The organism is Pseudophaeobacter profundi (genome assembly GCF_029697505.1).
GTDB lineage: Bacteria > Pseudomonadota > Alphaproteobacteria > Rhodobacterales > Rhodobacteraceae > Pseudophaeobacter > Pseudophaeobacter profundi.
Genome location: NZ_JARJEF010000001.1, coordinates 512,653 through 569,422, shown reverse-complemented (window position 1 = coordinate 569,422; position 56,770 = coordinate 512,653). Strand labels below are relative to the sequence as shown.

Below are 56,770 nucleotides of genomic sequence, written 5' to 3'. Positions count from 1 at the left end.
TGATGAACACTACGGGCCAGAGCAGATGATCCTTTCTGCTGCTGGGGCTGTGGATCACGCCACTCTGGTGAAATTGGCCGAAGATTTGTTTGGCGATATGGAGTCCCGCCCCGGCCGGGTGATGGAACCGGCCCAGTTTACCGGCGGTGAGGCGCGCCATACAAAAGAGCTGGAGCAGGCGCATTTTGCCCTGTCTTTTGAAAGCCCGGGCTATCGGGACGATGCGATCTATACGGCGCAGATCTATGCGGGTGTTATGGGCGGGGGCATGTCCAGCCGCCTGTTCCAGGAGGTGCGCGAGAAACGCGGGCTGTGTTATAGCATCTTCGCCCAGGCCGGCGCGTATGCCGATACTGGCAGTACCACGATCTATGCGGGTACTGCAGGCGATCAGCTGGAAGAACTGGCCCATATCACCATTGATGAGATGAAGCGTGCAGCCCAAGACATGAGTGACGCCGAGGTTGAACGCGCCCGCGCCCAGATGAAGGCAGGCATGCTGATGGGGCTGGAAAGCCCGACCAACCGGGCTGAACGTCTGGCACGTCTGGTTCAGATCTGGGAACGGGTGCCGCCGCTGGAGGAAACTGTCGCCCTGATTGATGCGGTCAGCACCGAGGATGTGCGCCAGATGGCCGAAGAGCTTGCCCTGCGCGCCCCCGCTGCCATGGCGCTCTATGGTCCTGTTTCGGGGGCCCCTAGCCTTGCTGCGCTGCAGGCGCGTCGTATCGCCTGATGTTGCTGAGCCGTCGCAAACTCCGACTTGAAACAGAGCGGCTGACGCTGCGCCCGCCGGTGCATTCGGATTTTCAGCCCTGGGCAGCGCTGCGGTTGAAAAGTCAGGCCTATCTTACCCCCTGGGAGCCAGCCTGGGCGGCGGATCATTTGGGACGCAAGTCCTTTACCAATCGGGTTTATTGGGCGCAGCGCTCGATCTCTTCTGGCACGGCGTTGCCGCTGTTTCTGATCCGGCGCGAAGATCAGGCGATTGTCGGGGCGATCACCCTGGACAATATCCGGCGTGGACCGGCGATGGCGGGAACGCTGGGGTATTGGACGGGGCAGCCCTTTGGCCGACAGGGCTACATGCGTGAAGCCATAGGCACGGTGGTGCACTATGCCTATGGCAAGCTTGATCTGAGCCGGATCGAGGCGGCCTGCCTGCCTGAAAACACCGCATCGCGCGGGTTGTTGGAAAAATCCGGCTTTAAATACGAAGGTGTGGCGCAGTCCTATTTGCAGATTGCCGGGCGCTGGCGCACCCATGTCCTCTATGCGGCGCTGCGACATGATCGCCGGGGGCGAACCCAGGTCGGTTGAGTGTTATTTGCTGTGCGATTTCACCGGTGGATTTGCAGTCACCCGGTGAAATCGCACAGCTGCCGGGCTGAGCTGTCCAGGATCCAGACCAAGAGGCTTGCCATCGGGCGCCAGATTGGGGATGCAGGGGCATGACATATAAATCCGCTGATGCTGTCTTTGCTGCCACCCTCTCTGCCGCGCTGCCAGAAGGGGTACTGTGCCGATGTGAACCGCGATATCTGGAAGAGCCACGTGGCCGCTATCAGGGGCAGGTGGGTCTGCTGGCCAAGCCAACCTGCACTGACCAGGTTGCCACCCTTGTGCGCGCAGCCAATACCGCGCGTGTGCCGGTGGTGCCCTATGGTGGCGGCACCGGGCTGGTTGGTGGACAGGTCATGCCCGAAGGGGCTGCGCCCTTGTTGATCTCGCTGGAGCGTATGGCGCGCATCCGGGCTGTCTATCCACAGGAAAACGTGCTGGTGGCCGAAGCCGGTGCCATTTTGGCCGATGTGCAACAGGCAGCCCTGGCGCAGGACCGGCTGTTTCCGCTGTCGCTGGCAGCCGAAGGCACGGCGCAGATTGGTGGCAACCTGGCCACCAATGCCGGCGGGGTCAATGTGCTGCGCTATGGCAATGCCCGTGATCTCTGTCTTGGGCTTGAGGCCGTGTTGCCAAATGGCGAGATCTGGAACGGGCTGAGCCGCCTGCGCAAGGACAATACCGGCTATGACCTGCGCAACCTGCTGATCGGCGCCGAGGGGACTTTGGGCGTGATCACCGCAGCCACTGTTAAGCTGGCGCCAATCCCGGCCCGGCAGGGGGTGGCGATCTTTGTTGTGCCAACGCCCGATGCCGCGATTGCCCTGTTGGCTCTGGCGCGTGATCGTCTGGGCGAGGGGGTAAGCGCCTTTGAACTGATGCACCGGCAGGGGCTGGCGTTTCTGGCAGAGCACCTGCCACAGCTGCGCCAACCCTTTGCCGAGCCGCCCACCTGGTCGGTGCTGATCGATCTCGGCCTGTCGCGCGGGCAAGATCCGGTTGCGGCCCTCACAGACCTGTTTGAAGCGGCGCTAGAGGCTGGGCTGACCGAGGACGGGGTGATCGCGCAATCGCAAAGCCAGGCGCAGGCGCTCTGGGCAATGCGGGAACAGATCCCCGAGGCCAACCGCATGGTCGGCTCGATCTCCAGCCATGACATTTCGGTGCCGATTTCGCAGATCCCTGATTTCATCCAGGCCGGTGGTGCGGCAATTGCCGCCCTGGGCGAGGGGGATATGCGGGTCAACTGCTTTGGGCACCTCGGCGATGGAAACCTGCACTATAACGTCTTTCCGGCCCCAGGAAAATCGCGAGTAGACTATGAACACCTTGCTGCAGATGTCAAACGCAGGGTGCATGACCTGGTGCAGGAACGGGGCGGTTCTTTCAGCGCCGAACATGGGGTAGGCCGGATGAAAGTGGCCGACCTGCAGCGCTATGGCGATCCGGTGAAACTGGCGGCGATGCGAGCGATCAAACAGGCGCTGGACCCTAATGGGATCATGAACCCCGGTGCGGTTCTGCCGCTGTAGCGGGTTTGATACGGCCTGCGAGGCAGTAAAGGGGGCGCTCCCGCGTAGCCTGTGCCCTTCCTGCGGAAGGACCGGCCACTTGGGCCCGGCGCCGCGCATCCGCGCGGCGCGCCTTTATGGCTGTTCCAGCCATAAAGGCCATGCCCAACGGGAAGGTCTCCATGTGAATGGAGGCCTGACGGGCGGGAGGACACCGCCCTGTCAGAACTAGGGATGAGAGGCTATTCGCCCTCGAATTCGCATAAGACGTGCACATCCATTCCCATGTTTTCCAGAACCTTGCGGCCACCTAGATCGGGCAGATCAACGATAAAGGAACAGGAAATGATTTCCCCGCCCAGGCGTTCGATCAGTTTGATCCCGGCAGAGGCGGTGCCGCCTGTCGCGAGGAGGTCATCAACCACGAGAACCTTTTCGCCCGGCTGAATGGCATCTTCATGGATTTCGACGATGGCTTCGCCATATTCCAGCTTGTAGTCTTGGCTGATGGTGCGGCCCGGCAGCTTGCCTTTTTTTCGGATGGGCACAAAACCGACGCTGAGCTGGTGGGCAATGGCTCCGCCCAGGATAAAGCCCCGCGCCTCAAGCCCGACGACCTTGTCGATCCGTTCTCCGGCATAGGGGTGCAGCATCTGGTCGATGGCCATGCGAAAGCCGCGCGGATCGGCAAAGAGCGTGGTGACATCGCGGAACATGATGCCCTCGTGGGGGAAATCAACAATGGTGCGGATATAGTCTTTGACGACTGTCTTCTTTGGCATGGTTCGGCTTTCCGTTATTGGCAGATGGTATCGTAGGGCGCGCCTTCAGGCCAACAGGGTTTGGCTGATGCAGAGGACGCACGCAAGGGGTGAGGGTGCGGCGCATCCCCATGAGGTCAGCGAAATACTCGAGTTGTCAGGCGCATCAGGCCTTCCAGTGGGCCGCGTCTGGCGAAGAGCCCCCAAAGCCAGCTTAGCATCATGGAGAGCGCACAGAAGCCAAGGCTGTAGCCTAAGATCTGTTGCGGGGTGAGACTGCCATCCAGCTGCCCCAGGGCCTCCAGCGTGCCCATGCCCACCAGGATATGCGCGATATATAGGCTCAGCGCGATCCGCCCCGGCGCGGCCAGCCATTCGCCGAGGCCAAGCCGGTCCAGGGTTGGGGTGGCGCGCAGTGTAAGGCCGAGAACCAGCGCGGCACTGCCGCTGGCAGCGAGGATGTAGAACGGCCCCGGCGGCAGCGCTGCGGTGCCGAGCACTGCGGCCAGATCCGGATCTTGTACCATTTGGCCGGGCAGGCTGGCCAGCAAGGCGCTTGTACCACCCCAGAGGATTAGCCGGGTCTGAACTGCTTTTTGTCCCAGATCCTGCCGCCCGATCCACATGCCAATAAAGACAAAGCTTATCCAGGGGAATACGGGGTGCCAGCCGTTGAAAAAGGCGTGGCGCAGAAATCCTTCCAAGGTCCAGAACTCTGCGTAGCTCAGGTCATTCCAATCCCAATGTGCCTCATAGTCCAGCAGCAAAAGCCCCAGGAGGCCAATCACTACCGCGCCAAGCGCGGCGGCCAGCAGGTGGCGGGGGGCCACTTTCACAAAGGGCAGGGCGAGCAGAAAATACAGTGCGTAGAAATGCAGAATATCCGCCTCGAATACCTGCAGGTTCAAGAGCCCCAGCGCAAAGAGAACCCCGGCCCGTGCAAGAATTTCGCGTTTGGTGCTTGTGCCCATGCTCAGGCCAATCCCGGCCAGTACAACAAAAAGCGCCGCGGCACGTCCCTCCAGGCTGTTGGTCAGCAGCGAGGCAAAATCCTGTCCGGCAGTGACCTGCGCTGCAATCCTGAAATTCACCAGAACCATGCCGCAATAGGCAAGAAACCGTGCAATATCCAATCCATTTTGGCGCATGTGGAGCTCTCTCAAATTTGTCTGACAACTATGAATGTGTCTCATCACGTCGCCGTGAAGCTACCTATCTAATGAAGGGGCGGGCGGCGAAATAAAAAGGGGGCAGGCAAAAAGGCCCGCCTCCAGTTGCGAAAAACTGCCTGTTGGCGGCGGTCAGCCCAGCACCCGGCCCGCCACCGCATCCAACTTTGCCAGCAGGGCCGGATCGCGTTTTTCGGGAGCAGTCATCACGGCGAATTCCAGCGCGCGGTCGCAGCCCTGCGGACAGGGGGCGCGTGCAGGCCCCAAGAGCGCGGGCAGATGGCGCACCAGCGCGCGGGCATGGCTGGAATTGCCCTGTAGCGTGGACAGAATATCGCTGATATCGACTGCCCCGTGATCAGGGTGCCAGCTGTCGTAATCGGTGACCATGGCGATGGAGGCATAGCAGAGTTCGGCCTCGCGGGCGAGCTTGGCCTCGGGCATGTTTGTCATGCCGATCACATCACAGCCCCAGCTTTCGCGATACATTTTGGATTCCGCTATCGACGAGAACTGCGGCCCCTCCATACAGAGATAGGTGCCGCCGCGATGCACCGTTACGCCTGCCGCGCGGGCGGCCTGTTCAGCTGCATCGGACAGGCGGGCACAGGTCGGATGGGCGACACTTACATGGGCGACGCAGCCGGTTCCAAAGAAGCTTTTCTCGCGGGCGAAGGTCCGATCGATGAACTGATCGACGATGACAAAATCTCCCGGCGCCATTTGCTCGCGGAAGGATCCGCAGGCGGAAACAGAAAACACATCCGTCACCCCAAGCCGCTTGAGCGCGTCGATATTGGCGCGGTAGGGCACTTCGGTTGGCGAATGGACATGGCCGCGCCCGTGGCGGGGCAGGAAGGCCATTTTCACCCCGTCCAGCTGCCCGGTGAGGATCTGATCCGAGGGCGCGCCCCAGGGGGTTTCAACCGAGGTCCAGCTGGCGTCCTTCAGCCCGTCGATTTCATAAATGCCGGATCCGCCGATCACGGCGATCATGGTGTCCTGTGTCACGCGTCTTGCTCCTGTTGTATTCGGTTGGTTCTCTGCCTGCCTGCTTGCCCACCTACCTGGTTGGGGCGCTGCGGTTGTGCCTGTTGATTTGTGCCTGTTGATTTGTGCCTGTCTGGTGGCAGTTTGACAACTGCAGCAACCACTGTACCGGACGGCTGGCTGGCGGTCTTTGGTGGTGGTTTGCGGTGGCGCGGCCTATCGCAGGCTGCGGTCGGGGTGCTGCAGGGCGCTGTCCATCATCTTGCGAAAGGTGGGGCATTGGGAATGCTGCGGCGCCTGGCAGCGGGCGACATGACGGAGTGCGCGTGACAAGATGGCCAGTTCGCGTATGCGGTGGTCAACCTCCTCTGCGCGGCTGAGCAAGCGGTCGCGATCAAGGGTGAAATCCGCCTGCGCCGCACTGGCAGGGCCAAAGATGTTGGCAATATCGCGCAGCGAGAACCCGGCCCGCCGCCCCATGGCAATCAATGCCAGACGGTCCAGCACCGAGGCGTCATATTGCCGACGCAGCCCCTTGCGACTGTCGGCGGCAATCAGGCCCAGCTCTTCATAATAGCGCAGGGCAGAGGGCTTCACACCAGCCCGGGCGGCCACGTCGGCGATATCCATCGATTTCATCTTGACCTCAAGTGCACTTTAATTCGCAAACAAGACACCTGTTACAATCATCCGTCAAGAAAAGGAGTTTGGGATGAGCGGGTTTTATCTGGAAATGGGGCGCATTCTGTTGGTGGGGCTTATCGCGACGGGGGTTATGGATGTCTGTACATTGCTGCGCAGCCGCCTGTTGCACGAGAAATCCATGGATTGGGCCCTGGTGGGGCGCTGGCTGGGACAGCTAGCGCAGGGCCACTGGGTGCTGAAGGATGCAAAGACCGCCCCGGTGCAGCCTTTTGACCGGGCTCTGGGCTGGCTGTTTCACTATGTGGTTGGCGTTGGGCTGGCTGCGGCGATGTGGCTGGTGCTGGGGCGCGCGGCACTGGCAGAGCCACAGCTGCTGGTGTGCCTTGGTTTTGGCGCGCTGACCGTGGTGATTCCGATGGCAACCCTGCAGCCGGGGCTTGGGCTGGGGCTTGCGGCGCGCAAACTGCCTAACCCCTGGGCCGCGCGCAGGCGCAGTTTGCTGACCCATCTCAGCTTTGGGCTGGGGCTGTATATTGCGGCAGCTGCTGTAGCCAGTGTTCAGACCAGTGTCTTGGCCTGGCCAATCTGATCGGCCAGGCCGCCGACAGCGGCCCCAGCCCTTGTGCCATTGGCGAAATTCCGCTAGGGGCGGGCAGCGAACAAAGCTCCTCCAATCACAGGTACCCCCCCCAATGAGACGCGCCGCCATGGCCCTGCTGGCCAATCATATCTCCCCGCCGAACCTTTCGATCATGCAGGACGAAGGCTGGTCCGTTGCGCGGGTGCGCACCGAGATCCTGTCGGGTTTCACGGTCTCGCTGGCCCTGGTGCCCGAAGCGGTGGCCTTTGCCTTTGTTGCCGGGGTGCACCCTCTGGTTGGGCTTTATGCGGCGTTTATGGTTGGGCTGGTAACAGCCTTGATTGGCGGGCGTCCGGGGATGATTTCTGGCGCCACCGGTGCGTTGGCCGTGGTGATGGTTGCGCTGGTGGCCCAGCACGGGGTCGAATATCTTTTTGCCACCGTGGTTCTCATGGGCATTTTTCAGCTGATTGCCGGGGTGATGCATTGGGGGAAATTCATCCGTCTGGTGCCGCATCCGGTGATGTTGGGTTTTGTGAATGGTCTGGCGATCGTGATTTTCCTGGCGCAGATGACGCAGTTCAAGGTGCCGGGCAGTGGTGGCGCCGAGTGGCTGTCTGGGCTGTCATTGATGGTGATGCTGGGGCTGGTCGGGCTGACCATGGCGATCATCTGGGCCACACCCAAGATCACCTCGATCATTCCCGCGCCGCTGGCCGGGATTGGTATCGTGGCCGGTATCGTGATCGTCTTTGGCCTAGATGTGCCGCGTGTGGGGGATATGGCGTCGATCAAGGGGGCCTTGCCCTCGCTGCATAATCCCTTTGGCCAAGGGCTGGGCATCTACGGGGATATGCTGGCACCGTTCAATCTGGAAACGCTTAAGATCATCCTGCCCTATGCGGTGATCCTGGCCGCCATTGGCCTGATCGAGAGCCTGCTGACGCTGAACCTGGTGGGGGAAATCACTGGCAAGCGGGGCGGCGCCAGTCAGGAATGCATCGCCCAGGGCACTGCAAATGTGATCACCGGTTTCTTTGGCGGCATGGGGGGCTGTGCCATGATTGGTCAGTCGATGATTAATGTTAAATCGGGCGGTCGGACCCGGATTGCCGGTATCGTCGCGGCGCTCTGCCTGTTGTTGTTCATCGTCGTGGCCTCGCCACTGATCGAGCAGATCCCGCTGGCGGCGCTGGTGGGCGTGATGTTCATGGTGGTGATTGGCACCTTTGCCTGGAACAGCTTGAAAATCATGACCAAAGTACCGCCGATGGATGCCTTTGTGATTGTTCTGGTGACTGTCGTTACCGTCATGAGCGACCTTGCCATTGCGGTTGTGGTTGGGGTGATCGTGTCGGCGCTGGCCTATGCCTGGAACAACGCACGCCGTATTCATGCCATCACACGCGAGTCCGAAAGTGAGGAAGGCGCCAAGGTCTATGAGATTGAGGGGCCGCTGTTCTTTGGCTCTACTGATGGCTTCATCGAGCTGTTCGACGTGGAAAATGACCCCGACAAGGTGATTGTCGAATTTGAACGCAGCCGAGTTGTGGACCAGTCAGCGTTGCAGGCAATCGAGGTCATCGCCGGCAAATATGAGGCGGCAGGCAAGACCTTGATGCTGCGCCACCTTAGCCGGGATTGTCATGAATTGCTGGCTAAGGCCGGCCATCTGATGATCGATAGCGACGATGATCCTGAGTATCAGGTAGCGGTGGACTATTCGGTCAAAACCGGGATTCTTGGCGGTCACTGATCCTGCTGCCACCCTGCCAGTTTGTTGTGCGGTCGCGCCCCTGACGGGGCGCGGCTTTTTTGTTTGGGGGTTCGGATTTACCCAAGCAGCAGGTCAGGGCTGGCGCGGGTGTGGGTCAGTCGGGGGCGAGGCTTTCCAGCATTTCGAGATCGCCCGACAGCAGGGCCGGTTCGGCGCGCGACAGCAGCTCTTGTGGCCAGTGCCACCATTTCAGCGAGAGCAGTCGCGCGATCTGCGGCTTTGGAAAGCGAAAGCGGGCAATGCTGGCAGGGTTGCCAGTCACGATCGCATAGGGCGGTATGGTGCCGCGCACGACCGCGCCCGCGCCGATGATGGCACCATCGCCGATCCGGGCACCGGGCAGTATCATCGCACCGTAGCCAATCCAGACGTCGTGGCCAATGACTGTATCGCGCGTATCGGGCTGAAAGCCTGCCATCTGATCCGGGTCAAACACTGGGAAGGGATAGCAGCTGATCCCCTCTTGGGCGTGATTGGCCGAGGCGGTGATAAAGCGCACGCCATGGGCGATCTGGCAAAACCGGCCAATCACCAGCCGTTCACGCGCCCCGGCAAAGAGATAGGGGGCGAGGTGGCTGGCCCAGTCCTGCGGAGGTTGAAAATCGGAGGCATAGCTATAGTCCCCAACCTGGATATTGGGGTGCGAAATCACACGCGACAGCATGACTGTTCCGGCATGGGGCTGGCCATCTGGCAAGACGATCGGGTTGCGCAGGGCCGGGTTGGGCAGGGGCATCAGAAATCCTTAGTCATCAGGGCGTGCCAGCGAGAAGACCTCGCGGATTACGCTGTAATCACGATAGCCCATCCGGGCCAGCGGTTGGAATGTGGTCACATCAAAGATGCCATCGCGCAGGCAGTCGTCGCGCAGATGAATGCCGGTGACCTCGCCAAAGGCGACCCGGTTGGCCGCGCCCGGCAGGGTGACGATCTGGGTGAGCTTGCATTCCAGCGCCGCTGGGGCCCCGTCGATTCTGGCGCAGTCAATCGTGTCGCAGTCTACAGCCGTGAGGCCGGCATGGTCGAATTCATCCACTTCTTTGGCCAGCGCCTGCGAGGTGGCATTCATTGCGTCGCGCATCTCGTAGCCGACAATATTGACGCAAAAGACGCCGGTTTCCTCGATATTTGCCAGGCTGTCCTTGGTGCCGGGCTGGTCGTCCTTGCTGCCGGTCGAGGCAAACATCACCTGCGGCGGCGTATAGGCAACGCCATTGAAAAAGGAGTAGGGTGCCAGATTGTCGTGCCCATCAGCGGCGCGTGAAGAGATCCAGCCGATCGGACGCGGCGTGATCAACGCGTTAAAGGGGTTGTGGGGCAGCCCGTGGCCGTCTTCGGGGCGATAGAACATGTCGCGTCTCCAATTGTTTGCCCCAGACTTACGCCCGTGCTAGGGCGATTTCCAGCCCCGAGAGATGCGGGCAAGCGCGCGGAGGTCGAGTAGCGTGATCGAATTGTTGGCAGAGCAACCCGATGATCGTTGGGAGGTTGAGGCGCTATATGACCTGTGCTTTGCGCCGGGGCGCGAGGCGCTGTCGTCGTATCGCCTGCGCGATGATGTGCCACCGGTGCCGGGGTTGAGCCAGGTAGCCCGTGATGAACTGGGCATTTTGGCGGGCGCGATCCGATTCTGGCCTGTCCATATTGAACGCTGCGATCCGGTGCCCCGGGATTGCGATTCCCAGGCCGTCGCCCGGAAGCTCACCAATGCCGAAGAGGTGCCGAATACCCGTGTCACCGCGCTGTTGCTCGGGCCGGTTGCCGTCCATCCCACCCACCAGGGAGAGGGGCTTGGCGGCTCTCTCATTCGTGACAGTCTGGCCAAGGCGGCAGAGCATGGCTGGCAGCGGGTGATGCTGGTCGGTGACGCGCCCTACTACCAGCGCTTTGGGTTTCGCCGCCTTGCGGGGGTCGAGATGCCGCCGCCGACAAACCCGGATCGGGTGCTGGGCTTGGCGACGGCTCCGGGGGCCTGGCAGGGGGTTTCCGGGCGGGTGGTTCGCTGGGAAGCTGCTGGCGCCCCCCTGTCCAGACCTTGAAACCCGTGCCCTGCGGGCCAATCTTTTCCTAAAGGAGTGCGGCAGGATGAGTGAGATACTGACAGATCGGCGCAGCCTGACGGGGGCCGAGTTCGAGGCCGAGCTTGCGGCCCTGGCGCAGCGCTACCAAGCGGCAAGTGGCCTTGGGGTCAATCTTCTCAATGTGCTGGGCGGTCAGGTCGAGAGTGTGTTGGCACGGTTGCCAGCCGGGCTGCGCGGCCAGTTGGAGCAGTCGACCCAGCAGGCGTTGCATCTGGCCATGCAGGCGGCGCGTCAGTCCCGCCGGGTGGTGCCGGGGCAAACGCCCAGGGTCAATCGTTTGGTCAGTACGGCCATGGGGGCAGCAGGCGGCGCTGCCGGGCTGCCGGGGGCGCTAATAGAGCTGCCGGCGACGACTGCCTTTTTATTGCGCACGATTCAAGATGCCGCCGCATCCGAAGGGTTCGACCCCGATGCGCAAAGCGTGATGTTTGACTGCCTGCGGGTCTTTGCTTCTGCCGGGCCATTGGCTCGGGATGATGGGGCTGAAACTGCCTTTTTCTCGCTCCGGCTGAGCCTGTCTGGCCAGGCGATCAATCAGCTGATCAGCACGGTGGCCCCCCGTCTGGCCACTGCACTGGGGCACAAGCTGGCAGCGCAATCAGTGCCCATTTTGGGCGCAGCCGCCGGGGCTACGGCGAACTATGTCTATTCGGGCTATTATCACGAGGTGGCCCTGGTGCATTTTGGCCTGCGCCGCCTCGCGATTGACGCGGGGCTGCCCGAGGCGCAGGTGCTGGAGGGATTTATCAGTCACTTGCCGCTGGCCCCGTGATCCGCTGGCCCGGCGCCCCATGACGCGGCCTCCTTTGAGCGCCGATCTATCCTGACGGCGAAAGCCTAACATAGGCGTCGTTCCCCCGCAGGAGGGCCATTTTTTGTCTTGATTTTGAATTTACTGCCCCGCTATTCAGCAAAGCCTGCTACGAGTAAGAGAATGATAAACTACAGCCTGAAATGCGCCGAAGGTCATAGCTTTGACAGCTGGTTCCAGTCGGCCTCTGCCTTTGATAAACTGGCCTCTGCCGGGCTGGTGACCTGTTCCTTTTGTGGCAGTGCCAAGGTCGAAAAGGCCATCATGGCGCCACGGGTGCGCACCGGGCGCAAGGCCGTTTCAGGCATCGGTGAACCAGAGCAGAGCAGCCCGGCGTCGGATCCCGGCCAGCAGGGCGGCGACAGCAGGGCGGCGACAGCCGCTATGTCCCCAGCAAAGGTTGACCCCGAGGTCAGCCATGGCCCCCGGGGCGGCCCCGTTGCCGGTCCTGGCGCGCTGAGCGCCCCGGCAGAGGGGCAGGCCGCAGAACTGCAGCGTGCCCTGCGTGCGCTGCGCCGTCAGGTCGAGGCCAACTCTGACTATGTGGGCAAGGATTTTGCCAGCGAGGCAAGGGCGATGCATCTGGGCGATACGCCGGAACGCGCTATCCATGGTGAGGCCAAACCAGAAGAGGCCAAGGCCTTGATCGAGGAGGGTATTCCGGTTTTGCCATTGCCCTTTGGGCGCAATCGGAAGACAAATTAGACCAGCGAACACAGATTTATGAGGCAAGATCCCATGCATATCGTGATTACCGGTGCCAACCGTGGCATTGGCCTTGAAATGGCCACTCAGCTGCGCAGCCAGGGTCATGAAGTGACTGGCACATCGCGAGATGGCTCTGGCAGTGCCCAATTGGATGTGACCGACCCAGCTGCACAGGCCCGATTTGCCCGCGAACTGGCGGGGCGCCCTGTTGATCTTTTGGTGTGCAACGCAGGTGTCTATCTCGATAAAGGGATGGAGCTGGAAGACTATACCGCCGAAATCTGGAGCCAGAGCATGGCGGTGAATGTCACTGGCGTCTTTTTGACGGTGCAGGCGCTGCTGCCGAACCTGCGGCTGGCGGATGCGCCCAAGATCGCGATCATTTCTTCGCAGATGGCCAGCCACGCGCGGGCGCCCGGCGGCAGCTATGCCTATCGGGCATCCAAGGCGGCGGCGCTGAATGTGGGTCGCAATCTGGCCACGGATCTGCGCCCCAAAGGCATTGCCGTGGGGATCTATCATCCCGGCTGGGTGCGCACCGATATGGGCGGCGAGCAAGGCGATATCTGTGTGGAAGATGCAGCCCGGGGCCTGATTGAAGAAGTCGAGGTGCTGACCCTGGGGACGACGGGATGTTTTCACACTTGGGATGGCCGGATCCATCCCTATTGAACCGGCCCCTTGCTGAAGGCTTTGCCGGGGGCCACGGCAACAGCGCGGTGCCGTGGCTGACATCCGTATCGAAACAAAAAGACGCCGATGGGAAACCACCGGCGTCTTTTTGTTTTTTGTTCTGGATCGCGGCACAGAAACAGATACCGCGATCTTGGCTGATTGGTCTTGGGTTAGTCCCAGCAGCTGACCAGAACGGTCATGCCTGTAGCGCGGCGTGTCAGCGCCTGATTGGTCAGATCCGAGCCCGCAGGCTGGGTCTTGGCGCTTAGCCCGGCGCTGTCCAGCGCGCTGCGGATGGCGGCAGCATTCACCGCAAAGCTCACCCCGTCGGGCAGTTGGCGATCATTGGCCGCCTGCGGCAGCAGCATACCCAGTACCGCACCCGAGGCATCGACAACCGGTCCACCAGCATCGCCGCTCTGCGCTGTCAGTTCAAGTCGGGCAATATCGGTATTGCCATCCAGGCTTTTTACATCCGCCAGCTTACCCCAGGTGAGACTTGGCGCGCCCAGAACCCCCTCATAGGAGAAGCCAGAGACCGCAATATCGGACTGCAGGCGCGGGCTGTGGCCGCTTAGCTCTGCCACGGCCATGGGGGCCAGCGCCTGCGCAGGGCGCAGGATGGCCAGGCCATTTTTGCTGTCACGCGCAAGCACCTCGGCCGTGTAGCCATGATCCAGCGTCACGCGGGTGCAGCCCTGCACCACATCAGAGGTGGTCACAACCGCACCATCGGTGCTGACAAAAAAGCCAGAGCGCGACATCTTGGGCTTGCGGATTTCCAGGCCGGACAGCAGATCGATATTCTGCTGAATATCGGCACCGGCGGCATCATCCAAAACGCCGTCTCGGCGTTCAAAGCTGTCCTGCATGGCAGCCAGAACCCGGGCGCGGCGGGCTTCGTCGTTGGCGGGCCAGATCAGGGTAAAGCCCTTGATTTCACCATTCTTCAGGCTGGCCTGGGTGAAGGAGGTAAAGCGGCTGTTGCGCCCTTCCAGGGTGAAGCTGTCGCCGCTGCGCTGACGTGGGCCTTCCAGCGGCACGATTTCCAGCGTCTGCATGATGTCATAGAGACCGTAGAGCGTACGCTTGTCGCCGCGCTGACTGATCAGCAGCACCCGCAGGCCCAGATCGCCAGAGCTGTCGTAATGGGCAAAGGGTGGTTCGTAGCGGGCAAACCCTACCTCTGCGGCGGGGATCTCCAGCGAGATGCCAGCCTGTTCATCGGTGATCCGGCGCATGCCAACCGAAATCAGTGGCGCGTTATAGTCATCCATCAACGCCTGGCGCTGCGCGGTGGTCAGCACTCCTGTCGCCTCATGGCCGTTCGAGACCTGCCAATCCGACATGGATGCGCGGGTGCCGCGACCAAATGCACCATCAATGGCAGAGGTGTAAAACCCGGCCGCCTTGAGCGCGACTTGCAGGTCTTTGCGTTCGTCCCTGCTGAGCAGGCTTTCACTGCGCCGCGCCTGTGCCGGGGTTTCGTCTGGCAGGGCTGGCGCCGGGTCCGCAATAGCAAGAGGCGCGGTATCTGGGCTCTGGCCGACCTCTGCGCTGGCTGGCGCCGTAGCCGTTGCATCCGGATTCTGCGGTGCAGGATCTGCCGGTGCTGCATTCGTCTGGGCCGCGTCTTCGCCCAGCGGATAGAACTGGGTGCGCAGGTTGGCGGGAAAGGCGATGAAACTGTCGCGCGGGATCTGCCCTTCAGAGCGATAGACCTGCAGCACGCGATTCGCATCTTCGCGGGTATAGGGGCCAATTAGCACCCCGTACCAGCCGCCGCCCAGGGAAAACCCGGCCACATCCGGCAGCCTGGCGGCGATTGCGCGCGCCTCTGCGCTGGCCGAAGCCAGAGAGGGCCGCGCGGCCACCTGGATCCAGACGGTTTCCTGCGTGTTTTGCTGTGCCTGGGCAGGCACGACCAAGCCAATGGCCAGCGCTTGTAGCGACAGAACCAATGCGGCGATCAATTTTTTCATTATCAGGACCCTATCCCGGTAAACCAAATTATTGCGGCGCAGATAAACATTTTGCAGCGGCAAAGGGAACGCCTCTTGCGGGGGGGAATTCCCCCGGCGCTGCAGCAAACTGTGGATTATGGCCTTATTGCCACGGCGAATCCGGTTGGCCGGGCAATTGTTGTGGCAAAAGGCGGGTTTCGGCCCGTGCCGTGTGTGGCAATGGTCCTCTGGCGGGGGCTGGCGGCGTTCTAGCCGTTGACCCTGCCGGGGGGCTTGCATAGGAAGAAGCGCGCATTTGCTGCTGCACTTCGCCCCATACGAAGGATTTGGACATGACCCAGACCACCGGCCATACATCTGAGATGACATCTGGCGCGGCCAGAGCCGCTCCGCGCTCTTTTCAAGAGATCATTCTGCGGCTGCAAAATTACTGGGCTGGCCAGGGCTGCGCCATCATGCAGCCCTATGACATGGAAGTGGGCGCAGGCACCTTTCACCCGGCCACCACGCTGCGTTCGCTGGGCAGCAAGCCCTGGGCGGCTGCCTATGTTCAGCCTTCGCGTCGCCCCACCGATGGGCGCTATGGTGAAAACCCCAATCGATTGCAGCATTACTACCAGTTTCAGGCGCTGATCAAACCCAGCCCGCCCAATCTGCAGGAACTGTACCTCGGCAGCCTTGAGGCAATCGGCGTTGACATGTCCATGCATGATATCCGCTTTGTCGAAGACGATTGGGAAAGCCCAACCCTGGGGGCCTGGGGCCTTGGCTGGGAAGTTTGGTGCGACGGTATGGAAGTCAGCCAGTTCACCTATTTCCAGCAGGTCGGCGGCCACGACTGCCACCCGGTTTCCGGCGAGCTGACCTATGGGTTGGAGCGTCTGGCGATGTATGTGCTGGGCGTCGATCATGTGATGGACATGCCCTTTAATGACCCGGATGCGCCGATCCCGCTGAGCTATGGCGATGTCTTCAAGCAGACCGAAGAAGAATACGCTCGCTGGAACTTTGATGTGGCTAACACCGATGTCCTGCTGCGCCATTTTGAAGAGGCCGAGGCCGAATGCGCCACCATCCTGGCCCAGGCCTATGACGACCCAAAGACCGGCAAACGTATTATCATGGCGCATCCTGCCTATGACCAGTGCATCAAGGCCAGCCATATCTTTAACCTGCTAGATGCCCGTGGGGTTATTTCTGTGACGGAACGCCAGGCCTATATCGGGCGGGTGCGCAACCTGGCCAAGCAATGCGCTGATGCCTTTGTGCAGACCAGCGCCGGTGGGTTCGCCGCCTAGGGCGGCTGACGAAAAGGCGGTGGTCATATCCGGGCACCGTGCCCCAAGCGCGCCGCTGTGCGGGGCGAAATTATGAAGGTTATTGCTAATGTTGGGTAAGTTTCTTGCCATTGTTCTTGTCGTTTCCGGGCTCGCGGCGGGCGGGGCGATGTATTACCTGCAGGTCTATGGCTACTATGACGATGTTGCCCTGACCCCGGGAGAGGATGTGGTGTTGCTGCCACTGAGCGCCGAGACCCCCAAACCGATTGCCTATGAAAATTTCCAGGCGATTGACGCAGAAAGCTCGCCAATCCGCTATCGCGCCTGTTTCACCACCCCGCTGCGGCCGCAGGCGCTGGAACAGCTGTTTCAGGTTTCCAGCCAAAAGGACCCGCGCAATGCGCCGGGCTGGTTTGACTGCTTTGACGCCGAGGCCCTGGGCGCGGCTCTTGCGGATGGCACTGCGACGGCCTTTGTCTCTGTCAAAAACATCTTTTACGGGGTGGACCGCATTGTTGCGGTGACGGAACAGGGCCAGGGCTTTGCCTGGCATGAACTGAACGCCTGCGGTGAAAAAGCCTATGATGGCACCGTGGTCGGGGAAACCTGCCCGCCGCGTCCCACCCAGGGCGACTAGCCCGAAGACGATCTAAATGCGGTGGCCGCTTGTGATGGGATGGCCGCCGCCCCGTGAGACCAAAGCGCAATCTATCTGCGCGCCCGCCGTCAAAAGATGGCGCAACGACTGTGCAAGGAACTTCGATGCCTGATCTGCTGATTGAACTGTTTTCCGAAGAGATCCCGGCCCGCATGCAGGCGCGTGCAGCCGAGGACCTGAAAAAGCGCATGACCGATGGCCTGGTCGAGGCCGGGCTGACCTACGCCGGGGCCGCAGCCTTTTCCACGCCGCGTCGTCTGACCCTGGCAATCGAAGGTCTGCTGGCCGAAAGCCCGACGCTGCGCGAAGAGCGCAAAGGCCCCAAGGTGGGAGCGCCGGACAAGGCAATCGAAGGTTTCTTGCGCGGGGCTGGCCTGACGCGAGACCAGCTGGAAGAGCGCGACACCCCCAAGGGGGCGATCTATTTCGCCAGCATCGAAAAAGCCGGACGCCCGGCCTCTGCGATCATCGCCGAGGTGCTTGAGGCAACCATTCGCAACTTTCCCTGGCCCAAGAGCATGCGCTGGGGGGCGGGACCCCTGCGCTGGGTGCGCCCGCTGCACTCCATCCTGTGTGTGCTGAGCGATGAAAACGGTGGCGAAGTGGTGCCGCTGGAGCTGGACGGGATCACGACGGGCAAGACCACCCGCGGCCACCGCTTTATGGCACCGGATGAAATCAGCGTATCGGGTTTTGAGGACTACGCCGCCAAATTGAAGCGCGCCAATGTGGTGCTGGACCCGGCCGAACGCCGCGAGGCGATCTGGCAAGAGGCCAGCAATCAGGCCTTTGCCCGTGGGCTGGAACTGGTCGAAGACAAGGGATTGCTGGCCGAGGTTGCCGGCCTGGTGGAATGGCCGGTGGTGCTGCTGGGCGATATCGACGCTGAATTTCTGGAGCTGCCGCCAGAGGTGCTGCAGACTTCGATGAAGGAACACCAGAAATTTTTCAGTGTGAGAAACCCCAAAACCGGTCGGATCGAAGGCTTTGTCACCGTGGCCAACCGTGAAACAGCAGATCACGGCGCGACCATTCTGGCGGGCAACCAAAAGGTGCTGAGCGCGCGTCTGGCAGATGCGAAGTTCTTTTGGGAGAACGATCTGCGCATCGCGAAATCCGAGGTTGGCATGGAAGGCTGGCTGGAGAGCCTTGGCAATGTGACCTTCCACAACAAGCTCGGAACCCAGGCCGCGCGGATTGACCGGATCGCGGCGCTGGCGCGCGAAATCGCCCCCGTTGTGGGCGCGGATGCGGATCTGGCGGAACAGGCGGCGAAACTCGCCAAGGCGGATCTGTCTTCCGAGATGGTCTATGAGTTCCCCGAATTGCAGGGGTTGATGGGGCGCTATTACGCTCAGGCCGCAGGGCTGCCGCAAGAGGTCGCCAATGCCTGTCAGCTGCATTACTCGCCGCTGGGCCCCAGCGATGAGGTGCCGACAGAGCCAGTATCGGTCGCCGTGGCGCTGGCCGACAAGATCGACACGCTGACCGGGTTCTGGGCGATTGATGAAAAGCCCACCGGCTCCAAAGACCCCTATGCGCTGCGCCGTGCGGCGCTCGGTGTGATCCGGTTGGTGCTGGAGAATGATGTGCGGGTGAACCTTGCAGGCCGTTCTGGCATTTTCGCCATACCATTTTCTATGTTTGCGACGAGCCTGCATATGAAAGGTTTTGACGGCAAGATTGCTGATCTCCTTTCCTTCTTCCACGACCGCCTCAAAGTCTTCCTGCGCGATCAGGGTATTCGTCACGATGTGATCGACGCCTGTATCGCCATGGAGGGCAATGACGACCTGATGCTGCTGGTGAAACGCGCCCGGGCGCTGGAGGAGTTCATGTCCTCCGAGGATGGCGAGAACCTGCTGCAGGGGTTCAAGCGCGCCAACAACATCCTGTCTCAGGCCGAGGAAAAAGACGGGGTCGAATATTCCTTTGGTGCCGACAAGAAATTCATCGAAGACCCGGCAGAAGCGGCCTTGTTCGACGCGCTTGCCGCAAACGAGGGGGCGATCTCTTCGGCCATCGAGGCCGAAGATTTCGCGGCCGCCATGGGCGGCATGGCGGCGCTGCGCGAGCCAGTGGATGCGTTTTTTGAGGCGGTGCAGGTGAACTCCGACAAGGAAGTGGTTCGCCGCAACCGGCTGAATCTGCTGAGCCAGATCCGCAAGGTCTGCGGCCAGGTGGCTGATCTGACCCGGATCGAAGCGTAAATCTGCCAAGACGATTGGCCCGGTTTCCTGGCCAAGTGGATCAAACATCTTCAAGGGTCGCGCTGTGGTGCGGCCCTTTTTTTGTTTTGCTGAGAAGCGTTTCAGGGGCCGATCTGCCCCTGAAAGCGCCGCTGCGAGTTTTGAGGCCGCGGCGGGCCTCAAGGCTGAACCCTGCTGTGCAGGGCCGCTGCGCGGGCCTTGACCCCCGTCGCGGCGAAAAAAGGGGACTTCTTGCCTGCTTTTGGGATTTGCAGCACTGTTTTATGGCTTTTCCGGCCTGGTGTCGGGGCTTGGGCCTTGCGGTGTGATCTTGGGGGATTATGCTGCAACACAAAGAAGAGGTGCCGCAGTGCAGAATCCCCCGTCTGAGACTCCGCTTGCTTCGTTGATCACCGCAACGGCGCCCATTGCCACGGCCAGTCACGGCGGCCGGGCCAAATGCCTGCAGCGACTGGTTCGGCTTGATTTGCCGGTGCCCTGTACCGTGGCCCTGTCCTTTGCTGCAGTGAAAAATGCCGCCGCAGGGGCGTTGCCCGATATTCGCGCCATCCTGGAAGAGTTTTCCGAGGATGCGCTGCTCTGTGTGCGCCCATCTTCAGAGGTGCAGGATTGGGGCGGGCCAAGTGCGATCCTGAATATCGGCATGAACGACGCGCGCTACCTGTCGTTGAGCAAGGTTTTGGGGCAGGAGGCTGCGGCCTCGCTGTATCTGCGGTTTGTGCAATCTTATGCGGTGCATGTGGCGCGGCTGGACCCGGATGTTTTTGACGATGTAGAGGATGGCGGGCCGGATGCCTTGAGCGAAATCCTGCAGGCCTATGAGGCGGAAACCGATGAGGAGTTCCCGCAGGATCCCGGCGAGCAGTTGGCGGCGGTCTTACGTTCCATGGCACGGGCCTGGGAGGGGACATCGGCGCGGTTGCTGCGTCAGGCCAAGGGCGCGCCGGTGGATGCGGGCCTGGGGCTGGTGGTGCAAGAGATGATCCCGGGGCTGGGTCAGGGGGAATGCGGCTCTGGGGTGTTGCAACTGGTGGATTCGACGACCGGCCTGCGGCAACTGACGGGCCGTTACCTGAGCCAGAGCCAGGGGCGCGAGGCCCTGGGGGCGGGGTCAAATGCGCTGTTCCTGGAAAAGGATGCGCGCGGACCTTCGTTGGAGGAGCTGGCACCGGAGGCCTTTGCCAGCATCAAGGCGGATGCCGCGCTGATGCGGCAGCGTCTACGCGAAGAGATGCAGGTCGAATTTGTTATTCAAAACGGAAAACTGCATATCCTTGACGGGGTGCGGGTGCTTCGATCTTCGCATGCGGCTGTGCGGATTGCGGTCGCCCTGGCCCAGGATGGGATTATCCCGCCGCATGAGGCTGTGATGCGGGTGGATGCCCATGTGCTGAATGAATTGCTGCACCGTCAGGTTGCCCCAAGCGCGGCGCGGGATGTGATCGGCTCCGGCATTGCGGCCAGTCCCGGCGCGGCAACCGGGCATCTTGTCTTTACGGCGGCGGATGCCCAGTCTGGCGCGGCGCGTGGCGAGCCCTGCGTGCTGGTGCGGCGCGAGACCTCGCCAGAGGATGTGCGAGGCATGCATGCGGCGGTGGCGGTGTTGACTGGCAAGGGCGGCATGACCAGCCATGCGGCGGTTATCGGGCGCGGTCTTGGCCTGCCCAGCATTGTCGGCGCGTCGGATATGACCTTTGATTCCCGCAAGAAACAGCTGATTTCCTCTAAGGGGCAGGTTTTTCACGCTGGTGATATCGTGACCATTGATGGCAGCAGTGGCGAGGTGCTGGCGGGCGAGCCAGAGATGCTGGAGGCGGCGCAGGATGATGCCTTCCAGGCCCTGCTTGCCTGGGCGGACGAGGCCCGTGACATCGATATTCGTGCCAATGCCGATACCCCGGCAGATGCGCAGACGGCGCGCAATTTCAATGCCCAGGGCATTGGCCTGTGCCGGACCGAGCACATGTTCTTTGATCCGGGTCGCTTGACGGTCATGCGCGAGATGATCTTTGCCGAAACCTCAAGTCGGCGCGCCGCAGTTCTGGCCCGGCTGCTGCCGATGCAGCGCGATGATTTCCATGAACTGTTTCGCATCATGGAGGGGCTGCCTGTCTGCATTCGCCTGTTTGATCCGCCGCTGCATGAATTCCTGCCGACCTCCAAGTCGGGCCAGCGGGAGCTTTCAGAGGCCCTGGGGATCCCGGTGAGCGATGTGACCCGCCGGGTCGAGGATATGGCGGAGTATAATCCGATGCTGGGCCTGCGCGGGGTGCGCCTGGGCGTGACGGTGCCGGAAATCTACGACATGCAGGCCCGCGCCATTTTTGAAGCCACGCTTCTGGCGTCTCGCGATAGGGCACCAGTGGTGCCCGAGGTGATGATCCCGCTGGTTTCGGCCAAGCGCGAGGTCGAACTGGTCAAGGCGCGCATCGATGCGGTGGCGGCGGCTGTCGCGTCAGAGCAGGGGGAGACCTTTGATTACCGTCTTGGCATCATGGTCGAAACCCCGCGCGCTGCGCTGCGCGCGGCAGAGATCGCGCCGCATACCTCTTTCTTGAGCTTCGGCACCAATGATCTGACACAGATGACCTATGGGTTGTCGCGAGATGACGCGGGCCGCTTTATGTCCAATTATGTGCAGCAGGGGGTCTTTCCTGAAGACCCGTTCCATGTGCTGGATGTCGATGGCGTCGGAGAGCTGTTGAAGCTTGGCGTGCAGCGGGGCCGTGAGGCAAACCCCGAGGTGACCCTGTCGATCTGTGGCGAACACGGTGGCAACCCCGAATCAATCGCATTTTGCCGAGAGGCCGGCTTTGATTATGTCTCGTGTTCCCCGTTCCGGGTTCCGGTGGTGCGCTTGGCCGCGGCGCAGCTCGCAATCCAAGAGAAAACCGGGGTGGTTTCTCCAACTTACGAAAAAAGCTAAGAAAATTTTCCTCTTTTCACCTCCACGTTTCTTTGGTCCCTGTGGGGGCGAACTGGTGTCGTGTGGGCCTGATTTTGCCAGAACTGGACGTTTTGCCAAAATGCGCTTAAGGGAGGCGCTTGTGACGGACTGGGGAGGCCGCACGCAAGCGGAAAAATGAGGATCCCTGAACATGAAATTCCTGACCTTGGCTGCCCTGGCGGCAGCAACATCAATGATGGGACAAGTGGCGGCGGCCGAAACCAGCTTGGGTGCCCTGTTCAAGCGTGAGCAATCCACCCTGAGCGCGGTCCCAAATACCCGGCTGTCCGGTTTTCTTGGCTTTCAATTTCGCCCCAAAGATGCGCCAGCAGATGATCTTTCGTTTTCGAAAGCCTGGTTGGATGAGCAGCCCATGGCCAAGGGTGGAGAAAACTTTGCCTGCCTAGCAGAGGCCTTGTATTTTGAGGCGCGCGGCGAGACGGTCAAAGGCCAGTTTGCGGTTGCCGAAGTGATCATGAACCGGGTTGAAAGCGCCCAGTTCCCCAATTCGCTGTGCGGTGTAATCAATCAGGGTACTGGGCGGCGCTATCAGTGTCAGTTCACCTATACATGCGATGGACACAAAGAGGTGATTCGGGAAAAAACCGCTTATGAGCGGGTGGCCAAGGTGGCCAGGGCAGTGATTGATGGGGAGGTCCCGGACCTGACCGAGGGCGCCACCTATTACCACACCACAGCTGTGCGTCCGCGCTGGAGCCGCAGTTTTACCAAAACCACGCGCATTGGGGTGCACCAGTTTTACCGTGACGACCGCTATCGGACCGCGATGAACGACGAAAGCTGACGGCTAGGTTGATGCCAGCTCTGTAGCGGAAACGGCCTGCAATCTGCGAAAGATCAAGGCAGGGGCCGACTGGCCAGTGCGGCCCATTGATGTGACGTGGAAGGATGTTTTGGGCCGGGCGAAGCAGTTGCAACGCCGCATTCGCTCTCTAGTCTGGCGCTTGCAGGCCTGTTAAGGCCCCGGCACAAGAGTACACAGAACCCACCTTTTCCCGTTAGCCAGCCAAAGGCCCGTCTTTGCCCATGTCTTCAGAAGTTCGCCTCGCCTTTGAACATCCTAGCGAACGCGCTGCCGCAACGGCGCGGCCAGGCCCCCTGGACCGGATCTCTCTGCGCGATCACATGGTTGAGGTTGAGATTGGTGCCTTTCAGGCAGAACGCGGCAATACCCAGCGGATCAGCTTTAATGTGGTGGTCGAAGTGACGCCCTTGCCAGCCGATCTGGACGATGATGTGGACCGGATTCTGTCTTATGACAAGGTCACGGAAGCCATCGCTTATGAGCTTGCGGCAGAGCGTATCAACCTTTTGGAAACATTGGCAGAACGCGTGGCAGAGCGGATCTTGCTGGAACCCCAGGCCGTGCGGGTCTTTGTGCGGATCGAAAAGCTGGACCGTGGCCCCGGTGCCCTAGGGGTCGAGATCGCGCGCTCAAAGGATCAGGTGAGCCACGTGGTCGAAGAGGATGAGCCACCGCATCCCCGGCTGATGTACCTGTCCAATGCAGCCATCGAAAGCAAAAACTTCTCTACCTGGATCGACCAGATGGCCTGCCGCCAGCGACCACTGATTCTCTGTGTTGGGGCGCATCCACTTGAGGTGCCCAAAACCGGCCATAAGATGACCCAGCGCCGCATTGATCTGTTGTCGATCGAGCAAAACGCCTGGCGCGTGGCGGCAAAAGATGACCGCTGTGTGGTGGTCGCCACCCGGACAGAGCTCGACTGGGCAATGAAAAATGGGCAGATCTGCGTCTGGGCTCCGTCCAAGATTGTGCTGGACGCGGTGGACGGACCATCTGCGGCCCCGTCTGAATCAGTTGCATTGGCTGCCTGGTTTGCGGCAACCTTTGAGGCAGGCGAGATGATCGTCATTGGCGCCGAGCTGCCTGCCTGTCCTCAGGTTCCTTTGCGCGTCGTGGATGTGGAGCAAACACAGTTGTGATGTATTACCGGCCGTTGGTGCGGCATGGAGAGACAAGACCAGAAGGTGCGCTGCCGCTTGCCGGTGGGGCGCTGTGGTTTTCCGAAGTCGAATTGCTAAGCCGGGATGCGCCGCCGCGCATCGTTCCGGCTGGGCTTATCCCGGCAGAGATGCGCCAGCGGCTGAGTTTTCGCCGCGCCGCCATTGCCGGGCTGGATATGACGCGTCCCCAGATCATGGGGATCTTGAACGTAACACCTGACAGCTTTTCTGACGGCGGGCGCAGTATCGGCGTAGCCGCCGGGCTGAGTGCAGCCCAGCGTTTGATTTCTGATGGGGCCAATATCCTTGATATTGGGGGCGAATCTACCCGTCCTGGTGCGAAGTTTGTACCCGAAGCAGAGGAAATTACGCGCACTGCGCCAGTGATTTCTGCCATTCGGGCGGTATCTTCGGTGCCAATTTCCATCGATACCCGCAAGGCGCAGGTCGCGATGGAGGCCTTGGACGCAGGTGCGCAACTGATCAATGATGTGTCCGGCTTTACCTATGATCCTGCGCTGGCACCTCTGGCGGCGCAGGCGGGGGCTCCGGTCTGCGTGATGCATGCGCAGGGCAGCCCGGAAACTATGCAGGACGATCCAAAATACGCCAATGTCCTGCTGGATGTGTATGACTTCCTGGCGGCGCAGGTGGATCGACTAGAAGCAACCGGCGTTTTGCGCGAACAGATCGTGGTGGATCCGGGCATCGGCTTTGGCAAGACGCAGGCACATAATCTGGCGCTGTTGAAAGGGCTGAGCCTGTTTCACGGGCTTGGCTGTCCAATCCTGCTGGGGGTGTCCCGCAAGAAGTTTATTGGCAGCATTGGTAATGCCCCCGAGGCCGACAAACGCGCGCCCGGCTCTATTGCGCTGGCGCTGGCTGGGGTGGCCGAAGGCGTGCAGTTGCTGCGGGTACACGATGTGGCCGAGACCGTTCAGGCACTGAACCTGTGGCAGGCGGTGCATTAGGCTCGCTTTGTCTTTGGCGTAAACATCCGGGTCAAGGCGCCCCACTGGCTGATGCAAACCCCGGATAGAATAAGCCCCAGCGCCAAGAGCAGGGTCGCGGGCAGCGGTTCTGCCAGAAACAGCGCGCCTAGCAGGACCGACCAGATCGGCACCTGATAGCTGGTGAGGCTCATGAAGGTGGGACCCGCGCCGCGAATGACCAGTATGCGCAGGAAATTGCCTGCCGCAGTGGGCAGCAGACCCAGCAGGGCGATCCAGAACAGTGTTTGGTGATCGGGTAGCGGGGGCGCTCCCTCCAGGATCAGCGCGAGGGGCAGGATCAGCAGCGCGCCAAGGCACAGCAAGACAGCCGCCAGCCCCACGGGATCCACCGGGGGCAGACGGCGCGTCAGGATTGACGAAGTCGCATAGCAGGCGGCTGCCCCCAGACATGCCGCCCGGCCCAGGGGTTCGTGCGCTGCGCCCGTGCTGTCAAACGCCTGGGTCCCGATCAGCAGTGCGACCCCAAGAAAACCAATCAGGAACCCGATAAAGCGGCGCAGCGACATGCGTTCTCCGGGGATGAGAAAATGCGCCAGTGGCAAGACCATCAGACCGGTGCCCGCCATGGCAACGCCGGTAAAGCCAGAGGTGATATATTGCTGGCCCCAGCTGATCAGCAGAAAGGGCAGCACCGTGCTGGTCAGGCCAAGAGTGGCGATGATTGGCCAGTTGGGGGCCCCATGAAACAGGCGAAAACCACGCGCCCCCCAGATGCACCCCATTACCAGCGCAGCACATACAATCCGCCCAGCGGTTAGCCAGACCGGGGTAATGCCCTGCAGCGCCAGCTCGATCACCAGAAAGGTGGATCCCCAAATGAGCCCCAGCGTAGCAATCATCAGCCAATAACGGCCCATATGTTCCGGCATATTCTGGCCCTTTATGGTCGTTGGCGATGGGCGGCCGGGCGGCTGAGCAACAGTCCGGCAAGGATAAGAGCCAGGGCCGCAAACAGCTGCGGCGGCAGGGTTTCATTCAGCAAGAGGGCGCCAAAGAACACCGACCAGACGGGCACTTGATAGTTTACGGTTGCCAGGAAACTGGGCCCGGCACTGCGCGCCACCTGCACCAGCAGCACCTGCGCCAGCGCGGTCGGCACCAGGCCAAGATAGAGCACCGCCAGCAGTGATCGTCCCTCAGGCAGGCTGGGCAGGCCTTCCTGCCACAGGGCGGTGGGGACGATCATCAATGCGCCGCAACTTAGCGCCGCTGCAGAAAGCGACAGCAGGTTCACGCCGGGGCACAGCCGGGTGATGATGGAGCCAATCGCGTAGCACAGCGCTGCGCCAAGGCAGGCCAGCCGCGCCAGTGATTCATAGTCACTGCCCGCACTGGCAAAGGCCTTGAACCCGATCAGGGTCAAGACGCCGCCAAAGCCGATAAGGAAGCCCAGGGCGCGGCGCAGGGTCATGCGCTCGCCCGGCACCAGAACATGTGCCAGTGGCAGCACAAATAGCGGCACCACCGCCATGCAGACCCCGGCAAAGCCGCTGGCCACATAGGTCTGCCCCCAACTGAGCAGCGAGAACGGCAGCGCATTGCTGAAAAAACCCATCCCCAAAGCACAGAGCCAGATAAGGCGCCCCTGGCGGCTGGCAAGCGAGGGCAGGCCAATACGCATCACCGAGGTGATGGTCAGCAGGGCGGCCGCGCCCAGGCTGATCCGCCCAGCGGCAATCGTCATCGGCCCCAGCCCCTGCAGGGCAAGGGTCACGGACATAAAGGAGGAACCCCAGATAAGCCCGAGAATAAGCAGCTTGATCCAGTTGATGGTGCCGGCCCCGGTTGGGGCGGGCAGCGTTTGGGCTGGGCTCTGCATGGGGGGCTCCTGATAAAAAATAGCAAGGGCGTCCCAAGAAATGGAACGCCCGGCAGAAAAGTAAGGCCAAAAGGGACTAGACCGGGCGGACTGTTCCGCCAAGCCAGTTTGGCAGCTTAGTTTTTCTCTTTGTCGACCATTTTGCCAGCCGAGATCCAGGGCATCATACCGCGCAGCTTGGCGCCGGTGGCTTCAATGCCGTGTTCGTCATTGGCGCGACGCGAGGCCTTCAGTGTAGGCTGGCCAACGGCATTTTCGAGCATGAAGTCACGCACAAATTTACCCTGCTGGATGTCTTCCAGAACCGCTTTCATGCGGGCTTTGGTTTCGTCGTAGGGCAGGATGCGCGGGCCGGTGACGTACTGGCCATATTCAGCTGTGTTGGAGATCGAGTAATCCATGTTGGCGATGCCGCCTTCATAGATCAAATCAACAATCAGCTTCACTTCGTGCAGGCATTCAAAATAGGCCATTTCGGGCGCATAACCGGCTTCAACCAGAGTTTCAAAGCCGCAGCGGATCAGCTCTACCAGGCCGCCGCACAGAACGGCTTGCTCGCCGAACAGGTCAGTTTCGCATTCTTCGCGGAAGTTGGTCTCGATGATGCCCGAGCGACCGCCACCAATGGCAGAGCAATAAGACAGGCCGATTTCCAGCGCCTTGCCAGTGGCATCCTTGTCGACGGCTACCAGGCAGGGCACGCCGCCGCCTTTGGTATATTCGCCGCGCACGGTGTGGCCGGGACCTTTGGGCGCCATCATGATGACATCAACGCCGTCTTTTGGCTCGATCAGGCCAAAGTGCACGTTCAGACCGTGGGCAAATGCAATGGCAGCACCTGGCTTGATGTTGTCGTGGACGTATTTCTTGTAGGTCTCTGCCTGCAGTTCATCGGGCATGGTGAACATGATCACGTCACACCAGGCTGCGGCTTCTGCGATACCCATGACTTTCAGGCCCTCGCCTTCGGCTTTCTTGGCAGAAGGGGAGCCTTCGCGCAGGGCAACCACGAGGTTCTTGGCACCGGAATCGCGCAGGTTCAGCGCATGGGCGTGGCCCTGGCTGCCGTAGCCCAGGATGGCCACTTTCTTGTCTTTGATCAGGTTAACGTCGCAGTCGCGGTCATAGTATACGCGCATCTCTAAGATCCTCTTGGTTGTCGTTTGCAGGCACCATAGGCAAGGAGGGGGCGAAATGCACGGTGGTTCTGGCTGGAACTTGCAGGATTTTTAGAGTATTCATTCGTATTGAATTCAGATATTGATCTTTTCATGCTTGATGATCTGGATCGGCGCATATTGCGCCATATGCAAGGCGATGCGGAACAGTCGATTCCGGATCTGGCCGCGACACTGGGAATGACGCCGACGCGGCTGTCGCGCCGTCTCGATAAATTGCGTGAGGCAGGCGTCCTGCTGGGCAGCCGGGTGGTGATTGACTGGCACGCGCTTGGCTACACAGTCGAAGTGTCATTGCGGGTTACTTTGGAAAAGGCCAACCCGCGTGCCTTTGACGAATTTATTGCCAAAGCGCGTGAAATTCCCGAAGTGCTGGAAATTCAAACCTTTCTGGGGCAGGTCGATGTGCGGCTTTCGGTGATTGCCCGTGATATGGCGCATTATCAGCAGATCTATCGCAGCGCCATTCTGACCCTGCCGCATATCTCGGATATTGAGGCCCTGATGCATGTCGCCCGCATCAAAACCAATGAAAGCCTGCCAATATGAGCGATCTTGATGTTATCGATTTTGCTCTGCTCAAGGCGCTGTCGCGCGATGCCAATCAGTCGGCGGGTGCGCTGGGGCGCAAACTGGGGCTGAGCCAGCCTGCCACTTGGCGGCGCATCAAGCGGCTGCAGGATCTGGGCATCATCACTGGCCGGCGGCTGGAACTGGACCGCGAGAAGCTGGGCTTTGGTGTTACGGTCTTTCTTGGCGTCAAACTGGGCACCAAGGGCCGCGTCAGCCTGGAAGATTTTGAACGCGCGGTCTGCGCCATTCCCGAGGTGCAGACAGTGGAACATGTATTGGGGCTTTACGACTATCGCCTGCGGGTCACAGCCCGCGATATTGCCGATTTTGAACGGGTCTTGCGCCGCCGGGTCATGCTGCTGCCGGGGGTCGGTTCTGTGGATGCCAATGTGCTGCTATCCGAAGAACGTCGCCCCGGCCCCTTGGGCTAGGCCTATTCGGTGGCATTGTCTTTTGATTTTGGACAGAGCTATCGCCCCATGCCGGGTTTCGAGCGGGCGCGCAATTCAGTATATCTGCAAGGTAACCGCGCCCGGTATCCAAGGCGGGCGGGCAGTCATGCAAAAACATCGGAGACTATAATGGCGCTTTTGAACACTGTGGACCCGGACGGTCTCGACGAATTCTCGGTGGTCTTCACCGATCGCTCGCTCAATCATATGTCAAAGACCTTTCAGGCGGTGATGCTGGATATCAATGCCATGCTGAAAGAGGTCTACCATGCCGAGGCAGTGGCGCTGGTACCGGGCGGCGGCACCTACGCAATGGAGGCTGTCGCGCGCCAGTTTGCCAAAGGCCAGGATGTTCTGGTGGTGCGCAACGGCTGGTTTTCCTATCGCTGGAGCCAGATCTTTGAAACCGGTGGCCTGACGGCCTCCTCTACCGTGCTCAAGGCCCGTCGGGCAGGAAATGAAGACCAATCGCCCTTTGCACCTGCCCCCATCGACGAGGTCACCGCGACCATCCGCGCACAAAAACCGGGTATCGTGTTTGCACCACATGTGGAAACTGCCGCTGGCGTCATTCTGCCAGAGGGTTATGTGCAGCAGATGGCTGCCGCCGCGCATGAAGTTGGTGCGCTGATGGTGCTCGACTGCATTGCTTCTGGCTGCGCCTGGGTGGATATGCAGGCCAGCGGTGTCGATGTGCTCATTTCAGCCCCGCAAAAAGGCTGGAGCGCCGCTCCCTCTGCCGGCCTGGTGATGTTCTCGCCACGCGCGCTTGCCCGGCTTGAGGACACGACCTCCGACAGCTTTGCCCTCAACCTCAAACAATGGCGCGCCATCATGCAGGCCTATGAAGACGGTGGCCATGCCTATCACGCAACCATGCCCACCGATGCCCTGCGCGCCTTTCGCGATACCATGCTGGAAACCCGGGACTACGGGTTTGAACGCCTGCAACAGGCCCAGTGGGACTTGGGCAATTCCGTGCGCGCGCTACTGGCCGGCAAGGGCGTCACATCCGTGGCGGCGGATGGGTTTGGCGCGCCGGGCGTTGTGGTTAGCTACACCCACGACCCAGAGGTGCAAAACGGTAAGAAATTCGCCAGCCTTGGCCTGCAGATCGCCGCGGGCGTACCGCTGCAATGTGATGAACCAGAGGCATTCCGCACCTTTCGGATCGGCCTCTTCGGCCTTGATAAACTCTATGATGTCGAGGCAACGCTGGCGCGCCTGAAACCCGCCCTGGATCAGGTGCTCTAAGGGCCATTTGCAGGCAAAAGGCCTCAGATGTGGGGCCTTGATTTCATCTTGCTGAAAATACCTTCGCCGAAGGCCCCGGCTTTCCCCTTGGGAAAGCCGGTTTCTTATGCTTTCCGCCGCAGGCCTAGGATTTCACTCCAAGCCCCATTTGCATCAGGCTGCGCCGTACAGGTGCCAGCGAATAGAGCGCATTCAGTCCCAGCGCACGCAGATCGCGCAGCGGGCGGGCTTCAATCATTGAACTGCGGTTCAACAGATCAATCCCTTTTACCCGTATCAGAATCTCGCGGTGGCGCGCCCGGTGGTAGGTGGCCAGCATTTCAGCATCCCCCAGCCCCTCTGGGCGGGCTTCAGCCAATTGCAGCAGCAGCCGCAGATCGCCCAGTGACATATTCAGCCCCTGCGCGCCGATTGGCGGCACCACATGGGCGGCTTCGGCCATCAGGGCCAGACGTTGATTTTCCAACCGGGCTGCATACTGGCTGATGATAGGCCAGATGCTGCGGCGCGAGGCCAGCGTCAGGGGACCGAACAGCCCACAGCTGCGACGGGTCATTTCCGCCTCAAACTCGGTGGGATCCAATGCCTGAAGGGCATCGGCGCGCGCTGCCCGTTCCATCCAAACCACCGCGGAACAGGGCTGGCCCTCGTGATCGGGCAGCGGCACCAGGGTAAAGGGCCCACCCGACCGGTGGATCTCGGTTGATACATTCTCATGCGGGATGGGATGGGTAACAGCAAAGGCCAGTGCCTTTTGTCCATAGCGCGTTGTCTTGACAGGAATGCCCGCTGCCTGCCGCATCGGGGATACGCGGCCATCACAGGCGATCACCAGCCGGGCGCGGATCTGGCTACCATCGGTCAGGGTGACGCGGGCCTCATCGCTGCGGGTAAACAGGGTTTCTGTTCCGGTGCCCGCGCGGAAATCCACATTGGGCAACTGGCTGATCCGCGACAGGATCTCACGGCGCAGCAGCCAATTGGGCAGGTTCCAGCCAAAAGGTTTGTCAGAAATATCAACGGCGTTGAAATCCTTGGTCACCCGCGGTTCCGGGGTGGATCCTCCGGCGTCGACAATACGCATGATCTGTAGCGGCGCGGCGTGATTGGCCAGGCTCTGCCAAAGGCCAATGCGCTCAAGCAATTCCTGTGCGGGTTGCAAAAACGCCGTGGTGCGCAGATCCGCCCCGGCGCCATCGCGGGTGGTTACCGGGGGGGTCGGGTCAACGCAGATCACGTGAAACCCGGCCGCCCCAAAGCCCGCCGCAGCGGTAAGACCGGCAACACCGCCACCGGAAATCAGAATATCACATGTTTCACCCATGGCCCTGCCTCCTGTCGTTCTTGTTCAGATAGGCTGGCAGCTGCAGCAATGACAAGCAGCATCTTCGCCTGGTGCCAGCGGGGCAGGGCCAATTGCGTGCCCCAGGCCCAGTGCCTAGCCCCGAGTGATGGCGATGAGCAGGGTAAAGATCACCGGCACCAAGGCAACGGCGGGCAAATAAAGGCCGGGAATGCCAAACAACAGGACCGAGCAGCCCCAAAGGCACACCAGGCTGATCAGGGCGTAGATGAAGTTTTCTTCCGGGCCATAGGCGACCTCTTTGGCGATCCGTCCCAACAGGGGCAGGGCAAAGAGAATACGTTGCCACAGGGGCAGGCGGTCGGGGAGAGTATAGGCAAGAGCCATGCGCGCGATCCTTATCAGTGTCTCGCAGCTGCATATAGGATGGAAAAGATACCTTTTGGAGATCTGTTTGCCGGTTCCTGACGATCTTGGCTGCGGCAGAATGTCCGCGCCGTGACTGGTCCGGCCGCAGTTACAGAATTTTGGCTAGAAATCCGGTCAGGTCATCGGTCTGGTGGTGGATGTGGCTGCTGTCGTGGTCTTCATCAAGTGGGTTTGGTGCAACATAGACAGTGCGCATGCCCATGGCATGGGGTGCAGAAAGGTTGCGCGGATCATCCTCGAACATGGCGGCACTGGCAGTCTGAATGCCGGCCTTTTCAAACACCATGTCAAAGGCGGCGCGCTCTGGCTTGGGGCGGAACTCGGCGTCTTCGACCCCGTAAATTCCATCAAACAACCCGCTAAGGCCCCGCGCGGCCAGAACGCGTTTTGCATAGGGCGCGCTGCCATTGGTATAGACGATACGCTTGCCGGGCAGCGCGTCAATGCGGGCGGCCAGTGCGGGATCCTGTTCCAGGTGATCCAGCGAGATATCGTGCACGGCATCCAGATAGGGCAGGGGATCCATGTCATGGTCGCGCATCAAGCCCGCAAGCGTGGTGCCGTGATCGCGCCAATAGCTGCTGCGCAGATGATCCGCCTCGGCTTGGTCCACCCCCAGCTGGGCCATCACATAGTTGGTCATCTTGACCTCGATCTGGTCAAACAGCCGGGCCGAGGGGGGGTACAGCGTATTGTCCAGGTCAAAGACCCAGTGGCGCACATGAGAGAAGGATGTCTTGATCATGATACTGGCTTAGGCAGGCCGGGGGCGATTTGCAATCGGGTTTTCTGGCTGAGCAGCGGCATTGTGGCAGTCGGCGCTGCCTGGTTTTCTGGATTATCGGCGTGCCAAGGCTTGTAAGCCATGGCACGACCTGTAGGAATATACCGCGACTGTCAAAGTGGGAAAGCCGATGAACCAGAGCCGCAGCAACCAGAACGATGCCTATTCCCTTATCCTGGAAGCGATCGACGTGGGCGTCTACAAGCCGGGCGACCGTCTGGTGGAAAGCGATCTTGCCGAGAAATTTGGCGTCTCGCGCACCCCAATCCGCGAGGCCCTGCAGCGGCTTGAAACCCAGTCGCTGCTGGAGCGGGATGGGCGTTCACTGATTGTCGCCTCGCTGGATCACAATCAGATGGCTGAACTTTATATGGTTCGGCGCGAACTGGAAGGCCTTGCCGCCAGTCTGGCGGCGCGCCACGCCACCGAAGAAGAGGTGCGGGTGCTGCAGGATATGGTCGATGCGGATGACGCGCTGGTTGATATGCCCTCTGATCTGGCCAAGGCGAACCGACGGTTTCACGAACAGATCCACCTGGCCTCGCATAACCGGTATCTGGTGCAGCAGCTGAACCTGGTGCATCGTTCCATGGCGCTGATGGCGACTACTTCGCTGGCAGCAGAGGGGCGTGGCGAAATTGCCCAGGCTGAACACAAGCGCATTGTCGCCGCCATCCAGGCACGGGATGAAGAGGCGGCAGGGCAGGCGTTGAAGGATCACATCTCTGTCGCCTTTATGACCCGGCTGAAGCAGGATGCCGGCGAACGTGGCAAGGGCCGCTAGCGGGTATCGCGCCGGATTCAGGCGCTATTTCACGGATAGGCGGCATAGAGTTTGCAGTGTCTTGTCAGACCTGTTCGGTATTGTCCCTGCGTTTTTTGGCGCTGGCAGTCTTTGCGGTCTGCGACCGCCCTTCTTTTGCCTGCGCGGACTGGGGCTGCGCGGATTGGGACTGTGCCGTCTGAGCTTCGCCAGGCTGCGCCGCAGCACGATCGGGCTGGACTGTCTGTTGTGGCTGGGGCGGCGGTTCTGGTCCAGTGAAAGCCGGATTGTCGGAGGGGCCAAGATGGTGCTGCGCATCAGTGTCGGGGGGGTGAACCCCATGGCTGGTCTTGTCCCAGAAGTAGGGATCATACAGCAGCTCATACAGGGCTTTGTATACGGCAATGGGCCCCATCAGATAATAGAACGGCAGCATCGGCACCCAGAGCGCCAGGCCAGGACGGCCTGAGGCAAAGGCCCCGAATGCGGCGATGATCATGCCGCAAAGTTCAAAAAAGACCAGCCAGGAAACCCCAAGATAGAGCAGATGTTCAGGCAGAATTTCGGCGCTGGGATGTGGCAGGCCAAAGACGATCAGCCAATATGTCCACAAAAAGGGGGACAGCAGAAACTGGCCGACCGTGCCGAGGAAAAATGCCTGAAAGCCTAAGAAGCCGACCCAGCCGAGTTCACGGGCCAGTCGAACGGGCTGGCGCATATGGACCAGATAGGTGGCCATAAACCCCTTTAGCCAGCGTGAGCGTTGGCGGATCCAGGCGGGATGGTGGCAGGCGGCTTCTTCATAGGTGGTAGTGGGCAGCATCTGGGTGCGATGGCCGGCGCGAAACAGGCGTACCCCGAGATCGGCATCCTCGGTCACATTATGGGCGTCCCAGCCGCCCAGATCATCCAACACAGCGCGCCGTATGAACATGGTTGTCCCACCCAGTGGTACCACCAGTTTAAGCCGCGCAATCCCCTGCAGCACGATGCGGAACCAGCCGGCATATTCCAGAGTGAAACAGCGTGATATCCAGTTTGCACGAGGGTTGTAATAATCCAGAACACCCTGAAAACAGGCCACTTCGGGCGGTGCCTGGGCAAAGGCGGCGGCGACCCGGTGTAATTGATCGGGTTGCGGTGCATCTTCGGCATCCCAAACCCCGACGATATCGCCGCGACAGAAATTCAAAGCATAGTTCATCGCGCGTGGCTTGGTGCGCAAGCTGCCCCAGGTTGGCACTTCGATCGCCTGCATCCAACTTGGCAGATTGGCCTTGGAAATGGCTTTCTGGGTGACGGTATCACCTTCCTCCAGCACCAGTATTATATCCATTAGCGCTGTGGGATATTGCAGTCGTCCCAACCGTTTGAGCAGCGCAGAACTGATCGCGGCCTCCTTGTAGAGGGGCACCAGCACGGAAATCTTGGGCAAAGCCTCCGCAGCGGGGGGCGGGCTGGCGACCAGCTGTTGTGGCTGTGCACCGCTGGCAAGTGGCGCTTGGTGTGCCGTTGCCTGTGTCAACAGATGGGCTGCCAGCCCCGTCAGTTTCAGCGCCGTATAAAGCATCAGCAGGATCAGCGCCGCGCCGCAACAGACAGCAAAGACCTCTAGCGGGAAAACGATAGACAGCGAAACGAACGAACTGACCGGCAGCAATTGTTTCAGCCGCTTTGAGTGTAAGAACAGGGTTCGGGTACTGAGCTCAGGCGCGATGCTGATGTTGGCCTGCCGCGCCATGGCGGTTTTGAGATGCTGTTGCAGCAGTGGCAGGATCTGGGGTTCGGGGGCCAGGACCGGGATAAAGGGGCCAAAGCGGTCTGTCAGAACTTGCCTCTGGCTTTCCGCGGCCTCGGCACTGCCAAATGCGATGGCAACGGTATCGCCAAGTTGGACCCAGGGAATTGCGCAGTTGCGCAGCCAGAAACTGGCAGGCATCCGGTTCAAGAGCGGGATGCTGGGCTTGTGTTTGCTCAGGTCTATGATGCGCAGGGCAAGGGCCTCGGCGCGGTAAACGCCATCGACCGCCGGTGGCGCGGATGGCAGCGTTTGCTCCCCAAGGTCTGCCGGTTCCAATGCCGCCGCCTGTTCGGACAGTGCAGTAAGGGACGGGGCTGTGCCGGGCAGCGCAGGGAGGTGTCTGTCAGTGGGCGTCGGCGGATGTCGCAGTGGTGGGGGCGGGTAGCCTTCTATTTCGACTTCTCCCGCTGGTCTTTGCGTCCTGTGTTTTTCCGACAGTTGGTACCGGGGCGCGGTATTGGAAACGGGTGTCGTTGCTCCTGCTCTGGTTGCCCAGGCAGGGCGGCGAAGACGTCTAGATCCGGGAGGCTGCGAACTGGGCATGCAATCACTCAACACCAAACAAACTCAGATCCTTGATGCATCCGAGATTGTTTAGCGTGACCTAGGCTAGGGGGTAGCTCAACAACCCTAGCGTGATTTTACCAAGAATTTACCCAGGCTTTACGAGGCTTTTCTGGTCGCCATGGCTTCGGCAAAACGTTCAAACAAATAGAAGCTGTCTTGCGGTCCAGGGCTTGCCTCTGGGTGATGCTGGACGGAAAAGACCGGGCGCCCGGTCATGCGAATCCCGCAGTTCGACCCATCAAATAGCGAGACATGGGTTTCTTCCACGCCTTTGGGAAGGCTTTGGGAATCGACGGCAAAGCCATGGTTCATCGAGGTGATCTCAACCTTGCCAGTGGCGTTTTCCTTGACCGGGTGGTTGGCACCGTGGTGGCCGTGGTTCATCTTGACGGTCCGGCCGCCAAGCGCCAGCGCGAGCATCTGATGGCCAAGGCAGATGCCAAAGACAGGCAGGGTGGTGTCCTGCAGCAGGCTTTCGATCATCGGTACCGCATATTCGCCAGTGGCAGCGGGATCGCCGGGGCCGTTGGACAGGAACACCCCATCGGGGTTATGTGCCAGCACCTCTTCGGCGGTGGCGGTTGCTGGCAGGACGGTTACGTCACAGCCAGCCGAAGCCAGGCAGCGCAGAATATTGCGCTTGGCGCCATAGTCGAGCGCAACGACCTTATGCACGGGGGCTTCCTGACGGCTATAGCCCTCGGGCCAGGCCCAACGCATTTCATCCCAGCGATAGCTTTGGGCGCAGGTCACCTCTTTTGCCAGATCCATGCCTTCCAGCCCCGCCCAGGCGCGGGCTTCGGCAATCAGGGCCTCGACGTCAAAATTCCCGTCAGGATCATGCGCCAGGGCCACATGGGGGGCGCCTAGCTGGCGAATGGCGCGGGTCAGGCGGCGGGTGTCGATACCGCCAATGGCGATCCGTCCGGTACGGCTGAGCCAGGCTGCCAGTTCTTCGGTGGCGCGCCAGTTGGAGGATTGTGTCGGATCCCATTTGACCACCATGCCGGCTGCCACGGGATCTGTTGTTTCGTCATCTTCTGGGGTGATGCCGGTATTGCCGATATGCGGAAAGGTGAAGGTCACGACCTGCCCGGCATAAGACGGATCGGTCATGATCTCTTGGTAGCCGGTCATAGCTGTGTTGAAACACAGTTCGGCCACGCATCGACCGGTGGCGCCAAACCCGGCTCCGTAAAAGACGGTGCCATCGGCAAGCGCCAGGCATGCGGTTGGCTTGGACGGTGCGGAATCGGCCATGACGAGACTCTCCTGAGGGTTAAATTCATCGGCTTTTAGGGGGCGGCGGGCGTGGGGTCAAGCCTGCCTGACATGCTTGGGCGCTTGCAAATGCACCGCCCGGAAAATGAACTATCGTGCGTCGCATTGGGCTATCGCTTGCCCTCAGGTCGGTTGCAACAGGCTGGTGCTTGAAATGCGCCCGGGGATTGGCTAGAGGTGCCAATTCCGCTTTCCTGAGGATGGATAAAACGTATGGATATGCGCAACCTGGTCAATCAGGCTCTGAAAAAGGCAATGAAAGACAAGGACGCCCAGCGGCTAAGCACGCTGCGCCTGATCAACGCTGCGATCAAGGATAAAGAGATCTCGACCCGTGCAGATGACGGCGAGACTGCCATCGGCGACGATGACGTTCTGGCGATTCTGGGCAAAATGACGAAACAGCGCAATGAAAGTGCCCGCGCCTATGAAGAGGGTGGCCGCCTGGATCTGGCGGAGCGGGAACTGGAAGAAATTGCAATCATCGAAGAATTCCTACCCAAGCAGCTGAACGACGCAGAAATCCGCGCTGCCGTAAAGGCCGCCGTGTGCGACACTGGTGCCGCATCAATACGCGATATGGGCAAAGTGATGGCGACCCTGAAGGGCAAATTCACCGGCCAGATGGATTTCGGCAAGGTCGGCCCCATGGTCAAGGACGAGCTGTGTAAAGACGGCGGCTGTTAGCAGGCGGCAGATCGCGTGTGCATGGGTGACATTGGCTGTCACCGCTGCAGCAAAGTTTGTTGACTTTTGCGGTGATGATTGGCGCGGTCTGAGTATTCATGGAAGGATGCTCTTGATGGACCGCATCGTAATGATCGTTGTCTCTATCCTGTTGGGTAGGACTATTGGCTATATCGCCAAGACGCCTACGAGGATCCGATCCTCTGGGGAGGCTGCGGCATGACAGCCGTCATTATTGGTAGGATGCAAATCCATAGTCGGGATTGGATGGGCGAGTACTTCGCAAAAATTCCCAAGGTGGTGGAAGAGCATCGGGGGCAATTTCTGGTACGTGGCGGCGATCCCGAAACCATGGAAGGCAGTGATCCGCCGCCGGATGCTGCGTTCATCATTGCGTTGCCGGAGCGGGCTCATACCAAGCGTTTCTGGAGTTCTGATGCTTTTCAAGCGCTTGCGCTATTGCGCCAGCCGGGTTCTACGTTGAATGCGATCTTGGTCGATAAGCTTTTGCAATGAATTGGCGGCTATGTCACGGACAACCGTCTTCTGCTTGCAGTTTCGCAGTCAAAAAACGCCTACAAGCTCGTCATAGAGCGCCTTGCGCTCATCCTCAGACAAGAACGCGCCTATTTCCACTTCGCGGTTGCCACCGCGCAGCGTGACATAGTTGGGCACGGGGCCATCCGTTGGGTGTAGTTCCACCGTTACCCAATAGCGATTGCACTGCCAGCTTTGCTGGGTGCCATTGGCATTGCGTCGCTCTAGCCGGGCCTCATGGGCATCAAGCGTCAGGACCTCGATCACCTGCGCATCGCGCCGGTTGCGGTCCAGTGCATATTTCAGGCCAAACAGCGCCAGCAGCAAAAACGGCAGCAGCCCCCAAAAGACTGCGGACCCGGCAAAGACCAGCAGTGGCAGGGCGATCAGCAGCGCGGTCATTCCAATGAAACGCGCATAGCCCTGCGGCGGCAGCGATTGATGCGGCCACAGATGCATTTCGCAGGGAGACTTGGGGTCTGGTGCGGAGGGTGGGGTGATCCAGGAATAGGGCATGGGTGGTCTTTGGCAATGGGCGGCGGTGGGGGAGCTTTGGGTATTTAGATATGTTGGAGACAGCTTTTCAAGCGGTCAAATCGGCACGCGTTCCCGGAAATGAAAAAGGCCCCGAAGCTGCTGCTGCGGGGCCTTTTGTTTAGCGAACACCAAACCTTAGTGAGAGTGGGATTTGTCCCAGTCTTCCTGCTTTGGCAGGATCTCGAAGGTGTGCTCTGGTGGGGGGCAGGGCAGGGTCCATTCGAGAGTGTCGGCGTATTCATTCCAGTAGTTGTTCTGGGTGATACGTGCGCCGCGCAGCAGCGAGTAGATCATCACACCAAAGAACAGAATGAAGGATGCAAAGGACAGGAAGGCGCCATAGGACGAGATCTTGTTCCAGTAGGCAAAGCCTTCGGGATAGTCGATGTAACGACGTGGCATGCCCTGACGACCCAGGAAGTGTTGGGGGAAGAAGGTCAGGTTGGCGCCGATGAAGAACATCCAGAAGTGAATCTGTGCGCCCAGCTCGTTGTACTGACGGCCAGTCATCTTGCCAAAGTAGAAGTAGATACCCGAGAAGATCGCGAAAACAGCACCCAAGCTCATGACGTAGTGGAAGTGTGCAACCACGTAGTATGTGTCATGATAGGCACGGTCCACAGCGGCCTGGCTCAGCACCACCCCGGTGACACCACCAACGGTGAACAGGAAGAGGAAGCCGAAGGCAAACATCATTGGTGCTTTGAACGAGATGGAACCGCCCCACATGGTGGCAATCCAGGAAAACACCTTAACGCCGGTGGGAACCGCGATCACCATGGTGGCCAGCATGAAATAGGCCTGTTGGTTCAGCGACATGCCAACGGTGTACATGTGGTGCGCCCAGACAACAAAGCCCAGAACGCCAATGGCGATGATCGCCCAGACCATGGGCAGATAGCCAAAGACTGGCTTGCGCGCGAAGGTGGCGATCACGTGGCTGATAATACCAAAGCCTGGCAGGATCACGATGTAGACTTCGGGATGCCCAAAGAACCACAGAATGTGCTGGTACAGGATCGGATCGCCGCCGCCGGCCGGATCAAAGAAGGTGAAGCCAAAGTTGCGGTCCATCAGCAACATGGTGATTGCGCCAGCCAGAACAGGCAGGGACAGCAGGATCAGCCAAGAGGTGACAAAGATCGACCAGCTGAACAGTGGCACCTTGAACAGGGTCATGCCGGGGGCACGCATGTTCAGGAAGGTGGTGATCATGTTGATCGCGCCCAGGATCGAAGAGGCGCCAGATACGTGCACCGCAAAGATCGCCAGATCCATCGAATAGCCGCCTTCATTGACGGACAGAGGTGGGTACAGAACCCAACCCACACCAGACCCCAGCTGATCGTTGCCGCCAGGCGACAGAACAGAGGCAACCGCCAGCGAAGTACCGGCGACATAGAGCCAGAAGCTGAGGTTGTTCATCCGGGGGAAGGCCATGTCAGGCGCGCCGATCTGCAGTGGCATGAAGTAGTTGCCAAAGCCGCCGAACAGCGCTGGGATCACCACAAAGAACATCATCAAGATGCCGTGGGCGGTGATCAACACGTTCCAAAGGTGACCGTTCGGGGTACATTCGCTGGAAGCGTCCGCAACAAAACGGGCACCTTCTGCACACATGTACTGAACGCCGGGATCCATCAGTTCCAACCGCATATAAACGGTGAACCCGACAGAGATGAAACCAACAATCGCCGAAACGATCAGGTAGAGAATGCCGATATCCTTATGGTTCGTGCTCATGAACCAGCGGGTGAAAAAACCGCGCTCGTCTTCGTGGCCGTGACCATGAATGGCTGCGTCTGCCATTAGGTGCCTCCTGTTGCATAACTTTCGGCCCCAGGAAACACTCCGGGTGGCCATAGACTCATATGCGGTTTTAGTGTGCCGTGTTGTGGCCTTCAATGGCGGAGTTTGATCTGGATCAAGAATAATTGTCGCGGGGACTTGTTTTTTTCAGCCTTTTTGCCAAATTCTGTGGCCCCATCCCAGATTGGTCGCGCTCAGGGCGTTTGGGGCAGGTTGCCCAGGACATGGGGCGCGGCGCTGACCGGGCGGCGCAAGACTTGACCCGCAGGCGCAAACCCGCAAAACCATGGCATGACCTAGCAATCAAGGAGCGCCCGTGATGACGGCCTATGACCCAGACAACATCTTTGCCAAGCTCTTGCGCGGGGAGATACTGGCAGAACGTGTTTATGAAGACGACGAAACACTGGCCTTCATGGATATCATGCCGCGGGCCGATGGGCATCTGCTGGTGATCCCCAAGACCCCCTGCCGCAATGTGCTGGATGCCAGTCCGGAACAGCTGGCGGCGGTGATGGCGACGGTGCAAAAGCTGAGCCAGGCCGTCATGCGCGCTTTTTCAGCCGACGGGGTGACGTTGCAGCAGTTCAACGAAGCGGCGGGCGGGCAGGAGGTCTTCCATCTTCATTTCCACATTCTGCCACGCCACGAAGGCGACAGGCTGCGCCCGCCCGGAAAGATGGCCGAGCGTGAAGTGATCGCCGCCCATGCTGCCCAAATCCGCGCCGCCTTGGCCGATGCATAGCAGCGGCGCGTAAATTCCTCGGCAGGCGCGGTCAGATCCCTGATGGCGCTTGCCCGAGTTCAGGCAATTTGTTCAGGCGATTTCCGCGGCAAAAACATCGAGAAAGCTGCGCTTCAGCGCCACATCAACATCTTCTAGGGTGACCGGCAGCCCAAGATCCACCAGGCTGGTGACGCCGTGTTCCTGGATGCCGCAGGGCACGATGCCGCCAAAATGCGCCAGATCGGGTTCGACATTGATCGAAATCCCGTGAAAGCTCACCCATTTGCGCAGGCGGATGCCGATGGCGGCGATCTTGTCCTCGCTCAGGCTGCCATCCGCCTGCCGTGGCTTGTCGGGGCGTTCCACCCAGACGCCAACACGCCCTTCGCGGATATGCCCGGTGAGGCTGAATTCAGCCAGCGCCCCGATCACCCAGGTCTCTAGCTCCTGCACAAAACGGCGCACGTCATGGCCGCGTTTGGCAACGTTCAGCATGACATAGACCACCCGTTGGCCCGGTCCGTGATAGGTGTATTGACCGCCGCGTTTGGAGGCATAGACCGGAAAACGATCGGGATCGGTCAGATCCTCGATCTTTGCCGAGGTGCCGGCGGTATAAAGCGGCGGATGTTCCAGCAGCCAGATGCATTCGTCGGCCGCGCCTGCAGCGATCTTTGCGGCCCGGTCTTCCATGAAGGAAATAGCCGTCTCATAGTCGACCAGACTGTCGGAGGTGATCCATTCAACCATAAAATGCTGTCCTATTTGGTTACGATCGGGAAACCCTGACCTCAGATTGCTGGCGAAATAACTAGGTTCACAAGGGCAAACCGGGTATTCTGATTCCATTCATGAGATCTATAAGGGGTGAGTGGCATGTTATCAAAGTCACTGAAGACGGCGTTGGCCGCATCAATTGTTTTTACATCCGGCGCAGGTTCTGTATCTGCTGACAACCTGGGCGCGGCCCTTGTGGGGGGGCTGATTGGCGGTGCCATTGTAAATGAGGTCCAGCGCAACAACCGCAACAATCGCACCACGCGGCGCAGCACGTCGAGCACCTATTCCGCGGCGCGGGAGCAAAACCGTGAAACCCAGACCTCGCTCAACTATTTTGGCTTTCCTGCGGGCACGCCCGATGGGGTCATGGGGCGCAAGTCGCGCACCGCAGTTGGGCAGTATCAGGCCTTTATGGGCTTTCCCACAACCGGCAAACTGTCTCCTTATGAGCGCGATTTCCTAGTCTCGTCCTATAGTCGCGCGCAGATTGGCGGGCCACAGGTCATCAAGGCGATGCAGGGCAATCAAGGCGTGCGCGGTCTGCTGCATGTCTGGCGCGACGAGGCCGCAGGGGTGCGCAGCGCCGGGCTGAGCTATAGCGGATCGGGATACGGCGGCATGCCCATCGAGGTGAGCCAGGCGGTGGATGAGATCGCCGCGAGTGCCGAACCCAGTGCCGAACAGCTGTTGCAGCGCTCTGGCTTCATGCATCTGGCCGATCTGAACGGCGATGGCAAAAACGACTACATGATTGATACCTCTGTCTCGGGCAGTTCCTTTTGGTGTGGGGCAACGCACTGTTCAGTCATGGTCTTTGCTTCGACGCCTCAGGGCTATCAGCGCAATGACTTCATGGCACGTGGTGTCACCACGGCGAGTTTCTCTTGTCATCAGGGCGTCTGCCGGATGAACGAAGATACCCAGATGGCCAGCGCTGCCGCCCCGGCGGCCCCAGCGCCAGGTGGCACCGTGATGGCCGCGGCCCCCGCACCGGTTGCGGTTGCGACCGCCCCCGCGCCAGCTCCGGCGCAGCCGCTTGCGGGCATCCAGCTCTTTGCCGCCCCGGCGGCGCCCGCCGCGACCCTGTCGCTGGCCAGCCATTGCAGCAAGCTCAGCCTGCTCACCGGGTCTAATGGCGGCTACATGACGGCGGCGACCATGACAGACCCCGAAGTGGCCCTGGGAGAGCAGTTCTGCCTGGCCCGGTCTTATGCAATCAATACCGGTGAAGGCATGGTCGCCAAGCTGGGCGGGGTCACCCAGGCGCAGGTCGATAGCCAATGTGATGCCTTTGGGCCTGCGGTGCAGCCCTTCCTGGCCAAGCTTGGCACGTCTTCGAGCCAGGCTCTGGTTGGTGAGGTGCAGAAGTTCGTGCTGCAATCCAACATGTCGATTGAGCAGTTGGCCAATACTGCCGGGATCTGCATGTTCTCTGGCTATCGCCGCGACAATATGGAGGTCGCGCTTGGGGCGGCCCTGATCATGGTTGGCATCGGTCAGCGCCCCTATGCAGAACTGCTTGGCCATCATTTGTCGCAGGGGTTTGGGGTGGCGAAATCCACAGCCCAGGCGCAGGATTGGTACGGGCTGGCGCTCACCGCGCTTGAGGCGGGTGCCGAGCCGGTGTTTGCTCCGGGCCAGCCTGAACGCTCCGGATTGATCAAGGCGGCCTCTGCTGGCCTGAGCGGCGGCGCTATGGTGCAGCCAGTCCCCGCAGCAGCAAGCAGTTCGGCATTGCCAACCTTTTCTTCCGACTGAGGTTCTCGGAAGATCTGACACGATAAATCAACGGTCGGCTGTCTTGTCCGGCCGTTGATTTTTCTTTTCGCCAAAACTTGCACAAAGGTTGAATTAGCCTCTTCACATCTGGGTGCTGCTCGTCTAATACGCCCTCACCAAGCCTAGACAGTGCGGTCGTGGCGGAATTGGTAGACGCGCAGCGTTGAGGTCGCTGTGGGGTAACACCCGTGGAAGTTCGAGTCTTCTCGACCGCACCATTATCAAGACCCAAGATAATGATAATGTCTGGTGAAATCGAGAACGCGATATCTTGCGTTCTGCAAGCCCCCCATTCTACCACGCATGTCTGCACAGCGCTCAATCCAGATGTGGCCCCTGTGGCATTCAGTTCCGATTGGCTTGCTGTCTAGTCGATCTTGATCTCCCCTTCTTTTTCGCCCTATTGGCCGTGTATCGATAAATGCCGAAGCCTTTCCGCATCTCTATTAGCGGTAGCTGGGGGTGCCATTTGCTGCTTTCTTTTCGAAGATGTGAACCAGGCAACCCAGCGGAAATCAATTCATCCTGCCGCCAAGGCTTCGAATCGCTGGCGCAGGCTATTTCTGGACCGTCATGTATTTTCCAAACTTCCCGCCAAGTTTAACAAAAACATACCACCTGAAGCTGAAACGAAAACTACCCTCGCGAGAATTATTTGGCTTAAATCGAAAGCCTATACCATATTCAGTATGGTGTAGGGGGTGATAGCACTAGTCTATACATTTTATTGAAAATTTTATTAGACTGTGGCAGATTGATATTCCGGAAGTCGTGGAGACATCGGAACTGACGAGTTCGGATCTGTCGGAAATATCACGTATTCCCAAATCGCATATATGCCAATAGCTGCCTTATTTTCTCGGAAGTATCCTGGGGAGGAATGCATTTGCGTACCAATATTATGCCACGCGTCGTTGCGCGAAATCACAAAGTAATCCTAGTTGCCGGTGGTGCCGGTTTCATTGGATCAAACCTCTGCCATCGTTTTTTGGATGATGGGCACGAAGTTATCTGTGTCGATAATTTTCAAACCGGCAGCAGGCGTAACGTTGCAGAGTTTTTAAAGCGACGTTATTTCAGATTGATCCAGCATGATATCTGTGACCCGATTGATATATCTGGGCCTGTTCATGAGATATATAACATGGCCTGTGCTGCCTCACCGGATCGGTATCAGGAAGGTCCGATCCACACCTCCAAGACCTGTTTTCTCGGCGCGCTCAATCTGCTTGAGCTGGCCCGCAGAAAGAAAGCCCGGATTTTGCAATCCTCCACCTCGGAGGTTTATGGCGATCCCGAAATTTCTCTGCAGGATGAAAGCTACCGCGGCTGCGTCAACACCTGCGGCCCCCGCGCTTGCTATGATGAAGGGAAGCGCATGGCGGAAACATTGTTCTGGGAATATGGCGCCCACAAGGGGCTTGAAACGCGGATTGCCCGGATATTCAACACCTACGGCCCCAACATGGATCCCGAAGACGGGCGCGTTGTGTCAAACTTCATTGTGCAGGCTCTGAAAGGCGAGGATCTGACCATCTACGGCACCGGCACGCAGACCCGCTCTTTTTGCTATGTGAGTGATCTTGTTGATGGGTTGATCCAGCTAATGGCATCGGATGAGAAGATGCCGGTCAACCTGGGTAACCCCTGCGAATTTACCATGCTGGAACTTGCTGAAAAGGTCGTCAAAATGGTGCGATCGCGGGCAGGCATCACGTTCCGACCGCTGCCGCAGGACGATCCCAGACAACGCAGACCCAATATTGAACGCGCCAAGACGATCTTGGGATGGGTGCCGAAAGTGAGCCTGAACGAGGGATTGAGCACCACAATTGAGTGGTACCGTGAACGATTGGCGGTGGATAAGGAAGCGGAGGCACCGGTAGGACAATGAACCATGCGTCCTCAATCCTTGTTACGGGCGGCGCTGGGTTTATCGGCTCGCATAGCTGCAAGGCCTTGAAAATGGCCGGGTATCTTCCCGTTGTTTTTGATAATTTGTCTACCGGACATGCAGAGGCCGTCCGTTCTGGCCCCTTTGTGCAGGGCGACATACGCGACTGCGATGCGGTTGTGGCCGCGATCTCAAAGCATAAGATCACTGCCATTTTGCATTTTGCAGCCTCCGCCTATGTCGGAGAGAGCGTGCAGCAGCCAAATGCCTATTACGACAATAACGTCGGCGGCATGATTTCATTGCTAAAAGCCGCAAGCGCAACCGATATCAAGCGGATAGTCTTTTCATCAAGCTGTGCCACCTATGGTGTGCCCGAAACCTTGCCAATTGTTGAGACAACGCCACAGGTGCCGATCAATCCCTATGGCCGGACCAAGCTGATTGGCGAGCAGATGCTGGAAGATCTCGCCCGTGTGAGCGATCTGACATTTGCCTGTCTGCGGTACTTTAATGCCGCAGGGGCGGATCCCGAAGGCCAGCTGGGCGAGCAACATGATCCCGAAACCCACCTTGTTCCGCTTGCCCTGATGGCCGCGTCGGGGCAGCGGGAGGTCTTGTCTATTTTTGGTGATGATTACCCGACGCCGGATGGAACCTGCATTCGCGATTATATTCACGTGGCCGATCTGGCGAGGGCGCATGTTCTGGCGCTGCAGCATCTGATGCAGGGGAAGCCGTCGATCAAGCTGAACCTGGGCAGTGGGAGGGGGCATTCGATCCTTGAAATCGTGCGCGCCATCGAGGCAAAGACCGGCCGGAAATTACCCATCAGGATTGAACCCCGTCGCGCCGGTGATCCGCCATCGCTGACAGCAGACCCTTCGCGCGCTGCCGAGGTGCTGGGGTTTCGTGCCGAGCTGTCCTCGCTTGAGCGGATTATTGAAGACGCAGCCCCTTGGTTTGGGTTGAAATGCAATGTCGCGGCCTGACCCCGGATATCGCAACCTGTCCCGTATAATTGTGGGACGTAAACGGGTTCTGTTCTTGGCCCTGCTGGGGATATGGGGGGCGGCGACGCTCTGGTTCTGGACCTGGTGGTTCGCACCTGAACATATCGCGTCGCCCTGGCGGTTTGCATTGGTGACCGGGCTATTGGGGTGGCTGAGTTTCCTGCAATGCTACTTCATCTATTTTGCGATGCGCGCTGTTCGCTCCTGCGCGCCCGATCCAGTACCGGGGCAGTTCCGCGTGGCGATGATCGTGACCAAGACACCTTCAGAACCGTTTGAGGTCGTTCAGACCACCCTTGAGGCGATGCTGGCACAGGACTATCCCCATGATACCTGGCTGGCAGATGAAGATCCCAGCCCGGACACCATAGATTGGTGCAACCGCCACGGTGTGAGGATTTCCAGTCGCAAGGGGGTTGAAGACTATCATCAGGCGGTCTGGCCTAGGCGAACGCGCTGCAAGGAAGGCAATCTTGCCTATTTCTACGATCACTGGGGCTATGCGGAATACGATATCGTCAGCCAGCTAGATTCCGATCACGTGCCGCAGCCGGGATACCTGCGCGAGATGTTGCGCCCCTTTGCGGATGCGGATGTGGGCTATGTAAGTGCGCCATCAATCTGCGCCTCGAACGCCTCCCGGAACTGGGCGGCGCGTACGCGATTGCACACCGAGGGGGCATTTCACGGGGTTCTGCAGGCGGGTTATACTGCGGGGTTTGCGCCGATGTGCATCGGATCCCACTACGCCGTGCGGACCTGCGCCTTGCGCGAGGCGGGCGGGTTGGGCCCTGAACTGGCCGAGGATCACTCCACGACAATGCTGATCAATGCGGCAGGCTGGCGGGGGGTGCATGCGCTGGATGCGATTGCCATTGGCGACGGTCCGACAACGGTGGCCGATCTTGCGATTCAGGAATTCCAGTGGTCCCGCAGCCTGGTGACCCTGCTGTTGGTACATACGCCGCGCTATCTGCAACAAATGCCAATGCGGCTGAAATGGCAGTTTCTGTTTTGTCAGCTGCTCTATCCGATCTTCGGCGTGACTTTCTTGCTGATGTACCTGTTGCCCATCCTGGCGGTTGTGTTTGATTTTCGCTATGCAGAAATTACCTTTCCACAGTACCTGTCGCACGCGATGCCACAGATCGCGGCCTTGCTGCTGCTGGCAAGTGCGTTGCGGCGGCAAAAGGTCTTTCGGCCGGTGGATGCCCCTCTTATCAGCTGGGAACGAACCTTGTTCCTGATGCTGCAATGGCCCTGGGTCCTATGGGGCTGCATTTCGGCCGTGCGGGACAGCTTGACAGGGCGCTTTGTCGATTTCAGGATCACCCCCAAGGGCGACACCGGGCCAACCCGTTTGCCGATGAAGATCTGGGCTGTCTATGCAATTCTGGCTTTGGGGTGTATCCTGCCTGTGTTGCTGGCCGGAAATCTGGAGCAGGCGCAAGGGTTTTACCTGCTGACGTTGTTTTCCGGGAGCCTCTATACCGCGACGCTCTCCGTGACAGTGCTGAGACATTTTCACGAGAACGGATGGCCCGTAAAACTGCAGTGGCGGGATGTTGTGGTGCAGACAGGTGTTGTGGCCACCATCGCGACTTTGCTGTTTAGCGCCTTTGCAATTCGCGCAGCAGAAAGCGTCTATGCGCTGTCGATCGGCCTTGAACCGGTGAAGATCGTTGAGGTGCAGGTCAACGTCGCGGGGGCAGGCAGCGCAAATCGAGAACCGTTTGGCTATAGGTTTAATTTTGAATGGGGTGATGAAACCGCCCCAGTGTGGTGACCAAAACAGGAGGACCAGGTCTATGGAACGTTTCAAACCAGTCTCTCGCGCCAGGCGCATACTTGCGGTGGGTGCAATCGCGGGGTCTCCACTCATTCTGGCCGCTGCTGCTCTTCCGCCAGGCAACATACCCTATGGCGCATTTGATCCTGTAGGGGATTACAGCGAGGAAACCGATGTGATGATCGAGCATGTCTTCCTGCCGTGGGAGGATGTGTCGCTGATTTCCCTGCTGGATGCCGATGAATATGCACTGGAACGCGGGCGCGCCCTGATGGTCACTGTCGAACCCTGGACCTGGACGGTGGATGAACGCAACACACCTGAATTTCTGCGCAATGGCATCCTGAACGGCTATTATGATTCAAACATGCGCGGCATCTGCCAGGTGCTCAAGGATCTGCAAAGCCCAATCTCTGTGCGGTGGGGGCAGGAAATGGAGCGCGACGAAGGCCAGTTCATCTGGTCAGGCTGGGAGCCGGAGGACTATATCACCTCGTTCAAGCGGATGATTGATATCTGCCGGGACCAGGCCCCCGATATCAGCGTTGTCTGGTCGCCTGCCGGGGATGACGGGCTGGAGAAATACTATCCCGGTGACGACTACGTCGACCTTGTCGGCCTGTCGATTTTTGGGCTTGAACAATGGGAGACCGAAATTCTAGGCGGGTCGCGTCCATATCAGCAATGGCTGGACGAAACCTATGCCCGCGTAGCCGTCTTTGGAAAACCGGTCATCGTTGCCGAACTTGGCTTTGCCGGCAGCGCCAGCTACGTCGCGCAATGGGAAGGAGAGGTCCGGAAGCCCCAGCCCGAAAAACCGCTGTTGTCCGGTGTGGTCTACTTTAACCAAAAAGAGGTCTACCCTTGGCCCGATGGCTATGGCTTGCCGGATTGGCGCCTGGAAAACCGGGTGAACAGCAATTAGCGAGAATTCGCCACTCATACAGCCGACACAAATCAACCGTTGCTTAAACATATGAATGCCCTATTCAGGCGCAATCAAGGTGGGGTAACCACCGACGCTAGTTAGAGGCAGTGAGCATGTTTATCAAAACGGCGACCAATTGGGTGTCAGCGACACTCAGTGTTGGACTTATCGTGGCACTCTCTACCATCCCAGTGGCTGCAGTGGCCGAGCAGCAGAGCAACAATCGAACTCAGAATGTTTATGCTTTCAATTGGATGGCCAATGTCAAGACTGTTAGCAAACGCGAAGAAGCACGTGCACGCAAGGCTGCTAGACGCGCCTCTTTGAGGAGCACGCGCGGCGGTGCCACGTGGATTTGTTCTCCGGCGGGGTTTGGTCAGCCGTCACGTTGCCATCCCAGCTAGAGCCGTGATCCCTGCGATACGGGACCCAATCTGAACAACGACGCCAAGCAAAGCTGCCCCACCCGTTTGTGCGGCGCAAGGCGGCTGCCAATAGGGTTGGCTTGCGGTAAGGTGTGTCGCGAAACTTGGGGAGGGCTGTATGGGAACGACGTTCAGCCGAAAGACCGCCATAGCGCTCGACAACTACAGCTAGGCCTTCTGGCAATTTGGAGCGGCAATGCTGCTGGATGCAGCGCTGCCCGGCAGCGATCTAGCAATCCGGTGGCAGGGCAGGGGTATTATCGTTGCGCCAGCAGTTCTCCGATAACTTTGGGTTGCATGACGGCATCAAGACAGGGGGAGGTATCGGGCAGTGTCCGACAGGCTCTCGATAGGGCTTTCAGGGTCCGTCTGCCTGCAAATCCGTCCGGGGGGCCAATAGCCTTGCCCTGTTGTTTGAATCTTGATTGCAGCACGAAAATTGCAAAATTCGGGTTACTTGCAAAGATATCCATGCCAAAGGCGGTGGTTTTCAGATCTGGTCGGCTTTCGAATTCCGTGGCGAATTGGTCAAACTGGTCAAAGCGGCGTGTGCTTGCCAGTTTCAGGGTGAAGCTCAGCCGCTCCCGATCCGCCGGGTCAAGAAGTTGGGAATATTTCTCCAGATAAATGGCGGCCTGTTCCGGTGCCTTTCTGACATTGAGCCGGTTGCCATCGCGGACCAGCTGGATCAGGAATTTGGCGGCGTCGGGGTTGCCATCTTCTGATGCCTGCTCCAGCAAGTGGATCGCATCCGGGCCGCTTGCGCGCATATTAATTCCGTATAGCTGGCGCAGGGCCTCCAGCTTGGCGATACGGGTTTCACCCGCCGCACGCGCCTTTTCGGCAAAGGCTTCAAATTGTCCACGCCGGTCCGCCCCAAGGTATCCGAACATCGCACCTTCAGCCAGGGTTGCCCAGGCGGCGCCAGTGCCCAGTTCTCCGCTTTGGATCAGCAGGGCCTTTGCGGCCTTGGGGTCAACCCGACGCCACATCATATCCGCACCGAGGTGCAGGATACCCTCGCCATTGCCCGCCTTTGCCGCTGCTTTGAAAAGCGCAGTGGCGCGGGGCCGATCTTTGGGAAGGCTTCCGCCGTAAAACAACAATTTGCCAAGCGCGACTTCGGCCTTTGCATCGCCCGTGTCCGCGGCGCGTTCCAGCAGCAGGACACCGGCAGCAATGTCTTGGTCCATAATCCGGCCATCGATAAGTTGTTCACCCAGGGTGCGCATTGCATTTGGGCTTCCCTTCATCGCTGCCGAATTTAGATAGCTGTGCGCTTTTATGGGGTCAGCCGGTGTTCCTTCCCCCCACAGGAATGCCCGCCCCAGCGTTTCCTCTGCTAGTTGATTGCCTTTGTCGGCGGACTTTTGCAGCAGACGCAGCCCCGTTTCGGGGGCAGCCTCAACATAAAATCCGTCCAGCAGGGTTTTTCCCAGCACCGCTTGCGCCGCGGTGTGTTCCGCAGCTGCCGCCTGTGAAATTAGCGCCAGCCCCCGGTCCTTGTCCTGGGGCAGGCCTCTGTTGCCATAAAGAAGGATCTCGCCAAGCTGAAGTTGCGCGTCAACTGCCGCCGGATCTGCGGCAGCGTGCTGCAAGGCTTCAATGTCAAGCGTTTGGGCGTGGATGGCTGGTCCGGTTGCACTGAAAAAAACAACAAGACTGATGCCAACCAGTTTCAATAGAGGAGGACGTACGGACATTTCCTTTCCCTCATTATTTATCCCTATATTAAATGTACCTGTGGCTGTCTTTGTCAAATGAATACGGCGGGCATGGATTTCTGGTTATTAAGTACCAGAAGGGGGCTGCCGTATTATGGGGGTATTTGAATTTTCCGGTATTACCATAGCGTGCAAGTGCGCGGCCGGTTTCTAATTTTGGTCTTCACCGGACGTCTGGCCCAAAGCCACACTGAAGAGAAGGGCGAAATTGCGCTGGAATATAATAATGGGAAACGGCGGTGGGCAAATGCCAATCACAACCAGTTAGTTTTCTCTGCTGGAAACGCGGCGGGTGTCCAGTCTGCTCAGGACGCTGTCAAACGCCTGGCCCGTTGGAGTCAGGATCAGATCATCATTGACCAGATTCAGCTGCGGAGTATGGCCGCGCCAAGTATAGGGATTGGCCGCAAACCAGGCATGCCTTTCCACGAAGGGCAGTCCCTCCATCATGCGGATCGCCCCTTCAATGAATTTGGCGTTCTTCAGATAGGTTGTGGATCCGGGGCGGCGCCAGTCGATATGGGCAAATTCGGTAACCCAGATCGGGCGATTGTATTCCTTGTGTACGGCTTTCAGCCAGTTGCGAAACTCTGCCACATTTCCGTTTTTGGAATAATAATGTACTGCCATGAAATCGACCCGCAGCCCGCGCGCTTCGACTTCGTTCATAAAGCGGCGCTGCCAGGAATTCGCGCCCAGGGTTCCGCCTTGTTTGGTGGCAGGGCTGCCAAGGCGCAGGCCGCGCCGTTCCAGCTTGGGCCACAGTTTGATCGCACGCGCAACAGACAGCCTGCGTTCGCCGTCCGGTTCGTTGAAGCCCAGCAGATGCCGCAGGGGCAGGTCGGATTGTATCGGCTTGTTCACATCCGACGCATTGTGAATCATGGGGACGAATTCCACACTGCGCCGGTGGCGGGACTTGGAATACATCTGATCGGGACGCCAGTTGTAATACCAGCCAAGTGCGGGCGTATCTTCCAGCCACTTCAACATGGTGTAGCTGGAATTTTCCCAGGCACCGACACCGGCCTTCTGGGCCTCTGCTGATCCAACCACCATCATGGCCAATAGTGTAGCAAACAAATAGCGCAGCATGGGCCTGTCTTTCCAAATTGTTGCCTCCGCAAGCCGCCTGCCACGGCTTGCAGTCAGGACGGACTAACGCGTTAAAGCGGCCATTTTTGGGCGAGAAATGGGTACAAATGGTTAATTCTGTCGCGCATTTTTTTGCCGCAGGGCCTAATTTCTGCTAAATTATTGGGACAACTCTTGAAGAGTTGGTTTCTGGGGAGGAAATCATGACCATTTTTAAGAAAATTCTTGGAGCTGTTTTGGCCTGCCTTATCGGTCCCACTGTTGCTGCCGCGCAAAGCCAACCCTCTGAGATGCCGCTGGCCTCATTTTGCGATCCTTTGATGTCGTCCGGGGACAGGGACGTTGAAAAGAGCGATCGTGACGAAGATGTGCTGAGCGAGAGGCGTCGTTACGACCTGGAACAATCAGAGCCACTGACCACGCCAGAAAACATCATGGATGTGATGTTTGAGGAGAAATGGAACCTTGAAACAGGCGAGCCGATCGCCCGTTACGAATTGTGCAGCGCCGAGCCAAGCTACGTCGTGCTATGGACGCGGCTGATGCGCGAGGTTGATGCTGGTGAATTGGACACCGATGCCGAAGGGTACATGGCGATCCAGAAAGACGGGGCATTTAAGCTGGTCTTTGCCAAACGCCCTTACGCCGGATCCTGGGAATTGGATGGCACTGAAATGGTGCTGTCAGCAGATTGGCTGAACAAGGGGCAGCCGTACCGAGCCCCGGTTGAAATCGTTGAAACGCCCGTGGAAACCACAGATCCCGAGGGTAAGCAAAACACCTATACTGAAACGATGTACCAGCTTGGGGCGTTCCGCTTTTTCAGACTGCCGACAACGGTGAAGGGCGCAGAAAGGGATTGCAGCTGCGTGAATGCCAATAAGTGACCCCATCTCGCGGCGCCCGGTTTTGAATAGGCCAGCAGCGGCTGGCAGGGCGGCAAAAGGGCAGGCGATCTCCAGCGCGTATTTTGTGTCCTGTGTTTTCGCGTTTGCGCGTTTTAAATATGCCTAAGTCGCAATCATATGGGGGGGGCGCTGCTGGTGATTTAGGCGAATGCGCGGGAGCACTTGCGCTCTCGCAGGGGGGGATCTTGTGATCCTGCGGGGCGCAAAGACAGACTTGTGGCATGACAACTCCACTGCGTCTTATGGTGTTTACCGATCTTGACGGCACATTGCTTGATCACGACACCTATTCTTGGGCGGCGGCGCAGCCAGCGCTTGCTGCTCTGAAAAACCTGTCTGCAGCGGTTGTCCTGGCCAGCAGCAAAACCGCCGCCGAGGTGGGCAGGCTGCGCGCGGCTTTGGGGGTGCAGAACTGGCCCGCCATCGTCGAGAACGGGGCAGGGCATCTGCCGCCTGGTGTCAGCTCTGTGCAGGGGGGCTCTCGCTATGCGGATTTGCGCCAGGTTCTTGCCGGAATGCCCCCGGATCTGAGCCAGAATTTTCGCGGCTTTGGGGATGTCACGCTGGCACAACTGGGCGAGATGACCGGGCTGCCGCCCGCTGCGGCACAGCTGGCGCAGCAGCGTGTTTTTTCCGAACCGGGGCAATGGCTGGGGACGGCGCAACAGCAGGCGGACTTTCTTGCCCATCTGCAGGCGCAGGGCGTGCGCGCGCAACAGGGTGGGCGTTTTCTGACGCTCTCTTTTGGCGGCAACAAGGTCGACCAGCTGCGCAGGATTGTTCAGCGCTATGCCCCCCAGCATACAATCGCGCTGGGGGATGCGCCGAACGATGTTCAGATGCTGGAGGCAACTGATTTTGGGGTGGTCGTGGCCAACCCGCATCGTGCCCCCCTTGCGCCGCTTCGGGGCGAGGCAGAGGGCCGGATCATCCGCAGCACAGCCCCAGGTCCGCAGGGCTGGAATGCGGCGATCATTCATCTCCTAGATCGATTGCAATTGAACAAGGGCTAAGGCGTATGGCTGATTTTCATCAGAACGGAAACATCACGACACTGCACAATCTGCGCACCCGGTCGGCCGATCAGTTGGAGCATGAGCTTGCCGTTTTTGCCCAGTCCCGCAAAATCTCGCTGATCCTGCCCTGTCTGTATTCCGAATTGGAAGGGGAGGCCATGCCGCATATCCTGACAGAGCTGGCAAGTGTCAGCTATCTGCACAGGATCATCATTGGTCTGGATGCCGCCGATGAAACCCAGTACCGCCGGGCCAAGGAATTCTTCAAGGGGTTGCGGCAAAACCATATCGTCATCTGGAATGACAGTCCCAGAATGCTGGCGCTGGGGGCACGGCTAGAGGCCTTGGGCCTGGCCCCAACCGAGAAGGGCAAGGGCAAGAATGTCTGGGCCAGCCTCGGCTATCTGATTGGCTGCGCCGATAGCGCTGTCATGGCGATCCATGATTGTGATATTCTGACTTACAACAAAGAGATGCTGGCCCGCTTGGTCTATCCGATGGCCAACCCCAGCTTTCCCTATCAGGTGGCCAAGGGGTATTACCCGCGTATCGGCGGCGACAAGATCAATGGCCGGGTCACGCGCCTGTTGGTCAGTCCCTTGCTAATTGCGCTCAATCGGGTGATCGGCAGCCGAGATTACATCGATTATCTACGCAGTTTTCGCTATCCCCTGTCGGGAGAGTTTGCAATGCGCACGGCTATCCTGCCGGATCTGCGCATCCCATCGGATTGGGGGTTGGAAATCGGCGTCTTGTCAGAGGCCTGGCGCAATCTTGCGCCCAAGGCGGTCTGCCAGGTTGATATCTCGGATGCCTATGATCACAAGCACCAGGGGCTCAGCCCAGGGGAAGCAAACGCGGGGCTGAACCGGATGTCGACTGATATCTGCAAGGCGATTTTCCGCAAGCTGGCGGCGGATGGCACCATCTTTACCCCCAATGTCTTTCGCACCTTGAAGGCCACCTATTATCGCTGCGCGCTTGACCTGCTAGAGGCCTACTACAACGATGCCAAGATGAACGGCCTGTCGATAGATCGCCATACCGAAGAGACCTCGATCGAGCTGTTTGCGGAAAACATCATGCGCGCGGGGCAGATGTTTCTGGAAAACCCGCATGAGACGCCGTTTATTCCAACCTGGAACCGGGTTCATGCCGCCGACCCCACCTTTCTGTCGGATATGACCGCCGCCGCCAAGGCGGATGAAATGGACTATACCTAGGCCTGTTGCGCAATATGCGCACCGGGTTTGGATGTGCGGAACATGCACACGAAAAACGACCGCGCGTGTGGTGTCAATGCAGGTGACGGCGCGTCGCGCTAGCCCCGGTTGGTGATCCAGCGACATTGATAGGGCGAAAGAACCAGCGCGTCCTGCTTCATATCGACTTCCTCTCCGGTCAGCAGATCAACCCAGGTTTCATCCTCGATCAGGTTCATCGACATATGCGGCAGGGTTGTGGGCTGGTCGCTGACATTGTGCAGCGCAAAGATCGACTGATGCCGATCCAGGCTTTGCCGCCAGACGCCAAAGATCTTGTTGTCCAGCGGCATGGTGAACTGGGTCGCATTGGGGTGAAAGGCGGGTTGCCTGGCCCTGATCTTCAACCGGTCTGACAGCGCCGCCAGAACCCGTGCCTGCAAGGAACTGGGGTCATCCAGCAGGGCGTTCAGCGTTGGGTAATCCCAACGGTGCCGGTTGATCGCACGGTTCATCCCGCGCCGCGCGACCTGATCGTGATCATTGGGCGTGGCCAGCATCGCGTGAATGTAGAATGCCGGGATCCCTTCTAGCGACATCACGATC

The 56,770-nt window shown here is 59.5% G+C and carries 52 protein-coding genes and 1 tRNA gene (2 of these 53 running past the window's edge); 32 read left to right on the top strand and 21 right to left on the bottom strand.

Annotated features, from left to right (window positions below; all coding sequences use genetic code 11):
* The 3 genes from P2081_RS02700 to P2081_RS02690 form a co-directional block, all read left to right on the top strand.
* On the top strand, positions 1 to 736 hold the 3' portion of the coding sequence (locus P2081_RS02700; protein WP_278921321.1) for a M16 family metallopeptidase. The gene continues 527 nt to the left of window position 1, outside the view; the window shows 736 of its 1,263 coding nt (coding positions 528–1,263); the start codon falls outside the window, past its left edge; the stop codon is at positions 734 to 736.
* On the top strand, positions 736 to 1,320 hold the full coding sequence (locus tag P2081_RS02695; protein WP_278921320.1) for a GNAT family N-acetyltransferase: 585 nt from the start codon (positions 736 to 738) through the stop codon (positions 1,318 to 1,320). Before P2081_RS02700 ends, P2081_RS02695 begins: the two co-directional genes overlap by 1 nt.
* A gap of 131 nt (positions 1,321 to 1,451) precedes the next feature.
* Positions 1,452 to 2,873 carry an FAD-binding oxidoreductase gene (locus P2081_RS02690; protein WP_278921319.1) on the top strand — a complete coding sequence of 474 codons (1,422 nt, stop codon included), beginning with the start codon at positions 1,452 to 1,454 and terminating at the stop codon, positions 2,871 to 2,873.
* 221 nt (positions 2,874 to 3,094) lie between these two features.
* On the opposite strand, the gene P2081_RS02685 is transcribed toward P2081_RS02690, so the two are convergent.
* The 4 genes from P2081_RS02685 to P2081_RS02670 all read right to left on the bottom strand — a co-directional run bounded on the left by P2081_RS02685 (position 3,095) and on the right by P2081_RS02670 (position 6,411).
* Complete coding sequence (locus P2081_RS02685; RefSeq protein ID WP_278921318.1) at positions 3,095 to 3,634, bottom strand: adenine phosphoribosyltransferase; 540 nt, start codon at positions 3,632 to 3,634, stop codon at positions 3,095 to 3,097.
* A gap of 116 nt (positions 3,635 to 3,750) precedes the next feature.
* Entirely contained in the window at positions 3,751 to 4,761 is a 1,011-nt protein-coding gene (locus P2081_RS02680) for a DUF418 domain-containing protein (RefSeq protein WP_278921317.1), read from the bottom strand.
* A gap of 153 nt (positions 4,762 to 4,914) precedes the next feature.
* A complete protein-coding gene (locus P2081_RS02675) occupies positions 4,915 to 5,778 on the bottom strand; it encodes an S-methyl-5'-thioadenosine phosphorylase (protein WP_417701174.1) in 864 nt (287 codons plus the stop codon).
* A gap of 210 nt (positions 5,779 to 5,988) precedes the next feature.
* Positions 5,989 to 6,411: a MerR family transcriptional regulator gene (locus P2081_RS02670; protein ID WP_278921315.1), complete on the bottom strand. Its 423-nt coding sequence runs from the start codon at positions 6,409 to 6,411 to the stop codon at positions 5,989 to 5,991.
* A gap of 73 nt (positions 6,412 to 6,484) precedes the next feature.
* Between P2081_RS02670 and P2081_RS02665 the strand changes: the two genes are divergently transcribed.
* Together P2081_RS02665 and P2081_RS02660 are read left to right on the top strand one after the other, a co-directional pair.
* Entirely contained in the window at positions 6,485 to 7,006 is a 522-nt protein-coding gene (locus P2081_RS02665; protein ID WP_278921314.1) for a DUF2938 family protein, read from the top strand.
* Positions 7,007 to 7,109: 103 nt separating this feature from the next.
* Positions 7,110 to 8,753, top strand: a complete 1,644-nt coding sequence (locus P2081_RS02660; protein ID WP_278921313.1) for a SulP family inorganic anion transporter — start codon at positions 7,110 to 7,112, stop codon at positions 8,751 to 8,753.
* A gap of 115 nt (positions 8,754 to 8,868) precedes the next feature.
* Here the strand turns inward: P2081_RS02660 and P2081_RS02655 are convergent, their stop codons facing one another.
* Both P2081_RS02655 and P2081_RS02650 read right to left on the bottom strand, forming a co-directional pair.
* On the bottom strand, positions 8,869 to 9,510 hold the full coding sequence (locus tag P2081_RS02655; protein ID WP_278921312.1) for a CatB-related O-acetyltransferase: 642 nt from the start codon (positions 9,508 to 9,510) through the stop codon (positions 8,869 to 8,871).
* A 9-nt stretch (positions 9,511 to 9,519) separates the two neighbouring features.
* Positions 9,520 to 10,125, bottom strand: a complete 606-nt coding sequence (locus P2081_RS02650; RefSeq protein ID WP_278921311.1) for a flavin reductase family protein — start codon at positions 10,123 to 10,125, stop codon at positions 9,520 to 9,522.
* Positions 10,126 to 10,219: 94 nt separating this feature from the next.
* On the opposite strand from P2081_RS02650, the gene P2081_RS02645 reads away from it, so the two are divergent.
* The 4 genes from P2081_RS02645 to P2081_RS02630 all read left to right on the top strand — a co-directional run bounded on the left by P2081_RS02645 (position 10,220) and on the right by P2081_RS02630 (position 13,046).
* Entirely contained in the window at positions 10,220 to 10,813 is a 594-nt protein-coding gene (locus P2081_RS02645; protein ID WP_278921310.1) for a GNAT family N-acetyltransferase, read from the top strand.
* A gap of 46 nt (positions 10,814 to 10,859) precedes the next feature.
* A complete protein-coding gene (locus P2081_RS02640; RefSeq protein WP_278921309.1) occupies positions 10,860 to 11,627 on the top strand; it encodes an EcsC family protein in 768 nt (255 codons plus the stop codon).
* A 162-nt stretch (positions 11,628 to 11,789) separates the two neighbouring features.
* Positions 11,790 to 12,371 (top strand): DUF1178 family protein, encoded by a 582-nt coding sequence (locus P2081_RS02635; RefSeq protein WP_278921308.1) that lies wholly within the window; start codon positions 11,790 to 11,792, stop codon positions 12,369 to 12,371.
* Positions 12,372 to 12,404: 33 nt separating this feature from the next.
* Positions 12,405 to 13,046, top strand: coding sequence for an SDR family oxidoreductase (locus tag P2081_RS02630; RefSeq protein ID WP_278921307.1), 642 nt, complete (start codon positions 12,405 to 12,407; stop codon positions 13,044 to 13,046).
* A 173-nt stretch (positions 13,047 to 13,219) separates the two neighbouring features.
* Here P2081_RS02630 and P2081_RS02625 read toward each other — a convergent pair whose 3' ends face one another.
* The gene (locus P2081_RS02625) at positions 13,220 to 15,031 is read right to left on the bottom strand and encodes a serine protease (protein WP_278921306.1); all 1,812 of its coding nucleotides are present in this window, start codon (positions 15,029 to 15,031) and stop codon (positions 13,220 to 13,222) included.
* Positions 15,032 to 15,345: 314 nt separating this feature from the next.
* Here P2081_RS02625 and P2081_RS02620 point away from each other — a divergent pair, with 314 nt between their 5' ends.
* The 7 genes from P2081_RS02620 to folP all read left to right on the top strand — a co-directional run bounded on the left by P2081_RS02620 (position 15,346) and on the right by folP (position 25,068).
* Positions 15,346 to 16,311: a glycine--tRNA ligase subunit alpha gene (locus P2081_RS02620; RefSeq protein WP_278921305.1), complete on the top strand. Its 966-nt coding sequence runs from the start codon at positions 15,346 to 15,348 to the stop codon at positions 16,309 to 16,311.
* A gap of 88 nt (positions 16,312 to 16,399) precedes the next feature.
* Entirely contained in the window at positions 16,400 to 16,930 is a 531-nt protein-coding gene (locus P2081_RS02615) for a DUF6446 family protein (protein ID WP_278921304.1), read from the top strand.
* A 125-nt stretch (positions 16,931 to 17,055) separates the two neighbouring features.
* A complete protein-coding gene (gene glyS, locus P2081_RS02610) occupies positions 17,056 to 19,161 on the top strand; it encodes a glycine--tRNA ligase subunit beta (protein ID WP_278921303.1) in 2,106 nt (701 codons plus the stop codon).
* Between the two features lie 349 nt (positions 19,162 to 19,510).
* Positions 19,511 to 22,087, top strand: a complete 2,577-nt coding sequence (locus P2081_RS02605) for a putative PEP-binding protein (RefSeq protein ID WP_278921302.1) — start codon at positions 19,511 to 19,513, stop codon at positions 22,085 to 22,087.
* A 172-nt stretch (positions 22,088 to 22,259) separates the two neighbouring features.
* Positions 22,260 to 22,913, top strand: a complete 654-nt coding sequence (locus tag P2081_RS02600; protein WP_278921301.1) for a cell wall hydrolase — start codon at positions 22,260 to 22,262, stop codon at positions 22,911 to 22,913.
* A 242-nt stretch (positions 22,914 to 23,155) separates the two neighbouring features.
* Positions 23,156 to 24,076 (top strand): dihydroneopterin aldolase, encoded by a 921-nt coding sequence (locus tag P2081_RS02595; RefSeq protein WP_278921300.1) that lies wholly within the window; start codon positions 23,156 to 23,158, stop codon positions 24,074 to 24,076.
* Positions 24,073 to 25,068: a dihydropteroate synthase gene (gene folP / locus P2081_RS02590; protein ID WP_278921299.1), complete on the top strand. Its 996-nt coding sequence runs from the start codon at positions 24,073 to 24,075 to the stop codon at positions 25,066 to 25,068. The genes P2081_RS02595 and folP overlap by 4 nt, the downstream gene beginning before the upstream one ends.
* Here the strand turns inward: folP and P2081_RS02585 are convergent.
* The 3 genes from P2081_RS02585 to ilvC all read right to left on the bottom strand — a co-directional run bounded on the left by P2081_RS02585 (position 25,065) and on the right by ilvC (position 28,068).
* Positions 25,065 to 25,979, bottom strand: coding sequence for a DMT family transporter (locus P2081_RS02585; RefSeq protein WP_278921298.1), 915 nt, complete (start codon positions 25,977 to 25,979; stop codon positions 25,065 to 25,067). The two genes, folP and P2081_RS02585, sit on opposite strands and share 4 nt — an antisense overlap.
* A gap of 11 nt (positions 25,980 to 25,990) precedes the next feature.
* A complete protein-coding gene (locus P2081_RS02580) occupies positions 25,991 to 26,929 on the bottom strand; it encodes a DMT family transporter (RefSeq protein ID WP_278921297.1) in 939 nt (312 codons plus the stop codon).
* Positions 26,930 to 27,045: 116 nt separating this feature from the next.
* A complete protein-coding gene (ilvC, locus tag P2081_RS02575; protein ID WP_278921296.1) occupies positions 27,046 to 28,068 on the bottom strand; it encodes a ketol-acid reductoisomerase in 1,023 nt (340 codons plus the stop codon).
* Positions 28,069 to 28,200: 132 nt separating this feature from the next.
* Here ilvC and P2081_RS02570 point away from each other — a divergent pair, with 132 nt between their 5' ends.
* From P2081_RS02570 to P2081_RS02560, 3 genes are all read left to right on the top strand, one after another.
* Complete coding sequence (locus tag P2081_RS02570; RefSeq protein ID WP_278921295.1) at positions 28,201 to 28,656, top strand: Lrp/AsnC family transcriptional regulator; 456 nt, start codon at positions 28,201 to 28,203, stop codon at positions 28,654 to 28,656.
* Complete coding sequence (locus P2081_RS02565; RefSeq protein ID WP_278921294.1) at positions 28,653 to 29,111, top strand: Lrp/AsnC family transcriptional regulator; 459 nt, start codon at positions 28,653 to 28,655, stop codon at positions 29,109 to 29,111. The genes P2081_RS02570 and P2081_RS02565 overlap by 4 nt, the downstream gene beginning before the upstream one ends.
* A 150-nt stretch (positions 29,112 to 29,261) precedes the next feature.
* Positions 29,262 to 30,386 (top strand): aminotransferase class V-fold PLP-dependent enzyme, encoded by a 1,125-nt coding sequence (locus P2081_RS02560; RefSeq protein WP_278921293.1) that lies wholly within the window; start codon positions 29,262 to 29,264, stop codon positions 30,384 to 30,386.
* A 124-nt stretch (positions 30,387 to 30,510) separates the two neighbouring features.
* Here the strand turns inward: P2081_RS02560 and P2081_RS02555 are convergent, their stop codons facing one another.
* The 3 genes from P2081_RS02555 to P2081_RS02545 form a co-directional block, all read right to left on the bottom strand.
* The gene (locus P2081_RS02555; protein ID WP_278921292.1) at positions 30,511 to 31,710 is read right to left on the bottom strand and encodes a UbiH/UbiF family hydroxylase; all 1,200 of its coding nucleotides are present in this window, start codon (positions 31,708 to 31,710) and stop codon (positions 30,511 to 30,513) included.
* A gap of 114 nt (positions 31,711 to 31,824) precedes the next feature.
* Complete coding sequence (locus P2081_RS02550) at positions 31,825 to 32,076, bottom strand: hypothetical protein (protein WP_278921291.1); 252 nt, start codon at positions 32,074 to 32,076, stop codon at positions 31,825 to 31,827.
* Between the two features lie 130 nt (positions 32,077 to 32,206).
* On the bottom strand, positions 32,207 to 32,863 hold the full coding sequence (locus P2081_RS02545; RefSeq protein ID WP_278921290.1) for a pyrimidine 5'-nucleotidase: 657 nt from the start codon (positions 32,861 to 32,863) through the stop codon (positions 32,207 to 32,209).
* A gap of 169 nt (positions 32,864 to 33,032) precedes the next feature.
* On the opposite strand from P2081_RS02545, the gene P2081_RS02540 reads away from it, so the two are divergent.
* Positions 33,033 to 33,686, top strand: coding sequence for a GntR family transcriptional regulator (locus P2081_RS02540; protein WP_278921289.1), 654 nt, complete (start codon positions 33,033 to 33,035; stop codon positions 33,684 to 33,686).
* Positions 33,687 to 33,750: 64 nt separating this feature from the next.
* Here the strand turns inward: P2081_RS02540 and P2081_RS02535 are convergent, their stop codons facing one another.
* Together P2081_RS02535 and carA are read right to left on the bottom strand one after the other, a co-directional pair.
* The gene (locus P2081_RS02535) at positions 33,751 to 35,742 is read right to left on the bottom strand and encodes a glycosyltransferase (protein ID WP_278921288.1); all 1,992 of its coding nucleotides are present in this window, start codon (positions 35,740 to 35,742) and stop codon (positions 33,751 to 33,753) included.
* Between the two features lie 387 nt (positions 35,743 to 36,129).
* The gene (gene carA / locus P2081_RS02530) at positions 36,130 to 37,293 is read right to left on the bottom strand and encodes a glutamine-hydrolyzing carbamoyl-phosphate synthase small subunit (RefSeq protein ID WP_278921287.1); all 1,164 of its coding nucleotides are present in this window, start codon (positions 37,291 to 37,293) and stop codon (positions 36,130 to 36,132) included.
* 234 nt (positions 37,294 to 37,527) lie between these two features.
* On the opposite strand from carA, the gene P2081_RS02525 reads away from it, so the two are divergent.
* Positions 37,528 to 38,001: a GatB/YqeY domain-containing protein gene (locus tag P2081_RS02525; RefSeq protein WP_278921286.1), complete on the top strand. Its 474-nt coding sequence runs from the start codon at positions 37,528 to 37,530 to the stop codon at positions 37,999 to 38,001.
* Positions 38,002 to 38,220: 219 nt separating this feature from the next.
* Entirely contained in the window at positions 38,221 to 38,517 is a 297-nt protein-coding gene (locus P2081_RS02520; protein ID WP_278921285.1) for a DUF1330 domain-containing protein, read from the top strand.
* A 48-nt stretch (positions 38,518 to 38,565) separates the two neighbouring features.
* On the opposite strand, the gene P2081_RS02515 is transcribed toward P2081_RS02520, so the two are convergent.
* Together P2081_RS02515 and P2081_RS02510 are read right to left on the bottom strand one after the other, a co-directional pair.
* Positions 38,566 to 39,054 (bottom strand): DUF2244 domain-containing protein, encoded by a 489-nt coding sequence (locus tag P2081_RS02515; protein ID WP_278921284.1) that lies wholly within the window; start codon positions 39,052 to 39,054, stop codon positions 38,566 to 38,568.
* A gap of 156 nt (positions 39,055 to 39,210) precedes the next feature.
* Positions 39,211 to 40,884 carry a cytochrome c oxidase subunit I gene (locus tag P2081_RS02510; RefSeq protein ID WP_278921283.1) on the bottom strand — a complete coding sequence of 558 codons (1,674 nt, stop codon included), beginning with the start codon at positions 40,882 to 40,884 and terminating at the stop codon, positions 39,211 to 39,213.
* 319 nt (positions 40,885 to 41,203) lie between these two features.
* Between P2081_RS02510 and P2081_RS02505 the strand changes: the two genes are divergently transcribed.
* The gene (locus P2081_RS02505) at positions 41,204 to 41,629 is read left to right on the top strand and encodes an HIT family protein (RefSeq protein WP_278921282.1); all 426 of its coding nucleotides are present in this window, start codon (positions 41,204 to 41,206) and stop codon (positions 41,627 to 41,629) included.
* 72 nt (positions 41,630 to 41,701) lie between these two features.
* Here the strand turns inward: P2081_RS02505 and lipB are convergent, their stop codons facing one another.
* Positions 41,702 to 42,361: a lipoyl(octanoyl) transferase LipB gene (gene lipB / locus P2081_RS02500; protein ID WP_278921281.1), complete on the bottom strand. Its 660-nt coding sequence runs from the start codon at positions 42,359 to 42,361 to the stop codon at positions 41,702 to 41,704.
* A gap of 126 nt (positions 42,362 to 42,487) precedes the next feature.
* On the opposite strand from lipB, the gene P2081_RS02495 reads away from it, so the two are divergent.
* The 6 genes from P2081_RS02495 to P2081_RS02470 all read left to right on the top strand — a co-directional run bounded on the left by P2081_RS02495 (position 42,488) and on the right by P2081_RS02470 (position 49,791).
* Positions 42,488 to 44,149: a peptidoglycan-binding domain-containing protein gene (locus P2081_RS02495; protein ID WP_278921280.1), complete on the top strand. Its 1,662-nt coding sequence runs from the start codon at positions 42,488 to 42,490 to the stop codon at positions 44,147 to 44,149.
* 152 nt (positions 44,150 to 44,301) lie between these two features.
* Positions 44,302 to 44,388: transfer RNA gene (locus P2081_RS02490), tRNA-Leu, on the top strand.
* Positions 44,389 to 45,071: 683 nt separating this feature from the next.
* A complete protein-coding gene (locus P2081_RS02485; protein WP_278921456.1) occupies positions 45,072 to 46,064 on the top strand; it encodes a UDP-glucuronic acid decarboxylase family protein in 993 nt (330 codons plus the stop codon).
* The gene (galE, locus tag P2081_RS02480; RefSeq protein ID WP_278921279.1) at positions 46,061 to 47,056 is read left to right on the top strand and encodes a UDP-glucose 4-epimerase GalE; all 996 of its coding nucleotides are present in this window, start codon (positions 46,061 to 46,063) and stop codon (positions 47,054 to 47,056) included. The genes P2081_RS02485 and galE overlap by 4 nt, the downstream gene beginning before the upstream one ends.
* Complete coding sequence (locus P2081_RS02475) at positions 47,043 to 48,863, top strand: glycosyltransferase (protein ID WP_278921278.1); 1,821 nt, start codon at positions 47,043 to 47,045, stop codon at positions 48,861 to 48,863. The genes galE and P2081_RS02475 overlap by 14 nt, the downstream gene beginning before the upstream one ends.
* A gap of 22 nt (positions 48,864 to 48,885) precedes the next feature.
* Positions 48,886 to 49,791: a glycoside hydrolase family 26 protein gene (locus P2081_RS02470; protein ID WP_278921277.1), complete on the top strand. Its 906-nt coding sequence runs from the start codon at positions 48,886 to 48,888 to the stop codon at positions 49,789 to 49,791.
* 685 nt (positions 49,792 to 50,476) lie between these two features.
* Here P2081_RS02470 and P2081_RS02465 read toward each other — a convergent pair.
* Positions 50,477 to 51,922, bottom strand: coding sequence for a tetratricopeptide repeat protein (locus P2081_RS02465; protein WP_278921276.1), 1,446 nt, complete (start codon positions 51,920 to 51,922; stop codon positions 50,477 to 50,479).
* A 285-nt stretch (positions 51,923 to 52,207) separates the two neighbouring features.
* Complete coding sequence (locus tag P2081_RS02460) at positions 52,208 to 53,038, bottom strand: glycosyl hydrolase (protein ID WP_278921275.1); 831 nt, start codon at positions 53,036 to 53,038, stop codon at positions 52,208 to 52,210.
* Between the two features lie 203 nt (positions 53,039 to 53,241).
* On the opposite strand from P2081_RS02460, the gene P2081_RS02455 reads away from it, so the two are divergent.
* The 3 genes from P2081_RS02455 (at position 53,242) to P2081_RS02445 (ending at position 56,185) form a co-directional block, all read left to right on the top strand.
* Entirely contained in the window at positions 53,242 to 53,925 is a 684-nt protein-coding gene (locus P2081_RS02455; RefSeq protein WP_278921274.1) for a hypothetical protein, read from the top strand.
* 242 nt (positions 53,926 to 54,167) lie between these two features.
* Entirely contained in the window at positions 54,168 to 54,959 is a 792-nt protein-coding gene (locus tag P2081_RS02450) for an HAD-IIB family hydrolase (protein ID WP_278921273.1), read from the top strand.
* 5 nt (positions 54,960 to 54,964) lie between these two features.
* Positions 54,965 to 56,185, top strand: a complete 1,221-nt coding sequence (locus P2081_RS02445) for a glycosyltransferase family protein (RefSeq protein ID WP_278921272.1) — start codon at positions 54,965 to 54,967, stop codon at positions 56,183 to 56,185.
* Positions 56,186 to 56,283: 98 nt separating this feature from the next.
* Here P2081_RS02445 and P2081_RS02440 read toward each other — a convergent pair whose 3' ends face one another.
* On the bottom strand, positions 56,284 to 56,770 hold the end of the coding sequence (locus tag P2081_RS02440; protein WP_278921271.1) for a sugar phosphorylase. The gene runs 1,262 nt beyond the window's last position; the window shows 487 of its 1,749 coding nt (coding positions 1,263–1,749); its start codon lies beyond the right edge, outside the window — the gene reads right to left on this strand; it ends in the stop codon at positions 56,284 to 56,286.

Coding starts and splice junctions, on each gene's coding strand:
- P2081_RS02510 (WP_278921283.1), bottom strand. CDS start 40,884: ATGGCAGACGCAGCCATTCATGGTCACGGCCACGAAGACGAGCGCGGT.
- P2081_RS02640 (WP_278921309.1), top strand. CDS start 10,860: ATGAGTGAGATACTGACAGATCGGCGCAGCCTGACGGGGGCCGAGTTC.
- carA (WP_278921287.1), bottom strand. CDS start 37,293: ATGGCCGATTCCGCACCGTCCAAGCCAACCGCATGCCTGGCGCTTGCC.
- P2081_RS02460 (WP_278921275.1), bottom strand. CDS start 53,038: ATGCTGCGCTATTTGTTTGCTACACTATTGGCCATGATGGTGGTTGGA.
- P2081_RS02455 (WP_278921274.1), top strand. CDS start 53,242: ATGACCATTTTTAAGAAAATTCTTGGAGCTGTTTTGGCCTGCCTTATC.
- P2081_RS02695 (WP_278921320.1), top strand. CDS start 736: ATGTTGCTGAGCCGTCGCAAACTCCGACTTGAAACAGAGCGGCTGACG.
- P2081_RS02445 (WP_278921272.1), top strand. CDS start 54,965: ATGGCTGATTTTCATCAGAACGGAAACATCACGACACTGCACAATCTG.
- P2081_RS02520 (WP_278921285.1), top strand. CDS start 38,221: ATGACAGCCGTCATTATTGGTAGGATGCAAATCCATAGTCGGGATTGG.
- P2081_RS02465 (WP_278921276.1), bottom strand. CDS start 51,922: ATGTCCGTACGTCCTCCTCTATTGAAACTGGTTGGCATCAGTCTTGTT.
- P2081_RS02450 (WP_278921273.1), top strand. CDS start 54,168: ATGACAACTCCACTGCGTCTTATGGTGTTTACCGATCTTGACGGCACA.
- P2081_RS02630 (WP_278921307.1), top strand. CDS start 12,405: ATGCATATCGTGATTACCGGTGCCAACCGTGGCATTGGCCTTGAAATG.
- lipB (WP_278921281.1), bottom strand. CDS start 42,361: ATGGTTGAATGGATCACCTCCGACAGTCTGGTCGACTATGAGACGGCT.
- P2081_RS02475 (WP_278921278.1), top strand. CDS start 47,043: ATGTCGCGGCCTGACCCCGGATATCGCAACCTGTCCCGTATAATTGTG.
- P2081_RS02620 (WP_278921305.1), top strand. CDS start 15,346: ATGACCCAGACCACCGGCCATACATCTGAGATGACATCTGGCGCGGCC.
- P2081_RS02680 (WP_278921317.1), bottom strand. CDS start 4,761: ATGCGCCAAAATGGATTGGATATTGCACGGTTTCTTGCCTATTGCGGC.
- P2081_RS02505 (WP_278921282.1), top strand. CDS start 41,204: ATGACGGCCTATGACCCAGACAACATCTTTGCCAAGCTCTTGCGCGGG.
- glyS (WP_278921303.1), top strand. CDS start 17,056: ATGCCTGATCTGCTGATTGAACTGTTTTCCGAAGAGATCCCGGCCCGC.
- P2081_RS02615 (WP_278921304.1), top strand. CDS start 16,400: ATGTTGGGTAAGTTTCTTGCCATTGTTCTTGTCGTTTCCGGGCTCGCG.
- P2081_RS02690 (WP_278921319.1), top strand. CDS start 1,452: ATGACATATAAATCCGCTGATGCTGTCTTTGCTGCCACCCTCTCTGCC.
- galE (WP_278921279.1), top strand. CDS start 46,061: ATGAACCATGCGTCCTCAATCCTTGTTACGGGCGGCGCTGGGTTTATC.
- P2081_RS02585 (WP_278921298.1), bottom strand. CDS start 25,979: ATGCCGGAACATATGGGCCGTTATTGGCTGATGATTGCTACGCTGGGG.
- P2081_RS02655 (WP_278921312.1), bottom strand. CDS start 9,510: ATGCCCCTGCCCAACCCGGCCCTGCGCAACCCGATCGTCTTGCCAGAT.
- P2081_RS02560 (WP_278921293.1), top strand. CDS start 29,262: ATGGCGCTTTTGAACACTGTGGACCCGGACGGTCTCGACGAATTCTCG.
- P2081_RS02515 (WP_278921284.1), bottom strand. CDS start 39,054: ATGCCCTATTCCTGGATCACCCCACCCTCCGCACCAGACCCCAAGTCT.
- P2081_RS02580 (WP_278921297.1), bottom strand. CDS start 26,929: ATGCAGAGCCCAGCCCAAACGCTGCCCGCCCCAACCGGGGCCGGCACC.
- P2081_RS02635 (WP_278921308.1), top strand. CDS start 11,790: ATGATAAACTACAGCCTGAAATGCGCCGAAGGTCATAGCTTTGACAGC.
- P2081_RS02595 (WP_278921300.1), top strand. CDS start 23,156: ATGTCTTCAGAAGTTCGCCTCGCCTTTGAACATCCTAGCGAACGCGCT.
- P2081_RS02470 (WP_278921277.1), top strand. CDS start 48,886: ATGGAACGTTTCAAACCAGTCTCTCGCGCCAGGCGCATACTTGCGGTG.
- P2081_RS02565 (WP_278921294.1), top strand. CDS start 28,653: ATGAGCGATCTTGATGTTATCGATTTTGCTCTGCTCAAGGCGCTGTCG.
- P2081_RS02670 (WP_278921315.1), bottom strand. CDS start 6,411: ATGAAATCGATGGATATCGCCGACGTGGCCGCCCGGGCTGGTGTGAAG.
- P2081_RS02555 (WP_278921292.1), bottom strand. CDS start 31,710: ATGGGTGAAACATGTGATATTCTGATTTCCGGTGGCGGTGTTGCCGGT.
- P2081_RS02675 (WP_417701174.1), bottom strand. CDS start 5,778: ATGATCGCCGTGATCGGCGGATCCGGCATTTATGAAATCGACGGGCTG.
- P2081_RS02540 (WP_278921289.1), top strand. CDS start 33,033: ATGAACCAGAGCCGCAGCAACCAGAACGATGCCTATTCCCTTATCCTG.
- P2081_RS02570 (WP_278921295.1), top strand. CDS start 28,201: ATGCTTGATGATCTGGATCGGCGCATATTGCGCCATATGCAAGGCGAT.
- P2081_RS02685 (WP_278921318.1), bottom strand. CDS start 3,634: ATGCCAAAGAAGACAGTCGTCAAAGACTATATCCGCACCATTGTTGAT.
- P2081_RS02660 (WP_278921313.1), top strand. CDS start 7,110: ATGAGACGCGCCGCCATGGCCCTGCTGGCCAATCATATCTCCCCGCCG.
- P2081_RS02485 (WP_278921456.1), top strand. CDS start 45,072: ATGCCACGCGTCGTTGCGCGAAATCACAAAGTAATCCTAGTTGCCGGT.
- P2081_RS02600 (WP_278921301.1), top strand. CDS start 22,260: ATGAAATTCCTGACCTTGGCTGCCCTGGCGGCAGCAACATCAATGATG.
- P2081_RS02665 (WP_278921314.1), top strand. CDS start 6,485: ATGAGCGGGTTTTATCTGGAAATGGGGCGCATTCTGTTGGTGGGGCTT.
- P2081_RS02525 (WP_278921286.1), top strand. CDS start 37,528: ATGGATATGCGCAACCTGGTCAATCAGGCTCTGAAAAAGGCAATGAAA.
- P2081_RS02495 (WP_278921280.1), top strand. CDS start 42,488: ATGTTATCAAAGTCACTGAAGACGGCGTTGGCCGCATCAATTGTTTTT.
- P2081_RS02545 (WP_278921290.1), bottom strand. CDS start 32,863: ATGATCAAGACATCCTTCTCTCATGTGCGCCACTGGGTCTTTGACCTG.
- P2081_RS02650 (WP_278921311.1), bottom strand. CDS start 10,125: ATGTTCTATCGCCCCGAAGACGGCCACGGGCTGCCCCACAACCCCTTT.
- ilvC (WP_278921296.1), bottom strand. CDS start 28,068: ATGCGCGTATACTATGACCGCGACTGCGACGTTAACCTGATCAAAGAC.
- P2081_RS02550 (WP_278921291.1), bottom strand. CDS start 32,076: ATGGCTCTTGCCTATACTCTCCCCGACCGCCTGCCCCTGTGGCAACGT.
- P2081_RS02625 (WP_278921306.1), bottom strand. CDS start 15,031: ATGAAAAAATTGATCGCCGCATTGGTTCTGTCGCTACAAGCGCTGGCC.